This is a genomic window from Methylobacterium sp. GC_Met_2, from assembly GCF_026540795.1.
Taxonomy (GTDB): domain Bacteria; phylum Pseudomonadota; class Alphaproteobacteria; order Rhizobiales; family Beijerinckiaceae; genus Methylobacterium.
This window is the reverse complement of record NZ_JALNUM010000042.1, coordinates 1-48,395: the sequence shown is the minus strand read 5'-3', so window position 1 is coordinate 48,395 and position 48,395 is coordinate 1. Positions and strand designations below refer to the sequence as shown.

Below are 48,395 nucleotides of genomic sequence, written 5' to 3'. Positions count from 1 at the left end.
GAGGCGGCGGGGGCGGGCCGCGCTCGAAGCTCGGCTCGTCACAGACCCGCACCCGGCGCACGACCGGCGCGCCGTCCGGATCGAACCGGCGCCGGACGAATTCCCGGCATGCCTCGGGGGGCGCCGCGGTGAAGCGCGACCCGCGGAACTCCGGCTCGGGACGCGGCGGCGGCGGGGGGCGATGCTCGGGCCCGTCCTCCTGAACCGGGCCGCCCCAGCGGTGCTCCGGTGGATAGGGACCATCGAAATCGGCAGCCAACGCCGGGCCGGCGGCGAAGAGCAGGGCTAGAAAACCGGTACGGATGGGGAGACGACGGGCGGGCACGGGTGGCCTCGGCGTGATCGGGCGCGCGGGGATCGCGGCCATTCACAGGAGGTTGCGCCTAGCGGCCTGAACCGCCGCCAGAGCGCCTGTTGGCCGCCGTTCAGCCGGCTACTTCTGCATCGCGTTCACTTCGCACTGCGCGTACTCGCCGCTCGCCTTCACGTAGGCGTTGAGCTTCTGCAGGTAGGCGTCGGCGATGGGCCGGAAGGCCTGCGCCTGCAGGTTATAGGCCTTGATCGCGTCGTTGTAGCTGTAGGCCTCCCAGCCCGGGCAGCCCTCCTTGGCGTCGAGGCAGGCCGGCTTATCCGGCAGCGCGGGTTTCGCTGGGCGCGCGGAGGCGGGCGGCGGCTCGGGCGGGGTGCAGGTTGCGACCGCCGGAGCCGCAGCCGGGGGTGCGGCCTTGGCGGGCTTCGCGGCGGGGGCCGGTGGCGCCGCATTCGGGGCCGCCTGAGCGGCACCGGGTACGAGCAGGCTCGCGATAAGGAGAAGAGTGCCGCGCATGGCGTCCTGACAAGCTCCGCTGCGGCCCGGACCGTCGATGGAGGGGGCCGGTCGCGGGTTCTGCGGCATCAGGCCTGCGGCGACAAGGGTTCCGGCACCGCTTCCTTGGGGGCGGGCCGCCGCGCCGGGGAGGCCGGCCGTCCGCCTGAAGACTGCCCCACCGTCCGTGCCGTCTTGCCGCGCACGAGGGCCGTCGCCGGCAGGACCAGGCCGACCGCCAGTACCCACCAGGCGGGTCGGATCGGGCCTGAAAAATCCAGATTGGCGGCGAGCACGAGGCTGGCCGGGACGCCGCTGGCAAGCCCATACCACGCCGCCTCCAGGGCCGCGGTGGCGAGCCCGGCAACGACCGCGAGCAGCAGAAGCGACCAGGGCCGCTCCGGCCATTTGAACCGCCGCATCACCCGCCAGCCCATCAGCAGCAGGAACAGCCCGGCCGAGAAGACCGGGTCGCTGACGTCGATCTTCGATTGCAGGAAGTAGTGGACGAGCGCCAGCACCGCGATCGTGTAGACGAGCCGGTGCAGCCGGTTCCAGTTCGAGCCGAGGTTGCGGATCGCCGCATCGGTCGAGGTCAGCCCCAGGGCGATCAGGCCGATCAGCGCCACGAAGCCGATGGTCAGATAGAGCCGGAGCGCGATCTCGGAGACGATCTTGGTGAGAATCAGGTTCTGATCGACGGCGTAGAGGGTGAGGTGGGCCACCGCGTAGGCCATCACGGTGATGCCGAGCATGCGCCGGACCACCAGCACCTTCGGCCATTCGGCGATGCGGCGCAGGGGCGAGATCGCCAGGGAAAACAGCAGGAAGCGCACCGCCCATTCGCCGGTGGCGTGGATCAGAGCGGTGATCGGCTTGGCGCCGAGCGCGTCAAGCCGGTAGGCGGCGGCGAGGTACAGGGCCGGCGCGATGCAGCCCGCGAACACCGCAAGCTTCAGCCATGAGAGGCGTCCGGCCCGGTCGAGCCAGGGGAGGGGGATGCCGAGGGAGCCGGCGAGGCGGTCGGTCATGGCTGGCGAACGGGGCTTTGATCGGTGGATGGAGCGCGAACAGGCCCCCGGGAACGGCTGCCTTGGGGCGTGGGTGCCGTCACGGGTCGGTTCGCCGTGGGGCCGCTACGGTTACAGGCCGGGTTGACCTGTGTGGTTGACCTCGGCCGCGCTGCGGCGAGATAGCGGGGCGACGGACACCGGATGGATCCCATGCAGTACCGCAATCTCGGCCGCTCCGGCCTCAAGGTCTCGCCGATCTGCCTCGGCACGATGATGTTCGGCGGCCCCACCGACGAGGCCACCGCCGGCCGCATCGTCGCCAGCGCCCGGGAGGCGGGGGTCAACTTTATCGATACGGCCAACGTCTACACGGAGGGCCGTTCGGAGGAGATCACCGGACGGGCCATCGGGCCTGAGCGCAACGCCTGGATCCTGGCCACCAAGGTCGCCAATCCGACCGGGCCGGGGGTCAACGATCGCGGCCTGTCGCGCGTCCACGTGATGAAGGCCGCCGAGGACAGCCTGCGCCGGCTCGGGACCGATGTCATCGACATCTACTACCTCCACAGGGAGGACCACGACACGCCGCTGGCCGAGACCGTGCGCGCGATGGCCGACTTGGTGCGGGCCGGCAAGATCCGGCATTTCGGCGTGTCGAATCACCGGTCCTGGCGGGTCGCCGAGATCTGCCGACTCTGCGACGAACTCGGCATCGACCGGCCGGTGGTGAGCCAGCCCTACTACAACGCCTTCAACCGCATGCCCGAGACAGAGCACCTGCCGGCCTGCGCGCATTTCGGGCTCGGCGTCGTGCCGTACTCGCCGCTCGCCCGCGGCGTGCTTACCGGCAAGTACGATCCCGACGCGCCGCCGCCGGCCGAATCCCGCGCCGGCCGGCAGGACACGCGGATGATGCAGACCGAGTGGCGGCCGGAATCCCTGCGCATCGCCCGGACGCTCAAGGAGCACGCCGAGGTCCGCGGCATCACGGCCGGCCAGTTCGCCACCGCGTGGGTGCTGAACAACTGCCTCATCACCGGCGTCATCGCGGGGCCGCGGACGGAGGCACAGTGGCAGGAGTACCTCGGCGCCCTCGACTACGCCTTCACCCCCGAGGACGAGGCGCTGGTGGACGGGTTCGTGGCGGCGGGGCACCCGACGACGCCGGGCTACAACGATCCGGCCTATCCGCTCGAGGGGCGGGTGCCGCGGAGCGGCTGATCGCAATCAGCCAAGATCCTTCCGGCGTCGTCATTGTCGGCTCGGTCTGCCGTGGTACAATTCGGGCGCAGGAGGAGGCCGATGGCGTCCGCTCAAACAAAGGCCAAGACGAAGCCGGCGCCACGGACCAGAGCCGTCCGGGTGCAGGTCGATGCGCAGGTGAAGCTGGAGGCCGAGGCCGTCCTCGGCGCGGTCGGTCTCTCCCTGTCCGAGGCCTTCCGCCTGATGCTCCATCGCGTGGTAGCCGACAGGCGCCTGCCCTTCGATCCGCTCGTCCCCAATGAGGAGACGAGCGCGGCCCTGCGGGCCGATCTCGCCGGCGACGTGATCCATGTCGGCAATCCGTCGAACCTCCTCGCGGCCCTTGACGCCGACTGACGACCCGGCCGCGCCGGACTCTGCCACGCGCAGCAAACGTGATGTCGTTATCACCGGGCAGTTCAAGAAGGACATGAAGCGCGAGCAGAAGGGGCGGCATCGTGCAACGGTGCGGGCCGACTTGCTCGCAGCGGTCAATCTGCTCGCCGATGATCACCCGCTTCCACCGCACATGGTCGATCACCCGCTCGGTGGCACATGGAAGTATCACCGCGACTGCCACATCAAGCCGGATCTGGTCCTGATCTATCGAAAATCTGGTGAGCCATCGGACCCGGCGGCTGAGCGACCCAAGCTGCATCTCGTCCGTATCGGGTCGCATAGCGAACTCGGACTCTGAGCGCCCTCGTCTGAGCGTAGGCATCAGACATCAGTCCCATCGCGCTGCGAGAAGAGGGCCGGCCGGCATTCCGGCACCCTTGCGCTCCTGTCGATCCGCGGCTATCTAGCCGTCAACAGTTCTGATGGCAGTCGAGAGGCTGCGGTTCGGGAGTGGGCCCCACCGGGTCCGCTCTTTTTTTTCGCCGCACGTCTTTTTCGCCGCACAGCGCGGGCGAGCCACGCAGAACGCCGCGAAGGGTGTTCACCACCACACATGTCGTCCGAGATCGAAGCGGATCTGTCCGAGAAGCGTCTCGTCCGAGAGACGGGGGTCGCCGCGCGCGTCGCGCAGGCGATCGAGGGGCCCCTCCAGGGCCTCGGCTTCCGGCTGGTCCGGGTGAAGGTCAACAACATCAACGGCTGTACCGTACAGATCATGGCGGAGCGGCCGGATGGCAGCTTCACCATCACCGACTGCGAGGCGGTGAGCCGCACGATCTCGCCGCTCCTCGATGTCGACGATCCGGTGGGCGGCGCCTACAATCTGGAAGTGTCCTCGCCGGGGATCGACCGACCGCTGGTGCGGGTCTCGGATTTCGCCCGCTGGGTGGGGTACGAGGCCAAGGTCGAGCTGAGCCCGCCGCTCGACGGCCGCAAACGCTTTCGCGGCATCCTTTGCGCGCCGGATCCGGTGGGGCTCACCGTCCCGATCGATCTGCCCGATGTGAAGGAAGGCCTGCCGAGCCGGATCGACCTGCCGCTGAAGGACCTCGCCGAAGCCCATCTCGTCCTGACCGACGAGCTCATCCGCGAATCGCTCCGCCGCGGTGGTCCGCCCGCCGACGACGAGGCCGACGAGGCCGAGGACGGCGAGCCCGCCGAGGAAGATGCGACGCCGCCCGCGCGCGGCCCGTTCCGCCCGCAGGGGCCGAAGAAAGCCAGCCCGGCAGCCAAGCCCAAGCATCCGGTCCGGACCGGTCCGAAGAAGGCGGTCGTGACCAAGGCGTCCCGGATCAAGGATCGCGACTCGCTGCACTGAGACCTCAAGCGTCGACCGCCCCGCGGCCGGCTCGAAGATTTGACGGAAGAGAAGGACCGACACCGATGGCCGTCGTCAGCGCCAACAGGCTCGAACTCCTCCAGATCGCCGACGCGGTCGCCCGCGAGAAGGTGATCGACCGCTCCATCGTGATCGACGCGATGGAGGAAGCGATCGCCAAGGCCGCGCGCTCCCGCTACGGCGCCGAGACCGACGTTCACGCCGAGATCGACAACAAGACCGGGGCGTTGCGCCTGTCGCGCCACCTCCTGGTCGTCGACGAGGTCGAGAACGACGCCCGCGAAATCACCCTGGATCAGGCCCGCCGCTACAATCCGGGCGCGCTGGTCGGCGACGTGATCTCCGACACCCTGCCGCCCTTCGATTTCGGGCGCGTGGCCGCGCAATCGGCCAAGCAGGTCATCGTCCAGAAGGTGCGCGACGCCGAGCGCGCGCGCCAGTTCGACGAGTACAAGGACCGGATCGGCGAGATCCTCAACGGCATCGTCAAGCGCGTGGAGTACGGCAACGTGATCGTCGATCTCGGCCGCGGCGAGGGCATCGTGCGGCGGGACGAGATGATCCCGCGCGAGACCTTCCGGCCGGGCGACCGCATCCGCTCCTACCTGTTCGACGTGCGTTCGGAAGTCCGCGGCCCGCAGATCTTCCTGTCGCGCTCGCATCCTCAGTTCATGGCCAAGCTGTTCGGCCAGGAAGTGCCCGAGATCTACGACGGCATCGTGGAGGTGAAGGCGGTGGCTCGCGATCCGGGCTCCCGCGCGAAGATCGCGGTGATCTCCCGCGACGGCAGCATCGACCCGGTCGGCGCGTGCGTGGGCATGCGCGGATCGCGCGTGCAGGCGGTGGTCGGCGAGCTTCAGGGCGAGAAGATCGACATCATCCCGTGGTCGGAGGACGAGGCAACCTTCATCGTCAACGCTCTCCAGCCCGCCGAGGTGGTGAAGGTGGTGCTCGACGAGGAGGCCGACCGCATTGAGGTGGTGGTGCCGGACGACCAGCTGTCGCTGGCGATCGGCCGCCGCGGCCAGAACGTGCGTCTGGCCTCGCAGCTCACCGGCTGGGACATCGACATCCTGACCGAGGCCGAAGAATCGGAGCGCCGCCAGAAGGAGTTCGCCGAGCGGACCCAGGTGTTCATGGAGGCGCTCGACGTCGACGAGACCGTCGGCCAGCTCCTTGCCGCGGAAGGCTTCCGGAACGTCGAGGAGATCGCCTACGTCGACACCCAGGAGCTATCCGGGATCCAGGGTCTCGACGAGGAGACCGGCGCCGAGATCCAGGCCCGCGCGCAGGACCACCTCGCACGGATCGAGCAGGAGCACGATGCCCGCCGCACCGAGCTGGGCGTCGCCGACGAGTTGCGCGAGATCGAGGGCGTCACCACGCCCATGATGGTGGCGCTCGGCGAGAACGACGTGAAGTCGATCGAGGATCTGGCGGGCTGCGCCACCGACGACCTCGTCGGCTACACCGAGGGTCGCGGCCCCGAGGCCGTGCGCCACGCGGGCTATCTCGACGGATTCGACCTGTCCCGCGCCGAGGCCGAGGCCCTGATCATGGCCGCCCGTCTCAAGGCCGGCTGGATCGAGGCCCTGCCGGAGCCGGAGGCCGAGGAGGGTGCTGAAGAGGGGGCCGAAGACGGGACCGAGGGCGAGCAGACCGCCCCCGCCCAGGCCGAGGCCTGAGAGTCCCGGCGGCGGAGGCGCGGTGAGCGAGGTCGAGGTCAACCCGCCCGAGGGCGGACCGGAAGGCGAAGGGCTGGATGCCGGCCCCGGCCGCCGCGCGCCCGAGCGGACCTGCATCGTCACGCGTGCCGCTCAGGCGCCGGACGCGATGATCCGGTTCGTGCGTGGGCCGGATGGGCGGGTCGTGCCCGACCTGCGCGCCCGGCTGCCAGGCCGCGGCGCCTGGGTCAGCGCCCAGCGGGACACGGTCGCTACGGCCGTGCGGAAAAACCTGTTCGCCCGGGCCTTCAAGGGGCCGGCCCCGGCCGATCCCGATCTGCCAGACCGAATCGCAGTCGGGCTGCGCGCGGATCTGCGGCAGGCCATCGCACTCGCCAACAAGGCAGGCTGCATCGTGGCAGGCTTCTCGAAGGTCGAGGCGGCGATCGGCGGCGATCCCCGCGCAGTTGCGGTGATCCACGCCGCGGAAGCCAGTGCGGACGGTCGGCGCAAGATCGCGGCGGCCTTGTACCGGCGCCACGGTGAAGCCATCTCAAGGATACCGATCATCGATGACCTGTCCGAAGATGAATTGGACATGGCCTTAGGTCGGGATCATGTGATACACGCTGCGCTCGTCGCAGGAGCCGGAGCCGCCGGCTGCCTGTCGCGTTGGCGTCGGCTACGCTCCTTCGAGGGCGCCGCCGCGGCGACCGGGGAGCCCGATCCAGCCCGAATCGGCGGGATCGACGAAGCCTCACGTTGACGACGCAGGAATGATCTGACTGGCGCCACCGGGCGTCGGTTCACGGGACGATGGAAACCCTCAGGGTTCAGGCTGAATGAGCGATACGAATAACCCGGGCGACAAGACTCTGAATCGGACTTCCCCGAAGCCGCTGTCCCTCAAGCGGCCGATCGAGGCGGGAACCGTACGTCAGAGCTTCTCCCATGGCCGCTCCAAGCAGGTCGTGGTCGAGACGGTGAAGCGCCGCGTCATCGGCGCAGCGCCGGCCGCCCCGGCGCGTGAACCTGCCCCGGCGCTGCGTCCGGCCGCCCCCGCGCCGACGACGCCACCGCCGCGTCCGGCCCAGCGGGCAGCCTCGGGCGTCGTGCTTCGGACTTTAAGCGAGCAGGAGAGCGCTGCCCGCGCAGCCGCGCTGGCCGATGCGCAGCGCCGCGAGGCCGAGGCACGCCGCAAGGCGGAAGCCGAGGTCGAGGCGCGCCGCAAGGAGGCCGAAGAGCAGGCCCGTCGCGAGCGGGAGGCCGCCGAGGCCCGCCGCCGCGAGGAGGAAGAGCGCAAGGCCGCCGCCGCGGAAGCCGCGCGGGCCGCCGAGGAGGCAGCCAAGCAGGCCGCCGCCGAGGCTTCGAAAGCGGCAGCCGCCGCGCCTGTTTCGGAGGCCCCTGCTGCTGCAGCACCTGCCCCGGCCGCTGCAGCCAGTCCGGCGCCTGCGCCCGCGCAACCGGTGGCGACATCGGCACCCGCTCGCCCGGCTGCCGCCGCTACGCCGGCCCGCCCGGCGCCTCCGCGCCAGCCGGCTGGTGCCCGTCCGGCGGCGCCGGCCGCCACAGCCGCGCCCGCCCCGCGTCCGCCGCTGACACCGCGGCCGTCGACGGGTGAGCCGCGTAAGACCATCACGGCTGATTCGCGCAAGCCCCGCGACCTCAACTTCATGGCCCGCCCGGCCCCGGCGCCCGAGCCCGAGAAGAGCGCGACGCCGACCACGGCGGCGCGTCCCGCTGGCGCCGGCGCGGCGGCGCGCCCCGCCGGCCGCGCGACCCAGACCAACGAGGACGAGTCCGAGACCAAGCGGGTGATCCGCCGTCCCGGCATGCCGCTCAAGATCATCGCACCGCCCAAGACCCCGAAGTCGCCGGGCGGCGACCGCAACCGCGGCCGCCTGACCATCGCGACGGCCACGTCGGGTGAGGACGAGCGCACGCGCTCGGTGGCGTCGTTCCGCCGCCGCCAGCAGCGCATGAGCGGTCGCGGCCATGTCGAGCAGAAAGAGAAGCTGTCCCGCGAGGTGACGATCCCCGAGTCGATCACCATCCAGGAACTCGCCAACCGCATGTCGGAGCGGGCCGTGGACGTGATCCGGATGCTGATGAAGCAGGGCGAGATCCACAAGATCACCGACGTGATCGACTCGGACAGCGCGCAGCTCATCGCCGAGGAGCTCGGCCACACGGTCCGCCGCGTCGCCGAGTCCGACGTGGAAGAGGGTCTGTCGTCCGACGAGCCGGATCTGGAGGAGGATCTCGATCCCCGTCCGCCGGTGGTCACGATCATGGGTCACGTCGATCACGGCAAGACCTCGCTGCTCGATGCGATCCGCAAGGCGAACGTGGTCGATGGCGAGGCCGGCGGCATCACCCAGCACATCGGCGCCTATCAGGTCGCGTCGCCGTCCGGCGACATGATCACCTTCATCGACACCCCGGGCCACGCGGCGTTCACGTCGATGCGCGCCCGCGGCGCCAAGGTCACCGACATCGTGGTGATCGTGGTGGCGGCCGATGACGGCGTCATGCCCCAGACGATCGAGGCCATTCAGCACGCCAAGGCGGCCGGCGTCCCGATGATCATCGCGGTCAACAAGATCGACAAGCCGGATGCCAAGCCGGAGCGGGTCCGCACCGAGCTGCTCCAGCACGACATCCAGGTCGAGTCGATGGGCGGTGAGACCCTCGAATTCGAGGTCTCGGCCAAGACCGGCGACGGTCTGCCGGAGCTTCTGGAGGGTATCCAGATCCAGGCCGAGATCATGAACCTGCGCGCCAACGAGAAGCGCGACGGTGAGGGTACGGTCATCGAGGCACAGCTCGATCGCGGGCGTGGTCCCGTGGCGACGGTCCTGGTCCAGCGCGGAACCCTGTTCACCGGCGACATCGTCGTGGCAGGCGCCGAGTGGGGCCGCGTCCGCGCCCTGATCGACGACCTCGGCGACAACGTGCAGTACGCCGGGCCTTCGGTTCCGGTGGAGGTGCTGGGCTTCAACGGCACGCCCGATGCCGGCGACCGGGTGACGGTGGTCCCGAGCGAGGCGCGTGCCCGTGAGGTCACCGAGTACCGCGCCCGTCAGAAGCGCGAGCGTCAGAATGCGCGTACCGGCGGTGCCAACCGCTCGCTGGTCGACATGATGCGCGACCTCAAGGAAGGCGCCGGCCGCAAGGAACTCCCGGTCGTCATCAAGGGCGACATGCAGGGCTCCGTGGAGGCGATCTCGGGTGCCCTGGAGAAGCTCGGCAACGACGAGGTCGCGGCCCGAATCCTTCTGGCGGGCGTCGGCGGCATCACCGAGTCGGACATCACCTTGGCGCAGGCCTCCAAGGCGGTGATCATCGGCTTCAACGTGCGTGCCCTCAAGGAGGCCCGCGAGGCCGCCGAGCGCGCCGGCATCGAGATTCGCTACTACAACATCATCTACGACCTCGTGGACGACATCAAAGCCACGCTGTCGGGCATGCTGCCGCCGACCCTGCGGGAGGAGCGCCTCGGCGAGGCGACCATCCAGGAGGTCTTCGAGGTCTCGAAGGTGGGCAAGGTCGCGGGTTGCCGCGTTCAGGACGGCATCGTGGAGCGCGGCGCCTATGTCCGCCTGATCCGCGACAGCGTGGTGATCCACGAGGGCAAGCTGAAGACGCTCAAGCGCTTCAAGGACGACGCGAAGGAAGTCACTTCCGGCCAGGATTGCGGCATGGCCTTCGAGAACTTCGAGAACATGCGCGCGGGTGACACGATCGAGTGCTACCGGGTCGAGGAGATCCGCCGCACCCTCTAAGGCTCCGGACCCGTCCGGACAGGGCGGTCGCGGCACCTGCCGCGGCCGTCTTTTCTTTTTTCAGGACGTGAGCCGGCCACCTGCGGGGCGCCGGCCCGAGACAGAATGGCCCAGAAACCGACTACCACCGGCCCCTCGCAGCGCCAGCAGCGCGTGGCCGAACTCATCCGCCATGCGCTCGCAGAGGTGCTCCAGCGCGGCGACATCCAGGACCCTGTGCTCGGTACGCATGTCGTGACCGTGCCGGAGGTGCGGATGTCACCCGACCTGAAGCTCGCGACCGCCTACGTGATGCCGCTCGGCGGCCTCGACGAAGCGCCGGTGATCGCTGCCCTGGAACGGCACCGGAAGGTGCTGCGCCAGGAGGTGGCACGGCGGGTGAACCTGAAATTCGCGCCGGAGCTGCGTTTCCGTCGCGACGAGACCTTCGACGAGGCGGCGCGGATCGACCGGCTGCTGCGGGACGAGCGCGTGCAGCGCGACCTCGATCACGGCCAGGACGGCGACGAGCAGGACGGCGGCGAACCGGAGACCGGGCCGGGGCATTGACCCCGAAAACCGAACGAGAATGGGACGGGGCACGACCCCGGGGGACGCGAGGACATGACGGTTTCCATCGAAGATCATCCGCTGGGCGAGCGCCCGGCCGGCGGCTCGGCCGGCGAGCGCCGGCCCCCGGAGGGCCGTCGCCCGCAGCGTGGACCACGCCCCGACCGCCCCAAGCGCCAGGACGTGTCGGGCTGGGTGATCCTCGACAAGCATGTCGGCATGACCTCGACCCACGCAGTCGCGGTGGTGAAGCGTGCCTTCAACGCCAAGAAGGCCGGCCATGCCGGCACCCTCGATCCGCTGGCTTCCGGCATCCTGCCGATCGCGCTCGGCGAGGCGACCAAGACTGTTCCCTTCGTGATGGACGGCCGCAAGGCCTACCGGTTCACGGTTCAGTGGGGCGTCGAGACCGACACGGACGACGCCGAGGGCCGTCCCGTCGCGACCAGCGAAGCCCGGCCGGATCGCGCCGCGGTCGAGGCCGCGCTGCCGGCCTTCGTGGGCGCCATCGAGCAGGTGCCGCCGCGTTACTCTGCGATCAAGATCCAGGGCGAGCGCGCCTACGATCTCGCCCGGGAGGGTGAGATCGTGGAACTCGTCGCCCGTCCCGTGCAGATCGACCGACTCGCTGTGATCGAACATGACGGAGAGCGGACCGTGATCGAGGCGGAGTGCGGCAAGGGCACCTATGTCCGCGCGCTCGCCCGGGATCTCGGTCGGATGCTCGGTTGCTACGGTCACGTGGCGGCCCTGCGCCGGACCCGTGTGGGACCGTTTTCCGAAGCCGAGTCCTGCCCGGTCGCCACCCTCTCGGAGGGCACCCCCGAGGCGGCACTCGCCTATCTGCGCCCGGTGGAGACGGCGCTCGACGCGATCCCGGAGGTCGCTGTGTCCCGGGATCTCGGCCTGCGCCTGATGCGTGGCCAGCCGGTGATCCTGCGCGGCCGGGATGCCCCCGTGGAGGGCAAGGCCTTCGCCACCTGTGCCGGCATCCTGGTCGCCGTCGGCGACGTCGAGCGCGGCGAGCTGGTGCCGCATCGGGTGTTCCACCTCGGCGGAACGGCGCCCGGCCGCGGGGTGTAACGCTGCCGCCGCGCCCCCGATCGAGCGGCAGCGATTCCCCTTACCCCCGCCGGGAGGGGGGATGTCGCACCGCACATTGGTCCGGCTGCGATCCGAGCTGCCCGTAGGCACCTCAGTCTAGGTGAGGCTCGTGCGCGCAGGCGGAACGAACCTCAGCCGTAAGACTTGGGCCCCGGCAGGTGATTCGGGGGAATGATGGGCGAGCTGGTGTGCGACGTCGCGGTGATCGGCGCCGGAACAGCCGGGCTGGCCGCCTATCGCGCCGCCACCGAAGCCGGCGCCCACGCCGTCCTGATCGAGCGCGGCCCCGGCGGCACGACCTGCGCGCGGGTCGGTTGCATGCCCTCCAAACTGCTGATCGCCGCCGCGACTGCCGCCCATGCGGCGCGCAACACCGATCTGTTCGGAATTCGTGTGCGGGAGGTCGCCGTGGACGGACCCGCCGTGCTGGCGCGCCTCCGCGCCGAGCGCGACCGCTTCGTCGGCAGCGTCCTCGAGGGTCAGGACGACTTGCCGGAAGACGCGCGCATTCGCGGCAGCGCCCGCTTCGTGGACGCCCGGACGCTCGCAGTCGGAGAGGGCCTGCGGATCCGGTTCCGGGCCGCCATCATCGCCACGGGATCGAGCCCGATCGTGCCGGGGCCCCTGCGCGGCCTCGGCGATCGCCTCCTCACCACCGATACCTTGTTCGAGATGCCCGATCTGCCGGACTCGCTGGCCATCCTGGGGGCCGGCGCGGTCGGGATCGAGATCGCTCAGGCGATGGCCCGGCTCGGTGTCGCCGTCACGGTGATCGACGCGGGCGATACCATCGCGGGTCTGAGCGAGCCGCATCTCACCCGCCAAGCGGCCGGGATCTTCGGCGCCGAGATGAACTTGAATCTCGGCGCCACGCTGGTGAGCGCGGAGCCAGAGGGCGACGGGGTCCGCCTCGACTGGACCGATCGCCAGGGACACGGGCAGGTGACGCGGGCCGCGATGGTGCTGGCCGCCGCCGGCCGCGCGCCGAACCTGGACGATCTCGATCTCCCCGCGGCTGGCCTGCGCCTCGGCGCGGACGGCGTCCCGAACTTTGACCATAGCACCCAGGTTTGCACCGGAGCGCCGATCCTGATCGCAGGTGATGCCGATGCCTGGCGGCCGGTGCTCCACGAGGCGAGCCGCCAGGGCAGGATCGCCGGCACCAACGCCGCGGCCCTGGCGGCCGGGCGGCCGGTCCAGGCGGTGGCGCCCTGGACGCGCCTCGCCATGGTGTTCACCCATCCGCAGGCCGCCGCCATCGGTGCCCCCTACGATCCGGGTGCTGACAACTGCGTGATCGGCGCGATGGATTTCTCCGATCAGGGCCGCACCCGCGTTGAAGGACACAACCAGGGCGGCCTCCGGTTCTGGGCCGATCGGGACGGACGATTGCTCGGTGGCGAGATGCTTGGCCCCGCCGTGGAGCACCTCGCCCACCTTCTCACCTACGCGGTCGCGGACGGGCTCACGGCCCAGGATGTGATCGAGCGGCCGATCTACCATCCCACAGTTGAAGAAGCACTGACGACCGCTCTGACCGACATGACACGAACGAAAAACCAGTGTTGATCGTGTCGCGATCCCGAGCATTGCGCTCGACCGATCTCACCGCCATACCCGTTCGATGAGCTGATTGGGTTCCTGATGCCGCCGAGTCCGGCCGACGACAGCACGATTGACCTCGATGTGCTCGCGCCCGACGCGATCGACCGCCTGGATCAGGGGGTGATCGGTCTGGACGCCGCCGGCGCGGTTGTGGCCTTCAGCGAGGGCGCGAGTGTGCTTTCGGGCTTCGCGCGCGAGGCCGTGCTCGGACGCGACTATTTTCGCGACGTGATGCCCGGGGCCAACGTCCCGAATTTCCGGGGGCGCTTCCTCGCTGGTGCACGCCGCGGCGCCCTGGACGAGCGCTTCGACTACGTGTTCGGCCGGGTGCCGCAGCCGCTGCGGGCCCGGATCCACATGCGCCACGGGATTATGGCGGGCGGTCCGCCGGTGACATGGCTGACGATCGATCCGATCGAGAGCTTGGGGGCCGGCCAGTCCCGGGAAGCCGTCCTGGCGGCGATCGGGCGTCGGGTCCGGGCCGAGCCGGTGGATGCCAGCCTGTGCGAGCGCGAGCCGATCCATATCCCGGGCTCGATCCAGCCCAACGCCGTGATGCTGGCGGCCGATGTCAGCACGCTGATCGTGCTCGCCTACTCGGCCAACATCGATGAGATCGTCGATCCGATCGTTCCGCCCCTGGCGGGGCGCCCCCTCGGGGAGATCCTGCCCGCACCCTTCGTCGAGACCGTCCGGCGTCGGCTGGCGGACCAGACACTCGATGACGGCCGCTCGGTCCGCGCCCGGCTCCCCCTGCCGGGCCGCGACGCGACCTATTATGCGGTCGCCCACGCCCATGCCGGACGCGTGATCGTCGAGCTGGAGCTGGAGCCGGACTCGGCCGCCGATTTCGCCACCGCCAGCCAGGTCGATACGGAACTCGCCGTCGGACGCCTGCGCACGGCCGAGACCCTGACGGATGCCGCCCGGATCGCCGCCCTGGAGATCCGGGCGCTCACCGGCTTCGAGGCGGTGCTGGTCTATCGGTTCGACGTGGATTGGAACGGCGAGGCGGTGGCCGAGGACAAGACGCGCGACTGGTCGCGCAGCCTGCTCGGCCTGCGCTTCCCCGCCTCCGACATCCCCGCCCAGGCCCGCGCACTCTACACCAAGGCCAAGAGCCGCTTCGTGATCGACCGCGACAGCGTGCCGGTGGGGCTTGTCTCGGCCGCGGGCGCCGGCAATGGCCCGATCGACCTGACCTTCGCCCAGCACCGGACGCTGTCGCCGATCCACCTGGAGTATCAGCGCAACCTCGGCGTGAACGGCTCCATGTCGATCTCCATCATGGTCGACGACCGGCTCTGGGGCCTGATGATCGGGCATCATCGCCGCCCGCACTACGTCACGCCAGAGACCCGCTCGGCCGCCACCGTGCTGACCGATGCCTTTGCTATGCGGGTGCAGGAGATCGAGTCGCGCCGCCTCTGGGCCGAGCGGCAGGCGCATCTCGATGTCGAGGGCCGCCTTGTGCGCCGCTTGACCCGCTCCGACGACTTCGTGAGCGCCCTGACCGATGGTGGGACTACGCTGCTCGATCTGTTCAGCGCCACGGGCGCCGGCATCGTCTCGGGCGGGCGGGTCACGCTGATCGGCCGCACGCCCCCGGCGGATCGGGTCACGGCGATCGCGGACTGGCTGCAGACACAGGTGCCGGCGGGCGAGTTCAGCTACAGCAGCAGCAGCTTCACCGCCGACTATCCGGACGCGGCGCCGCATCGGGAGATCGCCAGCGGGCTGCTCGCGAGCTTCGTGGATCAGTCGCGCGAGAACCTGCTCTTCTGGTTCCGCCCCGAGGTGCCCAGCACGGTCACGTGGGGCGGCGATCCGCGCAAGCCGGTACTGGCCGGCAGCGGTCCGGTGGCGGTGCTGCCGCGGCGCTCGTTCGAGCGCTGGGTCGAGGAGCGGACCGGCTTCGCGGCCCCCTGGGCCGAGTGGCAGATCCAGCTCGCCGGATCCCTCGCGGAGGCGGTGGAGGGCGTGGTTCTGCGCCAGCGCCGCAAGATCGACGAGCTGACCGGCCTGCTCGCCGAGAAGGAGCGGTTACTGGAGCAGAAGGATCTGCTCACCCGGGAGATCGACCACCGGGTCAAGAACTCCCTGCAGATCGTCTCGGCCTTCCTGCAGATGCAGCGTCGCCAGATCTCCGATGGTGAGGCCCGTCAAGCCTTCGCCGACACCTCGGCCCGGGTGATGAGCGTCGCCCGGGTGCACGATAGCCTGTACCAAGCCGAGCGCGTGGACGAGGTCGATCTCGGCCAGACCCTCGAGAGCCTGTGCAACGACCTCGCGGAACTCGCGGGCGAGGGCCATGCGGTCGATCTCACCGCCGAGCCGGGCCTGATGGTGCCCTACCGCAAGGCGGTGGCGCTCTCGCTCATCGCCACGGAACTCGTGACCAATGCCTTCAAGTACGCGGCGAAGCCAGCCGGCGGCGGTCGCGTCGAGGTCAGCGTCTCGGCCTCCGGCCCCGGCGAGGTGCGGCTGCGCGTCTGCGATGATGGCGCCGGCCTGCCCGATGACTGGACCAACGCCAAGGCCCGCGGCAAGGGTTCAGGGCTCGGCATGAAGCTGATCCGGGCGATGCTCGAACAGATCAACGCCCGGCTCGACGTCGCCAACAATCCCGGCGCCTGCTTCACGATCACCGCGTGAGCCCCGCCAACCCGATCCGGCGCGACGGCCTGCACGCGCGTCTCCGTGCGGCCACCGACCCGGCCCACCGGGCGTTGGAAGCCGGCCTCGATTGGCAGGCGCGGGTCGCAACGCTTGCGGGCTATCGCGACCTGCTGGCCCGGCTTCACGGCTTCCACGCCACCTGGGAGCACGCGATCGGCGCGCAGCTCGCCGACGAGCCGTTCCTGGCGCCCCGGCGGCGCCTGGCGCTCCTGGCGGCCGATCTCAACCATCTCGGCCTCCCCCCTGCGGCGGTCGCGGCGCTGCCACGGCCGGGTTCTGTCCCGCTCCTTGGTCCCGCTGCGGCGACCGGGGCGCTCTACGTGCTGGAGGGCTCGACCTTGGGCGGCCAGCTGATCGGCCGGCACATCGCGGGCCTGCACGGCCTCAGCGAGAGGGGGCTCACTTATTACCGCGCCCACGGTCCGCGCAACGGGGCGATGTGGTCCGCTTTCCGGACGCGGCTGGACGCATTCGGCGATGATGCGGAGGCGGAGGCGACGCTGACCGGTGCAGCGGTGGCGACCTTCGCGGCGATGCGGATATGGCTCTGCGCGCCGCACGGGGTGCCGGCCGCAGGCTGACCCCGCCAGATCATCGGCCTACCAACGCGTCCCGCTCCGCCTTCAGGTGGTCGATCAGCCGCTCGGCGAGGCGGCTCGTCGGCCGACCGGCCGGGCGCAGCAGCAAAGTTTCGATCTGCAAAGCGGGCCGGAATGGCCGCAGCACGATCGGCAGGCCGCTCAGTTCCCGTGCCGGCAAAGGATCGACGATCGCGATGCCCAGTCCCTGCGCGACGAGCCCGCAACGCGCGGCGGTGTATTCGGCCATCAGGGCGAAGTGCGGCGTCACGCCCGCGGCCGCGAAAACCGCCTCCACGGCCGGCTGCACGGATCCGGATCCGCCAGCAATCAACGGCAGCCCGGCGAGATCCGTGACGGTCACGACGCGCCTGGCCGCGAGGGCGTGCCGCCGCGGCAGCGCGCAGACAGCCGCCAGGTTGAGGAACGGTTCCGCCTCCACCGCCGCGTAGCCCGATCGGGGCCGTGCGAGGCCGAGGTCGCACTGGCCCGACGCCGCCCAGGACCAGATCGTATCGGGGCTCGGCACATGAACCGAAACCCGCAGGCCCGGACTTTCCGCGTCGAGCCGCCGGAGCGCCCGGGGCAGGAGCCGTGAGGCCAGGGAAGGTTGGCAGGCGATCCGCAGCGAGCCGGTTCCGCGCTCCCGGATCCGCCGGGCGGCGTGGTCCAGGTGGTCCAGACCCGCGAAGGTCTGCACAACCTCATGGGCGAAGGCCTCGCCCTCCTGGGTCGGGATCGCGCTGCCGTGGCCGCGGACGAAGAGCGGGAAGCCGAGATCCGCTTCCAGCTGAGCGATGGCGCGGCTCACATGGGGCTGACCGATCCCCAGGGCCTGCGCGGCCCGGGTCATGCCACCGTGGCGGATAACGGCACGGAACAGGTCGAGATGGGCCGGATTGATCATGCCGATCCTGCATCGACTCGCAGCGTCCGGACATTTGACGGCATGGGCCGATGCGGCTGTCAATGGCGGCCCGATCCAACCCGTGAAGGTTCGTCGATGCTCGCCCTTGCCCTTTCCGCCCTGCTCGCCGTCCTGGCGGGCGCCGGTCTCGTCGTGCAGCAGATCCTGAACGCGAACCTGCGCACCGGGCTCGCATCGGCATCCTGGGCTGGGGTGGCCAGCTATACGGTTGGCCTCGCCTGCATGGCGCTTCTGGCCGCGGTCCTGCGCGATCCCCTGCCGGCCGCGAGCATAGCGGGCCGCATCCCCTGGTGGACCTGGAGCGGTGGGCTGTTCGGCGCGCTCTTCATCGGACTCGCCATCGTACTGGTCCCGAAGCTCGGCGCTGCGACCTTCTTCGCCCTGCTGGTAACGGGCCAGATGCTCGCCTCGGTGCTGTTCGACCAAATCGGCCTGCTCGGCCTCGCGCAGCGGCCCATCGACCTGCCGCGCCTCCTCGGGGTCGGGCTCCTGATCGGCGGCGTCGTGCTGATCCGCCGGTAGGGACCTTACGGCGTTTCGGCCAGCAGCCCGTCCACAAAGGTCGCAAGACCGGTCCGGCGGGCGCGCTTCAGCCGCTCGGCCGCCAGGATCCCCTGGAGGGCCCGGAAGGCGTTCTGCAGGTCGTCGTTGACGATGACGTAATCGTACTCGACCCAGCGCTGGATCTCGGTCCGGGCGTTGGCGAGGCGCTTCTCGATCGTCTCGGCCGAATCCTCCGCCCGGCGCTCGAGGCGCTGGCGCAGCTCCGCCAGGCTGGGCGGCAGGATAAAGACCGTCACCACGTCCTGGGCGAGCTTGGCCCGCACCTGCCGCGTGCCCTGGTAGTCGATGTCGAAGATCATGTCCCGGCCGGCGCCCAGCACCTTCTCCACCGGGCGGCGGGGCGTCCCGTAGAAATTGCCGTGGACCTCGGCCCATTCGAGCAGGTCGTCGCGGGCGCGCAGGTCTTCGAAGGCCTCGCGTTCGATGAAGTGGTAGTGCTGGCCATCGATCTCGGAGGGGCGCCGGGCCCGGGTGGTCACCGAGATCGACAGGTCGAGTGCCCAGGCGGGGTCCTGCGCCACCGCCCGCGTGAGCGTGGTCTTGCCTGCCCCGGAGGGCGAGGACAGGATCAGGATCAGCCCGCGCCGGGCGATGGTTTCGGAGACGGTTCCGGCCGGCTCGGTCATCGGCGTGGCTCTGCGGTGTTGCGCATCCGTACCCTCACGTCACTCGATGTTCTGGACCTGCTCGCGGAACTGCTCGACCACGGCCTTCAGGTCGAGCCCGATCCGCGACAGGCCGATGTCGTTGGCCTTGGCGCACAGGGTGTTGGCTTCCCGGCCGAATTCCTGCGCCAGAAAATCCAGGCGTCGGCCGACCGCGCCGCCGGTCGCCAAAAGCTCGCGGGCGCTCACGAGATGGGCCCGGAGCCGGTCGAGCTCCTCGCGCACATCCGCCTTTCCGGCGAGCAGCATCGCCTCTTGATGAAGCCGGTCCGAATCGAGGCCGGTGCCGCCGAGCGCCGCGACGGCCGCTTCCAGCCGGGCGCGCACCGCTTCGGGCTGCCGGGCGGGACTGTCCTCGGCGGCCTGGGTCAGCGCGGTGATCCGGTCGATTTGGGCGGTGACGACCTGTTGCAACTGGCGCCCTTCGGAGCCGCGCGCCGCAATAAGATCCGCCACCAGCCGGACCGCCCCTTCGGTCAGATCCCGGGTGAGGGCGTCGCTGTCGGCCGTCTCGTCCTCGACCTCGACGACGCCGCGCAGGCCGAGCAGCCCGTCCATCGTGGCGGGGGCCATGCCGTCGGGGACCGGCACCCGCGCCACCGCCTGCGCGAGGCCCGCCAGCAGCGCCTCATTGATCCGCACGCGCGCGGCCGTCTCCGGCTTGGTCAAGGTAAGGGTCAGCTGGCACTGGCCGCGGGCGAGCGCCTTCTGGAGCGCGGCGCGGGCGGCCTCGCCCGGCCCGTCCTGGCCGGCCGGTACCCGGACGCGCACCTCAAGGCTGCGCCCGTTGACGCTGCGGACTTCCCAGACCCAGTGCACCGGCCCGGTGGTGCCCGCCGCCCGGGCAAAGCCGGTCATGCTCGCGATCTGGGCCAAGGCGAACCCCGTTGCGGTGAAGATCGGCGCCTGTAGCACGGATCGTCCCACCGGGAAGAGGCGCCGGCGGGGTTCTTCCGGGGTAACCGACCCTGAAAGCAAAGGAGCGTGGTCGGATCCTGCTCAGCGCTGCGGATCGGGCCCCGGCGGGTATTCTTCGCCCCTCAGCGTCGGCCCTTGGGCGCGGGCGTCGGCGCTGCGAGCGCCGGCACGGACTTCGGCGAGCCCAGATCGTAGCTGCGGTTCTTCAGCGGATCCAGCCGCGTCCCCTCGGAGGCGTCGAAGGCCCGGCTGCCCGGCGTGCCGGTTTCGAGGAAGGCCGCGTTCGTGCTCCCCCCGTTGTCACCGGGCGCATAGGCCGAGGCCCGGCCCGGCGTCCCCGGATCGGGGCCCGGCTCGACCTTGTCGACGGCGTCCGGCGGCGCCTGCCGGCTCTTCTCGACTGCCCGCCAGCGGGCGACGTTGCGCTGATGCGCCTCCAGCGAATCGGCGAAGGCGTGGCCGCCGGTGCCGTCCGCCACGAAGAAGAGATCCTTGGTGCGGGACGGGTTGGCCACCGCCTCCAGGGCGGCTTTGCCGGGATTGGCGATCGGGCCCGGCGGCAGGCCCTCGATCACGTAGGTGTTGTAGGGGGTCGGCCGGTCGATCTCGGAGCGCATGATTCCGCGCCCGAGGGTGCCGCGCCCGCCCACGAGGCCGTAGACGATCGTCGGGTCCGATTGCAGCTTCATCCGCTTGTTCAGGCGGTTGATGAACACGCCCGCCACCCGCGGCCGCTCGTCGGCCCGGCCGGTCTCCTTCTCGACGATGGAGGCGAGGGTGACCATCTCGGCCGGTGTCCGCACCGGCACGTCGGCGCTGCGGCGCAGCCAGATCTGGTTCAGCACCTCGCGCTGCTTCGTCTTCATCAGATCGACGATCTTCTGGCGCGTCGCGCCGCGCTCGAACTTGTAGGTGTCGGGCAGGAGCGAGCCCTCCGGCGGGATCTCGTTGATCTCCCCGGTGAGCACGTCGTTCTCGTTGAGCCGCGTGACGATCTGCTCGGAGGTCAGGCCCTCCGGGAAGGTGATGGCGTGCTGGACCTGCCGGCCGGTGGCGATCGTGTCGAGCGCGTCGGCGATGCTGGCATGGGCCTTGAACATGTATTCGCCGGCCCGGAGCGCGGGGCGTCCGCCGAAGCGGGCGGCGAACTCGAACAGGCCGGTATGGTCGATCACGCCCTCGCGCTTCAAGGCGTCGGCGATCTCGCCGGTGCCGCTGGGCGGAATCACCACGACCTTGTCGCCCGCAAGCGGCCCCGCCTCGCGCACCTGCCGCTGAAACAGCGTGATGCCGATCATCGCCGCGATGGCGATGACCACCGCGAAGGTCAGCGCGCCGCTGATGACGCCGACGAAGCTGCTGCGCTCACGCTCGGGGCGCTCCGGGGGCGGCGGGGCGACGGTCGGCTTGATCGCCTCGCTGGGCGAGCGCGGCGAGAGCCGCTGCGGCAGGGCAGGCTCGTCCGTCGGATCCCGCACGATGCGTTCGGGCGCGGACGTCTTTGAGCGGCGGAAGAACATCGGGATCCTGTCTGGGTCCGCGCGACCCGTCACGCGTCGCGGGCCGGGATCGGCTGCCCGCAACCGGGTGCGCACGTCGAGGTTTGAGACCCTAGTCGGGTTTGTGGCGAAAATGCCGTTCCGCGGCATCCAAGGGCCGGATCGCCGCCATCGGACCGGGCCGTCAGCCGGGCGGTTGGCAGGTCGCGCACAGGAAGGTCGAGCGGTTGGCCTGCACGATGCGGGTGATGGCGCCGCCGCAGCCGGGCCGGGTGCAGGCGAGGCCGACCCTGTCGTAGACCCGGAAGGCATGCTGGAAGGCGCCCGAACTGCCGTCGGTGTGGGCGTAGTCGCGCAGCGTCGAGCCGCCGGCCTTCACGGCCGCCTCCAGCACCTGCACGATCGCCTTGGCCAGGGCATTGGCCTTGGGTGTCGGCCGCCCGTCGGGCCGGGCGAGGGTTCCGGCCGGAGCCTCGGGATGCAGGCGCGCCCGGTGCAGGGCCTCGCAGACGTAGATGTTGCCGAGCCCCGCGATCAGGCGCTGGTCGAGCAAGGCGGCCTTCAGCGGCGTGATCTTGTGGCGGAAGAGCCCCGCGATCACCGCGCCGGTGAGCCCGTCGAGGGGCTCGACGCCCATCCGGGCGAAGTGGCGGCAGGTTTCGAGATCGCGGCTCGGGACGATGTCCATGAACCCGAAGCGGCGCGCGTCGTTGTAGGTGACGGTGGCGCCGGTGCTCATGGCCATCACCACGTGGTCGTGCTTGGGCGTGCCCTGTGCCCCCTCCAGGTAGAAATCCCCCGGTGAGAGGTTGCTGCCATCGGGCAGGGCCACATCGAACCGGCCGCTCATGCCGAGATGCATGATCAGCGTCTCACCGGAATCGAGGCTGGCGGCGAGGTACTTCGCCCGGCGCGCGAGGCCCGTCACGGTGCGGCCCTCCAGCCGGGCGGCGAAGCGCTCGGGGAAGGGGAAGCGCAGGTTGGGCCGGCGCAGGGTGACGCGGCTGAACCGGGCCCCGACCATGGCGGGCTCCAGCCCCCGCCGCACCATCTCGACCTCGGGAAGCTCCGGCATCTCACTCGCGGCTCGCGGCGCCTCGTGCGCCAGCGTTCGGATATCGGCGGGATCGGCCCATGCCGCAACGGCTCAGGCCCGCGCGGTTTGCCGCTCCTCAGCGCCGCCGCAACCGAACGTAGAGCGCGCCGCCGCCGCCATGGTGGCGCGCAGCCTCCTCGAAGCCCAGCACGATCCCGCGCAGGTCCGGCCCCCGCAGCCAGTGCGGTACGCTGCGGCGGAGCACGCCGCGCTCGGCGAACGCCTCTCCGTAACTTGAGCCGCCCTTGCCGGTGACGACCAGCACATAGGCATGTCCGGCGGCCCGGGCCCGGAGCAGGAAGCCCGTCAGCGCGGCATGCGCCTCGGCCTGGACCATCCCGTGCAGATCGATTCGCGCGTCGATGGCGAGCCGCCCCCGGCGCAGACCGACCTTCGCGGTTCGCTCCAGCCCGGCACTCGGAACGTGGTTCTGAGGTGGCGCTTGGTAGGGCAGGGCGGTGGCCGGACGCGGTGGCTCCGGGGCCGGTTTGGGCGGCGGCTTCTGGGCGCGCGGCTTTTTTGCGATCGGTGGCGCGGTCGGCTTCAGGATCGGCGCCGTCAGCGGCGGCATCGTGGCGGTCGGAGGCACCGGAGCGGGGACCGCCTCGGGAATCGGCGTGGCCCGGCCCGGCAGCGGCGTCACCAACTTGGCGATCGCATCCCAGAGCCGGGTCTCCCCGGCGCTGAGGCGGCGCCCGCGGAGGGGCGGCCTCATCGGGGGGTCCCGCCCGGCATGGCCTTCGGCAGAAGCACCACGAAGCCGATCGCGTCGCGCAGGTTCCCGGCCGCGATGCCGGCCTGCGCGCCGGTCCCGACGAACAGATCGCCCCGGGCCGGGCCGACGATCGCCGAGCCCGTGTCGCCAGCGATCACGAGGCGCCCGGCTTCGCCCGGCCCCGCACCCGGAAGCGGCCCCGCGAGCCAGAACGGCAGCCCGTAGCGCCACAGAGACGCGTCCACCGCGAGGCTGCGGCCGGGGCTGAGCGGCACGTTCGCGGCCCCCGGCGGCCCGAGGGCCGGATCCTCGATCGGGGCGAGGCGGAAGAAGATGTAGGAGGCGTTTGCCCGGATCAGGCGCCTGGCGATGTCGGGGTGGTCGCGCAGCCAGCCGGTCCAGCGGGCCAGCGTCAGGCCTTCCAGGGGCAGGTGCCCCTCCTGCACGATCAGCTTGGCCACCGCGGTGTAGGGCCGCCCGTTGCGCCCGTCGTACAGCACCCGCACCGCGCGCCCGTCGGGAAGACGCACGCGCCCGGACCCCTGGACCTGAAGAACCAGCAGATCGACCGCGTCGCGCAGCCACAGGATCGGCCGCGTCTGCGCGCCGAGGGCTCCGTCCTCGATGGCGGCGCGGTCGGGGTAGGGGCCGAACCCGTCGGCTGTGGCGCGGGCGGCGCGCAGGGACGGATCGAGGCCGGGCCGGGTCTCGCCGGGGCCGAGGGACACCAGATCGTCGGGACGGGCGAGGACCGGCGTCGGAAAGTCCGGTCCCGGATCGCGGGAGCCCACCAGTTCGGGTTCGAAATAGCCGGTGAGGAAGCCGATCTGGCCGGCACCCGCACGGTCGATGCGGAAGGCGTCGAAGCGATCGCGGAAGAACGCGGCCGCATCCGGAACATCGCCTCTCGCCGCCGCGCAGGCTTCGGCGAATGCAACGGCGTCACCGGCGACCCCGGCGGGCTGCGGCAGAGCTGGCGCCGGGGCGGCGCAGACCCGGCGGAACGCGTCCAGGGCTGCGGCAACGCCCGGTCCGGGAAAACCCGGCAGAGCCTCCATGGAGATCGGCGTCAGGGTGGCGCCGCCGACCATGGCCGGCGCGGCGGCCGATACCCCGGTCGGAGCCATCGCCAGAAGGGCAGCCGTGACGGCTCCGGGCCAGGTCCGCGGGATCGTCACGGTGCAGCTATCGAGCGGTCAGGCGCCGGCCTCGGTGGCCACGAGCTGCCAGTTCGGATCGCGCGAGCCGAGGGTGCGCGCGAAGGTCCAGACATCGGGCACCTCGACCACGGTCTCGGCGCTGCCATCCACCACCTTGCCCTCGGCGTTGCGGGTGGCGGTGATGAGGTTCGACAGGAAGCGTACGGTGATCTGCGCGACACGGTTGCGCACCTCGACCGCCACGATCTCGGCCTTGTCGATCGATACGAACGTGGTCTCCAGGGTCTGACGGTTGCGCTCGCGCTCCGCGATCGCCCGCTCGAACGCCTCGCCGACCTCCTTGGACAGGAGCCCGCGCAGGGTCTTCCGGTCGCCCTTGGCGAAGGCGATCATGATCGCTTCGTAGGCCGACTTGGAGCCTTCCAGGAACGCGCGCGGATCGAAGCCCGGCTCGGCCTGGGCGCAGGCTTCCAGGCCTCGGGCGACCTCGGAGCCTGGCTCGGCGATCCCGCGCCAGTCGCGCGACGCCGGGGCGGTGGGCGGGGTCGGGGGCGCCCGGTCGGCGCCCGGCAGGCGCACGACGTTGTCGCCCTCGCTGCGCGCCTGCGGCTCGGTGCGGCTGCGGTCGACCGGCTTGAACGGCGAGCGTTCTGCGCCGGTCTTCTGGCCCAGCACCGAGCGCAGACGCCAGATCACGAAGACCGCAAGCGCGAGAAAGATGATCGTCGTAACGTCGAAACTGTCCTGCATCACCGATCCGATGGTGGCCGCGGCGCGACCCTGGGCCCCTTGCTCAGGTCGCGCGCACTGCGACGCCGGCAAAGCGCGCATAATCCTGGCGACTCATATCTGACCAACGCGCCGGGAGCGAGCCGGTTATACCCGCGCATCCCGAACCCGCGATCAGGTTCCGATATGGGTCACGGCGCCCGCCGCTGCCAGCGCCCCGCCAGCTCGCGCGACCAGCTCGCTTGTCCAGGCCCGGCGCCCGTGTTAGCGGCCCTGCCGTTCGGGGCAGTTCCGCGGCGCGATCCAGCGGCACCCGCTGAGACAACCCGCGCTGGCTCCGCCGGCCGATCGAGAGGGAAAATCCGCATGGCCGATTCACCGGCAGCGAACGGCAACGGCGGCGGCATGCCGCAGGGCGATATGCCGATGATCAACGCCCTGGCGCAGTACACGAAGGATCTCTCCTTCGAGAATCCGAACGCGCCGCGCTCCCTGCAGCCCAAGGAGGGCCAGGGGCCGCAGATCAACATTCAGGTCAACGTCAACGCGTCGCAGCTTTCGGAGACCGACTTCGAGGTCGAGCTCAAGCTCGACGGCGACGCCAAGATCCAGAGCGAGGTTCTGTTCGCCTTCGAGGTGACCTATGCGGGCGTGTTCCGCCTGCAGAACATCCCGGCCGACCAGATCCATCCGGCCGTGATGATCGAGTGCCCGCGCCTGCTCTTCCCCTTCGCCCGCCAGATCGTGGCCGAAGCGGTGCGCAACGGCGGCTTCCCGCCGCTCTACATCGATCCGATCGACTTCGTCGGCCTGTACCGGCAGAAGGTCATGGAGCAGCAGGGCGCGCAGGGCCCGCTCGACTCCTGAGCCTCCGACCGGTGTTGTGACCCCCGGTGGCCCTCAGCGGCCACCGGACCCGCGATAGGCCGCGGCCAACGCGCGCAGCGCGTCCGCGGCCGGCCCCCGCAAGGGACGCGCGTGCAGGATGATCCGGGTGAGCGGGCGTTCGGGCAGGCCGAGGCGGTCGCCGCATTCCACCACCCCGGCCGGCGCCGTGCTCGGCGCCAGTGCCGCCACCGCGAGTCCGGCCGCCACGGCGGCGCCGACGAACACCTCCCGCCAGGGCAAGCCGGCTGCGTCGAGGGCCGCCTCGGCCGACATCCGGACATTGCAGGGCCCCGCCAGGGTCGCGAGCGGCAACGGCCGTCCCGTCTCCTGGACGTTGGTCATGATCCCGCTGCCGTCGGAAGCGGCGCCCGGTCTCCGCTTCAACGCGCTCTCCTGGGCCGAAGCGGTCTCCACGTCGGTGGTGCGTGCGGGCCCAGGCGAAGGCCGGGGGCGACACGTCGGGTTTCGCCTTCGGGCCCCGCGATCTCGGCATCGCGCGGGACGCGGATCTGGTGGTGATCCAGATCACTGCCCGTGCGACCCGCACGATCGACCACACGCGTCCCCTCTACGCGGCCATCGCCGGCAATCCCGCGCACAACCCCGGGGTGAGCCCAGGCACGTGTTCGTCAATCTGGTCGAGGTCGCACCGGAAAACTGGTCATTCGGCGACGGACTTATGCAGTACGGGCCGCCCATGTAATGGAGGGCAGGCTTGACCGCACGGGTGCCACGGCTCAGTTCGGGCACCCCTTGCAGTTTCGCCGGTCGGAATGTCTCCCACAACGCATCTTGCCTTCATCAACGTCTTCATCGGCGACATCCAGGGCGGTCTCGGCCCGTTTCTGGGAACCTGGCTGGCCGAGGCGGCGTCATGGAGTCCGGCGCGGGTCGGTTTCGTCATCACGCTGGTCGGGTTCGGGACGCTGTTCCTGAGCGGCCCGTTCGGTGCGCTGGTGGACCGCTTTCCGAAGCCCCGCCTGTTGGTCGCGCTCGCCTGTGGCGGGATCCTGGCCGGCACGCTGCTCCTCCTGCCGGCGCGCAGCTTCGCCGCGGTGCTGTTCGCCCAACTCCTAGCCGCGGCGGGCGGCACGCTGCTGTTGCCGGCAGTCGCCGCCCTGACCCTGGGGATTGTCGGGAAGGACGGCTTTCCCAAGCAGCAGGGGCGCAATCAGGCCTTCAACCATATCGGTATATTGGTCGCGGCCGGCGGCATCAGCCTGGGGACGGGATATTTTGGCCCGGCCATCGCCTTCTGGGTGCTCGGCGCCATGGCGGTGGCGGCGATCGTCGCCAGCCTGACGACGCCAGCCAACGCCTGGAACCGGCGGCGGGCGGTGGGATGGCAGGAGGATGCGGAGGACGAGCCGCAGCGCGGCGGCATCCGGCAGGTCCTGGGCAATCGCCGGCTCCTCGTGCTGACGGTGGCGCTGACGCTGTTCAACCTCGGCAATGGCGGCATGCTCTCGCTGCTGGGCCAGAAGCTCGTGGCCACCGCGGCCGACGCGACCACCTGGACGGCCCGCTATGTGATGGTCGCGCAGCTCGTGATGGTGCCGGTGGCGCTGTTCGCCGGCTCGCTCGCGGATAAGCGCGGGCGGCGCCAGCTTCTGATTGTCGCCTTCGCGGTTCTGCCGGTCCGGGCCGTCATGTCCGGCCTGATCGACGATCCGGTCTGGCTCATCGCCGCCGAGGTTCTGGACGGCGTGGCCTCGGGGATCGTTGGGGTGGCGGTGCCGGTGGTGGTCGCCGACCTGACCTGGGGCTCCGGCCGGACCCAGACGGCTTTGGGCAGCGTCAACGCGGTACAGGGGGTCGGGGGCGCCCTGTCGGGCTGGTACGGCGGCTTGTCCTATAGCCTGTTCGGCTGGACCGGCGCGTTCCTCGCCCTTGGCGTGCCGGCGCTCTTCGCCTTGGGCCTCGTGATCTGGCTTGACGCCACGCCCGAGCCCGGCCGACGCCGCAAGCGGCGGGAGCGGCGCAGCGCGGCGATCCAGGGAGCCTGAGCCCCGGACACAAGCAAGCCCGGCCAGAAGGACCGGGCTTGCTTCAACACCTGTAAGGCCGATCAACCGATATGCGGGCTGCCGGTGGCAGCGGGGAACCGATCGGCCAGGGCGCGGCGGAGCTTTTCCAGGGCCCTGTTCTCGATCTGGCGGACCCGCTCCTTCGAGATGCCAAGGCGCTGCCCGAGGGCTTCGAGCGTCGCCTGATCCTCGGCGAGCCGACGCTCGCGCAGGATGCGCAACTCGCGCTCGGAGAGCACGGTCAGCGCCTGCTGGAGCCAGCTGAGGCGCCGCTCACCGTCGACCGTGGCGCTCACCGTTTCGTCCGGCAAAGCGGCACCATCGACAAGGAAATCCATCCGCTCCGAGGAAGCGTCGCTGTCCTCACCCACGGGGGCGTTGAGCGACATGTCCGGGCCGGACAGACGGGCATCCATCAGGGCGACGTCATCGCGCGAGACGCCGATGGCGGTGGCGATGCGCCGATGGATCTCGTCGCCGACATGCTCCTCGGTCGACTGCATCAGCCGGGCGCGCAGGCGCCGCAGGTTGAAGAACAGAGCCTTCTGAGCCGATGAGGTGCCGCCGCGCACGATCGACCAGTTGCGCAGGATGTAGTCCTGGATCGAGGCGCGGATCCACCACGTCGCGTAAGTGGAGAAGCGGACGTCCCGCTCCGGCTCGAACCGAGCGGCAGCTTCCATCAGACCGACATGGCCTTCCTGGACGAGATCGGCCATCGGCAGGCCGTAGTGACGAAAACGCCCCGCCAGGGCGATGACGAGGCGCATGTGGGCCGAGATCAGGCGGTGAAGGGCACGCTCGTCGCGATTGTCCTTCCAGCTGACGGCAAGACCGCGTTCCTCCTCGCGGGCCAGGAACGGTGCCTCCATCGCAGTCCGGATGAACTGCCTGCGTATCCCTGCGATCTCAGCCATTCCGCCTGCCTCTTGTTGTCGAGTGCTGGTGCGGCGCCGGACCTTCTGGCCGGCGCACAGGCGCAGCCGCAAAGCAACGCCTGGCCATCGACAACGGGAGGCTCAAGGAGAAAGTTCCGCGCCGCTGCCCCGGAATGCGACAGGCGGCCGGGCACGATTTCGTGTTCCGTTAGGATGACATGGGGGGCGGGGATCGCGAGTCCAGCCCCTCAGGTGCAAAAACGTCGCGCCCCGGGCGGACAGGCGATGGGCCCATGAAAAAAACCCGGCCACAAAGGCCGGGTCTGTCGGTGCTGCAGGGAGATGCTTCGCTTAAGCAGCTTCTTCCTGGATGTCGTCGCTCTCGCCCTCGGGCTCCGCCTCAGCCTCGGCCTCGCTCTTGGCCCGACGGGGAGACTTCGCGAGGCTCTGCTCGATGAGCTTCAGAGCCTCGGTCTCGGTGATGCGGTTCACAGAGGATATCTCCCGCACGATCCGGTCGAGGGCCGCTTCGTAGAGCTGACGCTCGGAGTAGGACTGCTCGGGCTGGGCCTCGGAGCGGAAGAGGTCGCGCACCACCTCGGTGACGGCCAGCAGGTCGCCCGAATTGATCTTGGCCTCGTATTCCTGCGCCCGGCGCGACCACATGGTGCGCTTGACCCGGGCGCGGCCGGTCAGCAGGTCGAGGGCCTTCTTCACCAGCTCCGGCTCGGCGAGCTTGCGCATGCCGACACTGTTGGCCTTCGCGGTCGGTACGCGCAGGACCATCTTGTCCTTCTCGAACGAGACGACGAACAGCTCAAGTTTGTAGCCCGCGATTTCCTGCTCCTCGATCGCGGTGATGCGACCGACGCCGTGGGCCGGATACACGACAGACTCGCCGGTCTTGAAACCTTGCCGGCCTGTGGTCGTCGTCTTCTTGGCTGTGGTCATGCGAGAAGGGCCTCCACTGGCGCGCAGCGTCCAGCGCCGCACGAAACCGTGTTCCTCCGGGCGGGACACCCGGTTTGCCTCGCCGCTCCCAAGCCCTTGCCACGCGCAAGGGCCGGGGAATTCCCCGGCGCAGCCACGCAAACGCCTGGACGTTCCGCCGAAACATTTTCGGCGGTCGATCGCGTACCACTCCTAAAAACCCACGAAGATCGAAGGTGTTTCAGCCGGAGGAGGCACGTCAGGCGCGAGCGACGGCAGGCAGATTGTCTACCACAATCTGGCGCGCAGAGCAAAGCATACCGAAAGACGTGCGCGGGCCCATGCACGGCATCCGTGCCCGGCGACACCGCGTTTTACACCGGCTTGGCCGGAGGGAAATGAGCCTGTCGCAGGTCTGGGCTTCGTCAGCTGCAGATCAGGCCGCGCGGGCGACGAGCACAGACGACGTAACGTTGTTCCCAGGTCCGGCCCGGCGGTGCCGGGCCGGCATCAAGGCGTGTGGATCGCCGCGCCCGCTCAGTCGCCCGAGCCGGGGTTGGCCGAGAAGTAGGCCTCAAGCTTTCCGGACTTGCCGTCCCAGTCCTTGGCGTCGGCCGGAGCCTCTTTCTTCTGCGTGATGTTCGGCCAGGTTTTGGCGTAGTCGGCGTTCAACTTCAACCACGTGTCGAGGTTCGACTCGGTGTCGGGCTTGATTGCCTCGGCGGGGCATTCCGGCTCACAGACGCCGCAATCGATGCACTCATCCGGATGGATGACGAGCATGTTCTCGCCTTCATAGAAGCAATCGACCGGACAGACCTCGACACAGTCCGTGTACTTGCACTTGATGCAATTGTCGGTGACGACATAGGTCATCGGATGTCTTCGTCCTCAAACACGACTTGGCCCGGGCGGAGCCTCGGGATGGCCCGCACGCCCGGGTGGCACTGCGAGGGAATGCCGGTGCAGCTCGGCTCTGGGCCGCGCTTCGTAGGCAACGGCCTTAGACTCTGGCTCTCGGGCTGACAAGCGCGCGGGCGCCGCATCCCGACCACGCCCGCGTGCTGTTGCCCGGCCTCATCACCCGCGGGGCTCCGGCGGAGCTGCTGCGTCAGACAGGTCGTCGTAGAGCAGACGCGCCTCCGGAGCCGGTCCTCGCCGCATGCCGAGATCGCGCACCCGCACCGCCAGCGTGGCGTGCGGAGCGGCCACGGTCACCACATCGCCGATGCCGATACCCTTGGCGGGATTCTCGGCACGCACCCCGTTCACCCGCACGAAGCCGCCGGTGGCGAGCTGCGCCGCGAGGGAGCGGGTCCGCGCGAAGCGCGCGAACCACAACCATTTGTCGAGGCGCTGCCGGTCTTCCCGCATGCGCGGGGGTCAGCGCTTCCCGCCGTCGCCGGCTTCGAGCTGCGCCTTGAGCGCCGCCAGCTTGGCGAAGGGCGAATCCGGGTCCGGCGCCCGCTCGCGCCGCGGCGGTCGCGGGTCGGGCCGCGGACCCGCGTTACGCTGCTCTGCCCCACGCTGGTCGTCCCGCCGCTCGGGACGGCTGGTCCCCTCGAAGCGGTCGCGACGGGAGCCACGCTCCCGCCCGGGGCGCGGGCCGCCCTCGCCACCCTCGGCGCGGCGCGGCTCCGACCGGCCACCCTCGGGCCGGCCGCCATCCGGACGGTTTTGGCCCTGGTGCTGGCCCGGCTGGCCGCCGTCCCGGCCTCGACCGGCCCCACGCGGGCGATTCTGCGGGCGCTGATGAGCCGGACGCTGGTGACGCTGGAGGCGCCAGACCTCGATCAGCGGCACCTCCGCGGAGGTCTCACCCTCGGCCCCGTCGGCCTGCGGCGCGGTCTCTGTCTCGGCAGCCGCCTCGACAGGCTCTGCCTCGTTGGCGGGTTCCGGTGCCGTCGCCTCGGCGGCGGCCTCCGGCTCCGCGTCGGGCTCGCCATTCGGCGCACCGTCGGTCTCGGGCTCGGCCGGGACGCCGGCCGTATCGTGTTCCTCAGCCGCGGCCGCATCGACCGCCGGGCCTTCATCGATCTCGGGACTTGCGTCCGTTGCTTCCGAGGTCGTGGAGGCTTCCGCCGGGCTCTCGGCCTCCGTGGCCGCTGCCTCGGCGGCAGGTGCCTCACCGGTGGGCTCGGCCGCCCCATCGGCCTCCGCGGCCGGAGCCTCGTCGCCGGTGATCTCGGCAGCCTCCGCCTGCGCGGTGACCGACTCGTCGGCGGCGGTTTCCGCGGCGGCCGTCGCGGCGGGCGTCGTGGCGGCGGCCGGGACCAGCGGCACGGTGATGGCCGGGCCGGGCCGCGGCTCCACGTTGTAGCCAAGCGATTTCAGGATCGAGGCGAAATCCTCGCCCGAGCAACCGACCAGCGAGGTCATACCGACGGTGGCCACGAACCCGTCGCCGTCGGCCGTGCCGTCCGGCGGGGCGCCCGGCGTGGTGCCGGGCCGGTAGGCGATCGCCGGCCGGATCAGGTCGGCGAGCCGCTCCAGGATATCGACGCGCACGGCACGCTCACCGCTCACCCGGAAGCCGGCCGCGCGGTAGAGCCCCTTGGCGATCTCGCGATCGACCTTGATCGAGGTGCGGCCGGATCCGGCGAGATGTGCGATCTCGTCGAGGCCGCGCTGGTCGAGGCCGCCGTTGCGCAGGGCCCAGAGCTGGGCCGCGAGCGTGCGCGGCGCTGGCTTCAGCAGGGCCGGCAGGAAGATGTGGTAGGCGCCGAAGCGGACGCCGTGGCGGCGCAGGGCCCCGCGACCGTCCTGATCGAGGCTGCGCATCTCGTGCGCCACCTTCGAGCGCTCCAAGACGCCGAGCGCCTCGACCACCTGATAGCCGATTCCCTTGGCGAGACCGGTGAGGTCGGCCGCGGTCTCGATCTCCATCAGCGGACCGAGCAGGCGGACGATATAGGCCTTCAGCCACGCATCGAGGCGCGCCTCGACCTTTTCGCGGTGGGCGCCGGTCAGGCTGTCGTCGGCCAGCAGACGAATCTGCGGGGCGAACAGCTTCTCGCCGGGGTTGAGCTTGGCCACCGGCGCGCCCGTCCAGCGGATCGTACCGTCGTGCGCGAGCACGAGGGTCGAATCGGCCGTTGCCGAGAACCGGTCGGCCCGGGCCTCGATCTCCCCGGCGAGCGCCTTCTCGGCGGCGCTCCTCAGAGTCTTGGCCTCGTGACCCTCCGCGGTGGCATCGGGAACGAACAGGAATCCGTGAAGGTGGCCGACATGCTGACCCTCGACGGTGACGTCACCGTCGGCGGTGATCTGGGCTTCGAGCATCGTGTTCTCTCTCAGGCGCCGCATCAGGACGCTTGTGCGCCTGTCCACGAAGCGGCTCGCGAGGCGTTCGTGCAGGGCGTCGGACAGCCTGTCCTCTACCCGACGCGTCTCGCCCTGCCAATGTTCTGGGTCGCGCAGCCAGTCGGGACGGTTTGCCACGAAGGTCCAGGTGCGTCCGTGGGCGATTCGGCGGGACAGGGTATCGATGTCGCCGTCGGTGCGGTCGATCATCGCCACCTGCTCGGCGAACCACGTATCGGGGATGCGCCCCGCCATGCCCTTCATGAGGAATCGGTAGAGCTGGGCCACGAGGTCGGCATGCACCTGCGGGTGGACCTTGCGGTAATCCGGCACGCCGCAGACGTCCCAGAGGCGGCGCACCGTGGCGGCGCTGCGCGCCATGTCGCGGACGTCGTCCTCCTTCATCAGGATTTCGAGGGCCTGCTGATCCTCGCCCATGGGCGCGCGGGTCAGGCCCGATTCGCGCGGGTGCTCGTCCAGGCTCGCCTGCAGCCCCTCCAGGCTGGAGAAGCTCAGATCCGGGTTGCGCCATTGCAGGATGCGCAAGGGGTCGAAATCGTGGGCCTCCAGCCGCTCGACCAACTCGGCCTCGAAGGGCGGGCAGCGCCCGGTGGACCCGAAGGTGCCGTCCGCGAGGTGGCGCCCTGCCCGGCCGGCGATCTGGCCCATCTCGGCGGGGGTGAGCTTGCGGAAGCGGGTGCCGTCGTATTTCCAATTGGCCGCGAACGCGACGTGATCCACGTCGAGGTTGAGGCCCATCCCCACGGCGTCTGTGGCGACGAGGTAATCCACGTCGCCCGCCTGATACATCTCGACCTGGGCGTTGCGGGTGCGCGGCGAGAGCGCGCCCAGCACCACCGCGGCGCCGCCGCGCTGGCGGCGGATCAGCTCGGCGATGGCGTAGACCTCCTCGGCCGAGAACGCGACGATCGCGGTACGCCGGGGCAGGCGCGAGAGGCGCTTCTCCCCCGCGAAGGTGAGCTGCGACAGCCGCGGCCGGGTCGTGGTCTGGACGTTGGGAATCAGGCTCTGGACCAGCGGCAGCATGGTCGAGGAGCCGATCAGCAGGGTCTCCTCCCGGCCGCGGACGTAGAGCAGGCGGTCGGTGAAGACATGGCCGCGGTCCATGTCGGCGGCGAGCTGGATCTCGTCGATGGCGACGTAGGCCACGTCGAGGTCGCGGGGCATCGCCTCGATGGTGCAGATCCAGTAGCGCGGCCGGTCCGGCTTGATCTTCTCTTCGCCGGTCACCAGCGCGACCTTGTCGGGGCCGACCTTGGCGACGACGCGCAGGTAGACCTCCCGGGCGAGCAGCCGCAGGGGCAGCCCGATCATCCCGGTCGGGTGCGCGAGCATCCGCTCGATGGCGAGATGCGTCTTGCCGGTGTTGGTGGGCCCGAGGACCGCCATGACGCCGCGGGCGCGGGCGTCGCGGGACAGCGAGCGGCTGGGCGTGGGGCGGAGCAGCGCGTCGATGGTCGGCGGTTCCTTCGGATGAAGGCCGTCGCGGCGCCGTCGCGGCGCGGGCGGGGAGGGGCTGTGGAGGCCGGTCGCGTCAGGGACGATAGGGCCGGCTTGATCTCCCCCCATATGGGATGCCACCGCCTCCAGGTCCAACAGGTTCACCCTGCGGCGTGACGAGCGGGTAGACGTCGATCTGCGTCGTCTGCGCGCCCGGCTGGGGTGCGAGGTCGGCGCAGAGCGTGTCGGGCATTGCCACGAGGGGGCCGCGGGGGTGCTGGACGATCTCGGCGGAGGAGAAGGCGTCGCCGCCGCAGCTCGACTCCGCGGTGCCGGCGGTCAGCGGCTGCCCGGCGGCCGGGCCGGCGAGAGCGGTCAGAGCGAGGGCGATTCGGAGGGTAGGCGCGCGCATCCGGCATTATCGCGGGAATCGTGAAGATTCATGCCACCGCCTGTGGCACGCCGAGATAGCCGTGCACGGCGCGCAGGACACGGCGCTCCAGATCCTCGCCGTCGCGCTCGCCGCGCTCGCCCGCGGCGTCGACCATGCCGCGCACGAGTGCGAAGAGGTCGCCCGCCGCAGTCCCGGGTTCGGCCGGCCGCGCGGCGCCGAGGCGTGCCAGCAGGGCCAGCAGCGCAGACGTCACGTCCTCGGCGACGGAGCTCAGGGTGTCGGCGAGCTGGAGCCGGCTCTCTTCCCGGTCGAGAAGCAGCGCGAGGCGAGGCCGCGCCATCTGGTGGGTCACGCAAGCCCGAACGATCAGGCGGAGCCCGTCCTCCGGCGTCGCGGCGCCCGGCGCGGCGTGCACCGCCTCAATCAGCAGGGCGGTCTCCCGGGTCACCAGGGCCGCGGTCAGGGCCTCCTTGCCGGGGAAGTACTGGTAGACCGAGCCGATCGACACGCCCGCCCGCTCGGCGACGGCGTTGGTCGTGTAGCCGTCCAGGCCGTTTTCCTCGAGAACGCGAGCCGCGCCCTCCAGGATCGTCCGCACCGTCTCGGCCGAGCGCGATTGTCCCGGACTTTTCCGGGGCTTGAGCGCCGGCCGGCTCGGCCGCGCGGCGCTCATGAACGCGAGTACGCCGCAGGCCCGGCCAGAGGCATCATCGTGGCGTTCCGACAGACTTCTGGAGCGCAGAACCCCATGTCCGACAAGACCTTCGACCCCAAGCTCACCGTCTTCATGCTGGTGAAGACCTCCCCCGAATGGCTCGCTTTGCCGATCGACGACCGCTTCGCGCGGTTGCGCGAGACCTTTGAGCCGATCCTGCGGCGGCATGCCGACACGGTGCGGCTCCGCTTCTACGACGCCGAGTTCTACACCGCCCGCCTGACCGATCTCTGGGTCTGGGATACCACCGACCATCACGCCTACGAACGCGTCGTCGAGGCCCTGCGCGAGACGGCGTTCTGGGATCGGTGGTTCGCGATCGTCGAGATCATCCCGGCGGTGGAGAACGCCTACGCGACGAATTACGGTGAGGCCCCGCTGGCGGCATGACCGGCGGACGAGGGGGCGGCTCAGTCCACCCCCTCGACCAGCACCACCTCGCCAATTCCCGCCGGCCGGCGCTTCTCGATGGCGGCCTGATATTCCGGCGAGAAATAATAGGCGCGCGCCGCCTCGTAGGATTCGAATTGCAGCACGACGTTGCGTGGCCGGGCCTCGCCCTCCAGCGCCTCGCTGCGGCCGCCGCGGACCAGCGGCGTGCAGCCGTACTTGCGCATGGCCTCGGAGGCTAGGGCGGCGTACTCCTTGTAGGCGTCCGGATCGGTGACCGTCATCCGGACGATGATGTAGCCCTTGGGCATTCGCTGGCCTCCCTGACGCGGCTGTTGCGCCAAGGGGACGTGCCGGGAAACCGGCCTTCCGTCAAAGCCCGCGCGCTACTCCCCCTGCAGGCTCGCCTGCGCGACGCTGGCGCCAGCGGCCTCTGCCGTGCCGGTGGTGCCCGCCGTGCCGCCCTGGGTCCAGCGGGTCGCCTCGATGATGTTGGTGCCGATCGTGGTGAGCACCGAGATGCGCAGCGGGATCAGCGCCCGCGTCCCCTCGACGGGGGCGAGCCAGACCGACATCTCGCGGTTCTCCTCCATGAACTTCACCCCCGGCCGGTCCGGCCGGTGGCCGGCCACCGCCTGGTAGCGGGCGGTGCACACGAGGACTTGGCCCACGTAGCCGGTTTTCTGAACCGGGCGGGTCTCGGCGTAGCTGAGCACCACGTTGAAGCGGGTGGCACCGTCGAAGACCGGCAGGGTCCGGTTGCAGTTCTCGGGGTCGAGCGGCTCGCCGCGGCCCTGGACCGGCATCAACAGGGCACTCACCGGATCGAGGATGCCGCGCGTGTGGGCCGGGGTCACCGGCACGCGGTCCTGCATGTCGATGAGTGGCGGCGTGATCTCGGCCTGCACGACGTTCCCGTGGGCCAGCGCCATGCGCACCGCGATGCCGGAACTGGCCGTGTGGGTCGCAATCGAGAAGGCGCCTGGTTGCGGCGCCGCCGCGAACGTTCCCGAGGCCCGGGCCGAACCCTTGCCGCCGGTGATCGCGCCGACGAGGCCGGTGAGCACCGCCGACACGTCCATGACGTAGCGATCACGCTCGAAGGTGCCGGCGAGACGCGCGGTGCCGATCGGCAGGCCGGCGAGGTTGATGCTGTAATCGACCGCCAGAGTGGCGGCCGGCGCCGCCGCCCGCTTCGACCGGCCGGCGCGTGCGGAGACGTCAGCGGGCGCGATGAGCGCCGCGACCGCGAGGGCGCCGACGACCAGCCGTCCCGCGGCGTGCTTCGTCGGCGACTTGATCGTCCGATGGTCAGGCGTGGCGCTCATGATCCGGATCGCATCCCAGGACGGGCGGCCGAGGACTTGGGATCCCGCGTCTGCCCTCTCGAACACACCCGCCCGGCGGCATCCTCGCGACGCCCGAAGCCGGGTGAGGCGCCTTCCTGCGGGTGGAAGAAGGCTATATCCCAGCATCGTGGTTAACAGACCGTTGGACCGCGCGGGCCGCCGGCCGCCTGACCGGACCTTGACGCGACGCCCCTGCGTCGCCTATAGGCTCGCGCCTTCAACAGGACTCCGCCGGACCTGGAAATCGCAACGGGCACCGCCCGCTGCGGCAAAGATCGCGCTGGCCGTGATCGGGTCTTTCGAGCGGAACGAGACGGGATCGTTATTTATCATGGCGCGCCGCTGCGAACTCACCGGCAAGGCCGTTCAGGTCGGCCACCTCGTGAGCCACTCGAACCACAAGACCAAGTGCCGGTTCCTGCCGAACCTGTGCAACGTCACCCTCCAGTCCGACGCGCTCGGCAAGCGGGTGCGCCTGCGCGTCACCGCGCACGCCCTGCGCTCGGTGGAGCATCGCGGCGGGCTCGACGCCTTCCTGATCAAGGCCGGCGAGGGCGACCTGTCGCAGACCGCCCGCCTCCTGAAGCGCGAGATCCACAAGAAGCTCGCCGAGACCCCGGCCGTCGCGGCCTGACGTCCCGGGCGCCACGCCTTTCGCTATCGGATGATGAACCAACCACCGCCGCGGCCCGCGAGGCCGTGGCGGTGTTCGCTTGCGCGTTTGACCAGATGGGTCGCCGCTATGCGGGGGCGGCCTGCGCGATGCGCACAAGCCATTGCTGGATGATGGCCTGCTCGGCCGATCCGAGTTCGCGCAGCATGTCCGCCTCTAGCGCGTAGACGCGCCCCTTGGCGGCTTCGAGGAGCGATTGCCCCGCCCTCCGAGAGCGCGTTCGTCTGGATGCGGCCGTGGACCTGGTGCGGTTGCCGCGCGATCAGATCGGCCTTCAGCAGATTCGCCACGATTGCGCTCATCGTCTGCGGCGTCAGCAGCGCGAGGCGGGCCAGATCGGCGTTGCTGTGTCCAGGATCGGCCGCGAGCATGGTAAGCACGGAGAATTGCGGGAGCGTCAGGCCGAGATCGGCCAGCGCGCGCTCGACGCGGTTGCGGTGGGCCTGCGCGGCCCACCCAAATCAGCTCCAGGTCCGCAGCAGGATCTCAGCGCCGGCCGCCGGCCGCCCGCAGCATCCGGCTCGTTGGCACCGACTCGCCGTTCTCCTCGAACAGCTCGGCGAGTTTTTCCGTCATCGCACCGCCCAGCTCCTCGGCGTCGATGATCGTCACGGCGCGGCGGTAATAGCGCGTCACGTCGTGGCCGATGCCGATGGCCAGCAGCTCAACCGGCGAGCGCGTCTCGATCTCTTCGATCATCCAGCGCAGGTGCCGCTCCAGATAATTGCCGGCGTTGACCGACAGGGTCGAATCGTCCACCGGCGCACCGTCGGAGATCACCATCAGGATCTTGCGCTGCTCCGGCCGGCCGAGCAGGCGCTTGTGCGCCCAGTCGAGCGCCTCGCCGTCGATATTCTCCTTGAGCAGCCCCTCGCGCATCATCAGGCCGAGGTTTTTTCGCGCGCGCCGCCAGGGTGCGTCGGCCGACTTGTAGACGATGTGGCGCAGGTCGTTCAGCCGGCCGGGATTCGGCGGCTTGCCGGCGGCGAGCCACGCCTCGCGGGTCTGACCGCCCTTCCAGGCCCGGGTGGTGAAGCCCAGGATCTCCACCTTCACGCCGCAGCGCTCCAGCGTCCGCGCCAGGATGTCGGCGCAGGTCGCCGCCACGGTGATCGGCCGGCCGCGCATCGAGCCGGAATTGTCCAAGAGCAGCGTGACGACCGTATCGCGGAAGTTGGTGTCCTTCTCCTGCTTGAAGGAGAGCGGCTGGTAGGGGTCGATGACCACGCGCACCAGCCGCGCCGGATCGAGCTGACCCTCCTCCAGATCGAAGTCCCAGGCGCGGTTCTGCTGGGCGAGCAGCCGCCGCTGCAGCCGGTTGGCGAGGCGCCCGACCACGCCCTGGAGGTGCGAGAGCTGCTTGTCGAGGTAGGAGCGCAGGCGCGACAGCTCGTCCGCGTCGCACAATTCCTCGGCGTGGATGACCTCGTCGAACCGGGCGTTGAACACCCGGTATTCCGGCCCGCGCGCCTCGTTGCTCGGCCGCTGCGGCGGGCGCGAGGCTTCGGACGCCTCCTCGGCCTCCGCGTCCTCGGCCTCGTCCGGCAATTCGCCCGAGGGCGCGTCCTCGGATTCCTGGGCGCCGTCCTCGATCTCGTCGGAGGCCTCCTCGGAGGTCTCGATCTCGGCGCGCTCGCCTTGGCTCTTCTCCTCCGAATCGCCCTCGCTCGGGTTCTGCTCGTCGTCCTGGCTGTCGTTCTCGTCGTCGTTCTCGTCGTCCTCGGCGTCGAACGGCGTCTCGTCCGACATGTCGAGCGAACTCAGGAGCTCGCGCACCGAGCGCGCGAACTTGCGCTGGTCCTCGATCGAGCCGAGCAATCCGTCGAGGTTGGGGCCGGCCTTGGCCTCGATATGTCCGCGCCACAGCGCGACGATCTTGGCCGCGGCCTCGGGCGGCTGCTGGCCGGTGAGGCGCTCGCGCACCATCAGGGCGACGGCATCCTCCATCGGGGCGTCGGCCCGGTCGGTGATGTTTTCGTACTTGCCACCGCGGTGGTAGCGATCCTCCAGCATCGCCGTGATGTTGCTGGCGACTCCCACCATCCGCCGCGCGCCGATCGCCTCGACCCGGGCCTGCTCGACCGCATCGTAGACCGCCCGCGCGGCCGCGTTCTCCGGGGCGAACCGGCGGTGCAGGGTGATGTCGTGGCAGCCGAGCCGCAGCGCCATGGCGTCGGCATTGCCGCGCAGCACCGCGACATCCTGCGCCGAGAGTTTTCGCGGGGGCTCGGGCAGGCGCGCCTTGTCGCCGGTGAGTGCCGGCCGGTCGGTCGCGTAGGTGACCTCGACCTCGGAGCGCCGGGCGATGGCGCGCAGGCACCCCGCCACCGAGCGCTTCAAGGGCTCCGCCACGGGTTCGCGGCGCTCGCCGGGCTTGCGGTTGGAGATGGACATGCGGGGCTACGTCTTCACCGAATCGAAGTCGAAGGGGCGCTCAAGCAGATCGTCCCAGGTATAGGGACATTCCGGTGGAAACTCGCTCGGCAGGAGGTGACACTCGTCCGCCGCCCAGTTGCGGGAGATCGGATAGATCTCGTCCCGCATCGCATCGCGATGCGATTTCAGGCCCGGATTCTTCCGGAGAATCTTCGCGTATCGCAGGCGTTGCTCGCGGATCGAGTAGATCCAGCTCGGCGTACGCTTCTCGGGCTGCTGATCCCACTTGAGCATGTGAATAATGAGAACGCGAAGCGCGCTTTCCAGCTGACTGTATTGCGCGCTGCCCACGTCGCTCAGCTCCTCGGCGATATTGTCGAGGTCGAGCGCGTCCACCCGGCCGGCGCGGAGCAGCGCCACCTGCTCCTGCACCCAGGTATAAAGGTCGTCCCCGTAGCGCGTGCGAGCGGACGAGGACGCAGTTGGCACGTCCATCACATCGATCTCGGCCGGGCGCGCCACGGGCTCCTCCATGCGGTCAGCTCAGTGCGACGTTCACCGCGCTCTCGGGCAACTCCTTGCCGAAGGCGCGCTGGTAGAACTCGGCCACCAGCGTTCGCTCCAGCTCGTCGCACTTGTTCAGGAACGTCACCCGGAAGGCGAAGCCGATATCCTGGAAGATGTCGGCGTTCTCGGCCCAGGTGATGACCGTGCGTGGGCTCATGACGGTGGAGAGATCGCCGTTCATGAAGGCGTTGCGGGTGAGATCGGCCACCCGCACCATCCGGTTGACGATGTCGCGGCCCTGGTCGCCCCGGTAATGGACCGCCTTCGACAGCACGATGTCGACCTCGCGGTCGTGCGGCAGGTAGTTCAGCGTGGTGACGATCGACCAGCGGTCCATCTGGCCCTGGTTGATCTGCTGGGTGCCGTGGTAGAGGCCCGACGTGTCGCCCAGGCCCACCGTGTTCGCCGTAGCGAACAGCCGGAAGGCCGGGTGCGGGCGGATCACGCGCTTCTGGTCGAGCAGCGTCAGCCGGCCCGAGAGTTCCAGCACGCGCTGGATCACGAACATCACGTCCGGTCGGCCGGCATCGTATTCGTCGAACACGAGCGCGACGTTGTTCTGCAGCGCCCAGGGCAGGATGCCGTCCTGGAAGGCGGTGACCTGCTTGCCGTCCTGAAGCACGATCGCGTCCTTGCCGACCAGATCGATGCGCGAGACGTGGCTGTCCAGATTGATGCGGATGCACGGCCAGTTCAGCCGGGCCGCCACCTGCTCGATATGGGTCGACTTGCCGGTGCCGTGATAACCGGTGACCATCACGCGGCGGTTGCGCGCGAAGCCGGCCAGGATCGCCAGCGTCGTTTCCCGGTCGAAGATGTAATCGGGATCGAGATCGGGCACGTGCTCCTCGGACTCGGCATAGGCCGGGACCTTCAGGTCGAGGTCGATGCCGAAGACCTCGCGGACGGAGACGGTGCGGTCGGGGAGCCGGGCGGGCGTATCGTCAGAGCGCATTCGGAACCTCGTGAGGCGCGGGCGCTCCACTCCCAACAGTGAAGCATCCGCGCGGAAGAACGTCGAGCCGGGCCTCCGCGGCGGGGCGGAGCCATCCTTAGACGGCGGCGCGTTCAGGCGCCACCGACCGGCATGGATCCCATATAGGGCCGCGTCGCGCGGTTTGCCCTATCCGAGATGCGAACCGGCCTGCATCGTTCGTGCCGGTCAGCAGAGCCCAGCCGCGCGCAGCACGTCGTGAGCTCGGATGATGTCGCGCAGCCGGTCTTCGAACGAGCGGTCGCCGCCGTTGGCGTCGGGGTGGAACTGCTTCACCAGCACCTTGTACTGCGCCTTGATGGCGGGCGTGTCGGCGGTCTCGTCGAGCCCCATCACGTCGAGGGCGCGGCGCACGGTGGCGGAGTGGCGCGGCTTCTGCGGCTCCTCGGGCTGGCGGGCACGGCGACGCGCGTCGCCTACGCCCTCGCCGCGCAGGATGCCGAGCGGATCGACATAGGCCCAGTCCCGGACCGGCTCGTCGGCCGGCTTGGCCTCGCCGGTCCGGTTCACGCCCATGGCCCAAGTGGGGCGATGGCCGATGATCGCGTCCTTCTGGTAGGCCTGCACGGCAGCGTCGTTCATGCCGTCGAAATAGTTGTAGCTCGCGTTGTAGGCGCGGACATGGTCCATGCAAAAGCGCCAGTACTGGCCCTCAGCCTTCCGGCCCTTGGGCGCCCGGTACAGGCCCGGCCGCGTGCAGCCCGGACTCTCGCAGAGGCCATCGGTCGCGGCCTTCGGCTCGTCGCAGGACGGCTTGATCCGGATGCTGTCGAACAGGCGCGAGTTGAGATCCATGACGGGCCGATTATGAGGGGGCAGACTGAAGACACAAGGGCACTGGGCCTGATGACGCATGCGCGGGATCGGGCTTGACGGGGTCCCACGAACACGACGCGAGGACAGGATGGCGGACGGCACGGGCGCGGGTGGCACCCTGCGGGACTGGATGGAGGCGCGGCTGCGGGAGCAACTCGCGCCCGAGCGTCTCGACGTAATCGATGAATCGCACATGCATGCGGGCCATGCCGGGGCACGGCCGGGGGGCGAGACGCACTATCGGCTCGACATCGTCGCCTCCGCGTTCGCGGGCAAGAGCCGCGTCGAGCGGCACCGGGTGGTGAACGCGCTGATGGAGGAGGCGTTCACGCGTGGCCTCCACGCCCTCGCCCTGCGGGCGCGTACGCCCGAAGAGGCGGCCTGAACCCGGGGGCGCCGACACCGTTGTGGATGGCCATCCGGGGCTCACGAAAGACGATATGGCGATCCTGGGCCTCGTTCGCAGCCCCGCGCGCAGCCCCGCATGCACCGGCGCGCGCGCCGATCTCGCGCCGCGCCGCGCAGGGGACGATCATGTCTGGAGGTCGCCATGTCCCTGCAGGTGACCCCGCGCATCGCCATCGCGGACGATGAGATCGAGATGTCGTTCCTGCGCGCCTCGGGGGCGGGCGGCCAGAACGTCAACAAGGTCGAGACGGCCGTGCAACTCCGCTGGCCGGTCCTCGCCTCGCCCTCCATCGACGACCGCGTGAAGGCGAACCTCGTGCGGCTCTCCGGGCGGCGGATGACCAAGGACGGCGTCCTCGTGCTCACCGGGCAGCGGCACCGGACGCAGGAGCGCAACCGGGCGGAGATCCTGCAGCGCCTCGTCGACCTCGTGGCGGAGGCCGCCAAGCCGCCGCCGCCGATCCGCCGCCCGACGAAGCCCACAAAGGGCTCCAAGGAGCGGCGCATCGGGGCGAAGAAGAACCGCGCCACGATCAAGCAGGGGCGGGGCAACGTCCGGGATTCCGAGGGCTAACGAAGCCTTCGGGCGTTGTCACGGCCCTGCTCAGCCCCTGCGGATGGCGCTATTGACCTGGAGTGCGCTCCAGGACGTACACCGCCTCGGCGCAGCGATTCTTGCCCGATGAAGATCAGCGACTTTTCCATCCGCAGCGGCCTCAGCATCGATACCCTCCGCTATTACGAGCGGATCGGATTGCTGCCGCGCACCGCCCGCGACGGCGGCGGACGGCGCAGCTACGGGGCGGATGACCTCGCCTGGGCGCGCTTCCTGGGCAAGCTCCAGGCCATGGACATGCCGATTCGCGAGCGGCTCGCCTACAGCCGCCTGCGATCGGAGGGGGACGCCACCCTCGGTGCGCGGCGCGCCATGCTGGAGGCGCACCGGGCGGCGCTCGTCGCCCGCCAGGACGAGCTTCACGGGCTGATCGCGGCGCTCGACGGGAAGATTACGCACTACCGCGACCGCGCAACCCAGAGTGGAGACAGCCAATGACGCTCGATCGACGCACCGTGATGGCCGGCGCGGCGGCGCTTCCGCTGGCCGAGGGATCGGGACCTCCTGACGGATCGGAAGCCCAGGATCGCTACCGGCGCGGTCTGGACCAGCTCACGGCCATCAGCGGGCCGCAGGGCGCCGCGGTGATCGAGAGCCTCAACGACATCGCGCCCGATCTCGGCCGCTACATCGTCGAGTTCGCCTACGGCGACGTGTTCGCGCGTCCGGGCCTGGACCTGAAGACGCGGGAACTCGCTACGGTCGCGGCCCTGACCGCCATGGGCAATGCCGCGCCGCAGCTGAAGGTCCATATGCGGGCGGCGCTGCGGGTCGGGGCCTCGCGCCAGGAGATCGTCGAGACGGTGATGCAGATGATCCCCTATGCCGGCTTCCCGGCCGCGCTCAATGCAATCGGCATCGCGCGGGATGCCTTCGCCACCGAATGAGCGATGGCGGTACCGGTCGAAGGGCGCTGACCCAACCCTTTTGAAGTGGTTGGGCGGGATGCAAGGAACACGATCCGTGGCTCTAACGTGTTGAAAAAGCATCGCGTTTCCCCTCCCCCTTGCGGGGCGGGGTCAGGGGTGGGGGTGGTTCAGGATCGAGCGCGACGGTGCCTTCTGGACCACCCCCACCTCCAACTCCTCCCCGCAAGGGCGACGGGCTACACCGGTTTGAGGCATGCGGCTCATGACGGAGCGCGACCGGCCCCCTCTCCCGCACGGGAGAGGGGACCCCTGCCTCAACCTGTCGATGAACGCGCCCGGCGAGACCGCAAACTTGTGTAGCCCGTCGCCGCAAGGGGGAGGAGAGCGCGCTTGGCGGTATCCCAATCCCTCCACAAACACCTTGAAGGGCTTGGCGCTGACCCTCGGCGTTCCACGCCCTTCGATCTCATGCCTCAGTGGATCGCGTCGATCACCTCGGCCTTCGGGCTCGCGTCGGGCGCCGGGGATGAGCCCGCCACCAGGGTGCTGCCCGGCTTGGCGATCGTCAGCACGATCGCGATCAGCGCCAGCACGGCCGCCAGGGCCGCCGGGAACAGGAAGGCCGACTCGCCGTAGCGGATGTCGAGCAACCCGCCGATCACCGCGCCGGTGCTGAGACCGGCCCAGAGCGGCGCCTGGATCCAGAACGAGGGCGCCACCGTCCCGAGCAGCAGGTTGGCGCAGCCGGTGCCGAAGCGCACCACCGCGCCGGTGACGTAGGTCAGCGCGATGGAGCGGCCGCCTTCGTCCTGGAGCGTCGCGTTCTGGAGCCCCAGGGCCAGCACGATCGGGTAGGCGTGCAGCGGATACGCGAAGGTGCCCCAGGGCATCAGCAATCCGCCGGCCAGCAGCAGCGCCTGGATGGTCAGCAGCACGGCCAAGCGCCAGCGTCCGACCCAGGCGGCGATCAGCGTCCCCAGGAAGGCGCCGAAGCAGAAGATGCAGATCGTGCTGGCGACCCGGGTGACGTTCTCCCAGTCGGCATTGGCCACCGCCACGCCGAAGCGCGTGGTGTTGCCCGACATGAACGACATGAAGAGCTGTGAGAATTCCAGGAAGCCGATCGAATCGGCGCAGCCCGCCAGCATCGCCAGCGCGATGGCGAAGGGGATGCGGGTCCGCGGATCGGCCGGGAAGGACTTATCAGCCGGCGGCTCGGGCTTTTGCTCCGGCACGCCGATACCCGTCCGATGCCCGTAATCCGCCATGCTGATCCCCCGATGCAGCGGCCGCACCTATCGCGACCGACTGACAATGGACGAACAGCGGAGCGGTTTCATGCCGCGGTGCGGCGTAACACAACGACGCGGCCCGGCACCGGCAGTCCGGCCTCCCGCCGGACATCGGCCGAACGCTGCGTGAGGACTTCGAGGCCGGTCGTGGCAGCGGCCTCGGCGATATGGCCATCGGCATGGGCGTAGCGCCCATCGGCGCCCAGGACGGCACCGGACCCGTCATGGGACTGCACCGTGAAGGCGGCCAACCCGCCCGGACGCAGCACGTGGCCGATCCCCGCCAGAACGGATCCGAGATCGGCCACGTAGATCAGCACGTCGGCGGCGAGGCAGAGGTCGGCGGAGGCGTGCGGCTCTTCCGCCAGGAACGCACCAAGCTCGCCCTCGGCAAGGCGGTCGTAGAGCGGCCGGCCCTGCCATGTCTTGGCCCGCGCCAGGGCCAGCATGCCCGGGGAGAGATCGACGCCCGCGAGGTGCCCGACCCGGTCGCGGATCGCCGCGCCCATCAGGCCGGTGCCGCAGCCCAGATCGAGGGCAGCCGCGAAACGCTCGGGCACGCGGGGAAGGGCGTCGTTGACCAGCCCCGGGCCGATATAGGCGAGACCCTCGACCAGATGCCGCTCGAAGCGCGGCGCGTAGCCGTCGAACAGGGCGCGCACATAGGCGGGCGAGAGCGCCGGCAGGCCGTCCCCGACGCCCAGGCGGCTGAGCTGCGCCCGCACGCCGAGCGTGTCGTCCGGGTCGATATCGAGGGCGCAGGCATAGGCCCGGACCGCCGCGTCCTGCAGCGCCGGATCGCCCCGCGTCACTGCCAGCCCCTCCCGCGCGCGGCCGAGCAGCAGCCAGGCCGGGGCGTAGCGCGGCGCGATCTCCAGAACCTGCTCGGCGAGATCCGCGGCGGCTTCATGGTCTCCCTCTTCCAGGCAGGCCTCCGCGTAGCGATAGCGGCGGTCGGCGAGGAGATCGCCGGAACTGTGCTGCGTGGCCATGCGTCTGCCGGTTCGGGGGCGCCACTATACCGGGGCCACCGGCGAACTCCACCGGCGACACGGATCCGATGCCGATACGCGCCAGCGATCTCCTCACCCTGACCCGCGAGGGCCTCTACTGCCCGCTCGGCGGTTTCCACGTCGATCCGACCTGGCCGGTGGAGCGCGCGCTGATCACGCACGGCCATGCCGACCACGCCCGCTCCGGCCACCGCCACGTCCTGGCGACGCCCGAGACCCTACGGATCATGGCGGTGCGTTACGGCGCGGATTTTTGCGAACATCGGCAGGAGGCGCCCCTCGGTGAGCCGATCCGCATCGGCGAGGTCACGGTGCGCTTCGCCCCCGCGGGCCACGTCCTCGGATCGGCGCAGATCGCGATCGAGCGGGAGGGCGCGCGGGTGGTGGTCTCCGGCGACTACAAGCGGGCGCCGGACCCGACCTGCCTGCCCTTCGAGGTGGTGCCCTGCGACGTGTTCATCACCGAGGCGACCTTCGGCCTGCCGGTCTTCACCCATCCCGATACGCGCGGCGAGGTCCGCAAGCTGCTGGACTCGGTGCGGTTGTTCCCGGAGCGAGCCCACATCGTCGGTGCCTACGCGCTGGGCAAGGCGCAGCGGGTGATGGCGCTGCTGCGCGAGGAGGGCTGGGACCGGCCGATCCACCTGCATGGCGCGATGGAGAAGCTGACCGCCCTCTACAAGGAGGAAGGCGTGCCGCTCGGCGAGACGCCGAAGGTGGTGGCCGCCGAGCGCAAGGACCTCCACGGGGCGATCGTGATCTGCCCGCCCTCGTCGATCCAGGATCTCTGGTCGCGCAAGTTCCCCGACCCGGTGACCTGCTTCGCCTCGGGCTGGATGCGGGTGCGCGCCCGCGCCCGCCAAAAGGGCGTGGAACTGCCGATGGTGATCTCCGACCATTCCGACTGGCCGGACCTGTGCCGCACCATCCGCGACACCGGTGCCGAGGAGGTCTGGGTGACGCACGGTCAGGAGGATGCACTGGTTCACTGGTGCGGGACGCAAGGCATCCGGGCGAAGCCTCTGCATCTGCTGGGCTATGGCGATGACGGCGAGGCCGAGCCAGCGTCCACCGAGCCTGGCCCCGAGACGGAGGCGCTCGCATGAACGAGTTCGCCCATCTCCTCGACCGCCTCGCCTACGAGCCCCGCCGCAACGCCAAGCTGCGGATGCTCCAGGACTATTTCGCCCGCACGCCCGACCCGGAACGTGGCTACGCCCTCGGCGCCATGACCGGCACGCTGAGCTTTCGCGAGGCCAAGCCGGCGCTGATCCGGGGACTGGTGGAGGAGCGCATCGACCCGGTGCTGTTCCGGCTCTCGCACAATTACGTGGGCGATCTCGCGGAGACGACGGCGCTGATCTGGCCCACCACGCCCCTCCCTCCCCCCTCTGCGGGCT

The 48,395-nt window shown here is 70.2% G+C and carries 50 protein-coding genes and 2 pseudogenes; 24 read left to right on the top strand and 28 right to left on the bottom strand.

Annotation, left to right across the window (positions count from 1 at the left end; translation table 11 throughout):
* The 3 genes and pseudogenes from OXS49_RS15885 to OXS49_RS15875 all read right to left on the bottom strand — a co-directional run.
* Positions 1 to 325, bottom strand: a pseudogene (locus tag OXS49_RS15885) (hypothetical protein); the annotation flags it as partial.
* Positions 326 to 433: 108 nt separating this feature from the next.
* Positions 434 to 826 (bottom strand): hypothetical protein, encoded by a 393-nt coding sequence (locus OXS49_RS15880; RefSeq protein WP_244004487.1) that lies wholly within the window; start codon positions 824 to 826, stop codon positions 434 to 436.
* Positions 827 to 894: 68 nt separating this feature from the next.
* Complete coding sequence (locus tag OXS49_RS15875) at positions 895 to 1,836, bottom strand: protein-methionine-sulfoxide reductase heme-binding subunit MsrQ (protein WP_267425532.1); 942 nt, start codon at positions 1,834 to 1,836, stop codon at positions 895 to 897.
* A gap of 192 nt (positions 1,837 to 2,028) precedes the next feature.
* Between OXS49_RS15875 and OXS49_RS15870 the strand changes: the two genes are divergently transcribed.
* From OXS49_RS15870 to OXS49_RS15815, 12 genes are all read left to right on the top strand, one after another.
* Positions 2,029 to 3,039, top strand: coding sequence for an aldo/keto reductase (locus OXS49_RS15870; protein ID WP_244004491.1), 1,011 nt, complete (start codon positions 2,029 to 2,031; stop codon positions 3,037 to 3,039).
* 81 nt (positions 3,040 to 3,120) lie between these two features.
* Positions 3,121 to 3,417, top strand: a complete 297-nt coding sequence (locus OXS49_RS15865) for a type II toxin-antitoxin system RelB/DinJ family antitoxin (RefSeq protein ID WP_244004493.1) — start codon at positions 3,121 to 3,123, stop codon at positions 3,415 to 3,417.
* A 49-nt stretch (positions 3,418 to 3,466) separates the two neighbouring features.
* Positions 3,467 to 3,757, top strand: a complete 291-nt coding sequence (locus OXS49_RS15860; protein ID WP_267425546.1) for a type II toxin-antitoxin system YafQ family toxin — start codon at positions 3,467 to 3,469, stop codon at positions 3,755 to 3,757.
* Between the two features lie 255 nt (positions 3,758 to 4,012).
* On the top strand, positions 4,013 to 4,777 hold the full coding sequence (gene rimP / locus OXS49_RS15855; RefSeq protein ID WP_244004495.1) for a ribosome maturation factor RimP: 765 nt from the start codon (positions 4,013 to 4,015) through the stop codon (positions 4,775 to 4,777).
* A gap of 65 nt (positions 4,778 to 4,842) precedes the next feature.
* Entirely contained in the window at positions 4,843 to 6,483 is a 1,641-nt protein-coding gene (gene nusA, locus OXS49_RS15850; RefSeq protein WP_267425525.1) for a transcription termination factor NusA, read from the top strand.
* 22 nt (positions 6,484 to 6,505) lie between these two features.
* On the top strand, positions 6,506 to 7,228 hold the full coding sequence (locus OXS49_RS15845) for an RNA-binding protein (protein WP_267425523.1): 723 nt from the start codon (positions 6,506 to 6,508) through the stop codon (positions 7,226 to 7,228).
* Between the two features lie 76 nt (positions 7,229 to 7,304).
* A complete protein-coding gene (infB, locus tag OXS49_RS15840) occupies positions 7,305 to 10,247 on the top strand; it encodes a translation initiation factor IF-2 (RefSeq protein ID WP_267425522.1) in 2,943 nt (980 codons plus the stop codon).
* 105 nt (positions 10,248 to 10,352) lie between these two features.
* Complete coding sequence (gene rbfA, locus OXS49_RS15835) at positions 10,353 to 10,796, top strand: 30S ribosome-binding factor RbfA (protein ID WP_244004504.1); 444 nt, start codon at positions 10,353 to 10,355, stop codon at positions 10,794 to 10,796.
* A gap of 54 nt (positions 10,797 to 10,850) precedes the next feature.
* Positions 10,851 to 11,879: a tRNA pseudouridine(55) synthase TruB gene (truB, locus tag OXS49_RS15830; protein WP_267425518.1), complete on the top strand. Its 1,029-nt coding sequence runs from the start codon at positions 10,851 to 10,853 to the stop codon at positions 11,877 to 11,879.
* 195 nt (positions 11,880 to 12,074) lie between these two features.
* The gene (locus OXS49_RS15825) at positions 12,075 to 13,469 is read left to right on the top strand and encodes a dihydrolipoyl dehydrogenase (protein WP_267425544.1); all 1,395 of its coding nucleotides are present in this window, start codon (positions 12,075 to 12,077) and stop codon (positions 13,467 to 13,469) included.
* A gap of 75 nt (positions 13,470 to 13,544) precedes the next feature.
* Positions 13,545 to 16,160 (top strand): histidine kinase dimerization/phosphoacceptor domain -containing protein, encoded by a 2,616-nt coding sequence (locus OXS49_RS15820; protein WP_267425515.1) that lies wholly within the window; start codon positions 13,545 to 13,547, stop codon positions 16,158 to 16,160.
* Between the two features lie 14 nt (positions 16,161 to 16,174).
* Positions 16,175 to 16,765, top strand: coding sequence for a biliverdin-producing heme oxygenase (locus tag OXS49_RS15815; RefSeq protein WP_267425542.1), 591 nt, complete (start codon positions 16,175 to 16,177; stop codon positions 16,763 to 16,765).
* A gap of 10 nt (positions 16,766 to 16,775) precedes the next feature.
* Here the strand turns inward: OXS49_RS15815 and OXS49_RS15810 are convergent, their stop codons facing one another.
* Positions 16,776 to 17,669, bottom strand: coding sequence for a LysR family transcriptional regulator (locus OXS49_RS15810; RefSeq protein ID WP_267425513.1), 894 nt, complete (start codon positions 17,667 to 17,669; stop codon positions 16,776 to 16,778).
* A gap of 96 nt (positions 17,670 to 17,765) precedes the next feature.
* Between OXS49_RS15810 and OXS49_RS15805 the strand changes: the two genes are divergently transcribed.
* A complete protein-coding gene (locus tag OXS49_RS15805; RefSeq protein ID WP_267425511.1) occupies positions 17,766 to 18,212 on the top strand; it encodes a DMT family transporter in 447 nt (148 codons plus the stop codon).
* Between the two features lie 5 nt (positions 18,213 to 18,217).
* Here the strand turns inward: OXS49_RS15805 and gmk are convergent, their stop codons facing one another.
* The 7 genes from gmk to OXS49_RS15770 form a co-directional block, all read right to left on the bottom strand.
* Positions 18,218 to 18,880 (bottom strand): guanylate kinase, encoded by a 663-nt coding sequence (gene gmk / locus OXS49_RS15800; protein ID WP_267425509.1) that lies wholly within the window; start codon positions 18,878 to 18,880, stop codon positions 18,218 to 18,220.
* 39 nt (positions 18,881 to 18,919) lie between these two features.
* A complete protein-coding gene (locus tag OXS49_RS15795) occupies positions 18,920 to 19,777 on the bottom strand; it encodes a YicC/YloC family endoribonuclease (RefSeq protein ID WP_267425540.1) in 858 nt (285 codons plus the stop codon).
* Positions 19,778 to 19,959: 182 nt separating this feature from the next.
* Positions 19,960 to 21,357, bottom strand: coding sequence for an endolytic transglycosylase MltG (gene mltG, locus OXS49_RS15790; RefSeq protein ID WP_267425507.1), 1,398 nt, complete (start codon positions 21,355 to 21,357; stop codon positions 19,960 to 19,962).
* Between the two features lie 163 nt (positions 21,358 to 21,520).
* Positions 21,521 to 22,411, bottom strand: coding sequence for a bifunctional DNA-formamidopyrimidine glycosylase/DNA-(apurinic or apyrimidinic site) lyase (mutM, locus tag OXS49_RS15785; protein WP_267425505.1), 891 nt, complete (start codon positions 22,409 to 22,411; stop codon positions 21,521 to 21,523).
* Positions 22,412 to 22,508: 97 nt separating this feature from the next.
* Entirely contained in the window at positions 22,509 to 23,147 is a 639-nt protein-coding gene (locus OXS49_RS15780; protein ID WP_267425503.1) for a Smr/MutS family protein, read from the bottom strand.
* Complete coding sequence (locus OXS49_RS15775; RefSeq protein ID WP_267425537.1) at positions 23,144 to 24,274, bottom strand: MltA domain-containing protein; 1,131 nt, start codon at positions 24,272 to 24,274, stop codon at positions 23,144 to 23,146. The genes OXS49_RS15780 and OXS49_RS15775 overlap by 4 nt, the downstream gene beginning before the upstream one ends.
* Positions 24,275 to 24,343: 69 nt before the next feature.
* Positions 24,344 to 25,057 carry a Tim44/TimA family putative adaptor protein gene (locus tag OXS49_RS15770; protein ID WP_244004521.1) on the bottom strand — a complete coding sequence of 238 codons (714 nt, stop codon included), beginning with the start codon at positions 25,055 to 25,057 and terminating at the stop codon, positions 24,344 to 24,346.
* Between the two features lie 345 nt (positions 25,058 to 25,402).
* Here OXS49_RS15770 and secB point away from each other — a divergent pair, with 345 nt between their 5' ends.
* The gene (gene secB, locus OXS49_RS15765) at positions 25,403 to 25,903 is read left to right on the top strand and encodes a protein-export chaperone SecB (protein WP_243921620.1); all 501 of its coding nucleotides are present in this window, start codon (positions 25,403 to 25,405) and stop codon (positions 25,901 to 25,903) included.
* Positions 25,904 to 25,936: 33 nt separating this feature from the next.
* Here the strand turns inward: secB and OXS49_RS15760 are convergent, their stop codons facing one another.
* Positions 25,937 to 26,308: a hypothetical protein gene (locus OXS49_RS15760; protein ID WP_267425499.1), complete on the bottom strand. Its 372-nt coding sequence runs from the start codon at positions 26,306 to 26,308 to the stop codon at positions 25,937 to 25,939.
* Between the two features lie 41 nt (positions 26,309 to 26,349).
* Between OXS49_RS15760 and OXS49_RS15755 the strand changes: the two genes are divergently transcribed.
* A complete protein-coding gene (locus OXS49_RS15755) occupies positions 26,350 to 26,643 on the top strand; it encodes a tautomerase family protein (RefSeq protein WP_346016951.1) in 294 nt (97 codons plus the stop codon).
* A 54-nt stretch (positions 26,644 to 26,697) separates the two neighbouring features.
* Complete coding sequence (locus OXS49_RS15750; RefSeq protein ID WP_267425496.1) at positions 26,698 to 27,930, top strand: MFS transporter; 1,233 nt, start codon at positions 26,698 to 26,700, stop codon at positions 27,928 to 27,930.
* Between the two features lie 62 nt (positions 27,931 to 27,992).
* On the opposite strand, the gene OXS49_RS15745 is transcribed toward OXS49_RS15750, so the two are convergent.
* From OXS49_RS15745 to OXS49_RS15715, 7 genes are all read right to left on the bottom strand, one after another.
* A complete protein-coding gene (locus OXS49_RS15745; protein WP_243921626.1) occupies positions 27,993 to 28,868 on the bottom strand; it encodes an RNA polymerase factor sigma-32 in 876 nt (291 codons plus the stop codon).
* A gap of 312 nt (positions 28,869 to 29,180) precedes the next feature.
* Complete coding sequence (locus tag OXS49_RS15740; protein ID WP_244004530.1) at positions 29,181 to 29,780, bottom strand: CarD family transcriptional regulator; 600 nt, start codon at positions 29,778 to 29,780, stop codon at positions 29,181 to 29,183.
* 516 nt (positions 29,781 to 30,296) lie between these two features.
* Positions 30,297 to 30,635, bottom strand: coding sequence for a ferredoxin FdxA (gene fdxA, locus OXS49_RS15735; protein ID WP_244004532.1), 339 nt, complete (start codon positions 30,633 to 30,635; stop codon positions 30,297 to 30,299).
* 204 nt (positions 30,636 to 30,839) lie between these two features.
* Entirely contained in the window at positions 30,840 to 31,133 is a 294-nt protein-coding gene (locus OXS49_RS15730) for an RNA-binding S4 domain-containing protein (protein WP_267425494.1), read from the bottom strand.
* Positions 31,134 to 31,142: 9 nt separating this feature from the next.
* On the bottom strand, positions 31,143 to 34,472 hold the full coding sequence (locus OXS49_RS15725) for a helicase-related protein (RefSeq protein WP_267425492.1): 3,330 nt from the start codon (positions 34,470 to 34,472) through the stop codon (positions 31,143 to 31,145).
* Between the two features lie 145 nt (positions 34,473 to 34,617).
* Entirely contained in the window at positions 34,618 to 34,935 is a 318-nt protein-coding gene (locus OXS49_RS15720; RefSeq protein WP_244004538.1) for a hypothetical protein, read from the bottom strand.
* 28 nt (positions 34,936 to 34,963) lie between these two features.
* A complete protein-coding gene (locus OXS49_RS15715) occupies positions 34,964 to 35,590 on the bottom strand; it encodes a TetR/AcrR family transcriptional regulator (protein WP_267425488.1) in 627 nt (208 codons plus the stop codon).
* Between the two features lie 75 nt (positions 35,591 to 35,665).
* Between OXS49_RS15715 and OXS49_RS15710 the strand changes: the two genes are divergently transcribed.
* On the top strand, positions 35,666 to 36,022 hold the full coding sequence (locus tag OXS49_RS15710) for a darcynin family protein (RefSeq protein WP_267425486.1): 357 nt from the start codon (positions 35,666 to 35,668) through the stop codon (positions 36,020 to 36,022).
* 20 nt (positions 36,023 to 36,042) lie between these two features.
* Here OXS49_RS15710 and OXS49_RS15705 read toward each other — a convergent pair whose 3' ends face one another.
* Together OXS49_RS15705 and OXS49_RS15700 are read right to left on the bottom strand one after the other, a co-directional pair.
* Positions 36,043 to 36,333, bottom strand: coding sequence for a DUF1330 domain-containing protein (locus OXS49_RS15705; protein WP_244004544.1), 291 nt, complete (start codon positions 36,331 to 36,333; stop codon positions 36,043 to 36,045).
* 75 nt (positions 36,334 to 36,408) lie between these two features.
* Positions 36,409 to 37,350, bottom strand: coding sequence for a DUF3108 domain-containing protein (locus tag OXS49_RS15700; protein WP_244004546.1), 942 nt, complete (start codon positions 37,348 to 37,350; stop codon positions 36,409 to 36,411).
* Between the two features lie 352 nt (positions 37,351 to 37,702).
* On the opposite strand from OXS49_RS15700, the gene rpmB reads away from it, so the two are divergent.
* Positions 37,703 to 38,005 (top strand): 50S ribosomal protein L28, encoded by a 303-nt coding sequence (gene rpmB / locus OXS49_RS15695; RefSeq protein WP_058190906.1) that lies wholly within the window; start codon positions 37,703 to 37,705, stop codon positions 38,003 to 38,005.
* A gap of 23 nt (positions 38,006 to 38,028) precedes the next feature.
* Here the strand turns inward: rpmB and OXS49_RS15690 are convergent, their stop codons facing one another.
* The 5 genes from OXS49_RS15690 to OXS49_RS15670 all read right to left on the bottom strand — a co-directional run bounded on the left by OXS49_RS15690 (position 38,029) and on the right by OXS49_RS15670 (position 42,776).
* Positions 38,029 to 38,415, bottom strand: a complete 387-nt coding sequence (locus OXS49_RS15690) for a helix-turn-helix domain-containing protein (protein WP_267425483.1) — start codon at positions 38,413 to 38,415, stop codon at positions 38,029 to 38,031.
* Positions 38,416 to 38,530: 115 nt separating this feature from the next.
* A complete protein-coding gene (gene cobT, locus OXS49_RS15685; protein ID WP_267425482.1) occupies positions 38,531 to 40,438 on the bottom strand; it encodes a cobaltochelatase subunit CobT in 1,908 nt (635 codons plus the stop codon).
* Between the two features lie 6 nt (positions 40,439 to 40,444).
* Positions 40,445 to 40,954, bottom strand: a complete 510-nt coding sequence (locus OXS49_RS15680; RefSeq protein ID WP_313901779.1) for a DUF29 domain-containing protein — start codon at positions 40,952 to 40,954, stop codon at positions 40,445 to 40,447.
* A gap of 4 nt (positions 40,955 to 40,958) precedes the next feature.
* Entirely contained in the window at positions 40,959 to 41,942 is a 984-nt protein-coding gene (cobS, locus tag OXS49_RS15675; protein ID WP_267425481.1) for a cobaltochelatase subunit CobS, read from the bottom strand.
* A gap of 207 nt (positions 41,943 to 42,149) precedes the next feature.
* The gene (locus OXS49_RS15670) at positions 42,150 to 42,776 is read right to left on the bottom strand and encodes a DnaJ domain-containing protein (RefSeq protein ID WP_244004550.1); all 627 of its coding nucleotides are present in this window, start codon (positions 42,774 to 42,776) and stop codon (positions 42,150 to 42,152) included.
* A 109-nt stretch (positions 42,777 to 42,885) separates the two neighbouring features.
* Here OXS49_RS15670 and OXS49_RS15665 point away from each other — a divergent pair, with 109 nt between their 5' ends.
* The 4 genes from OXS49_RS15665 (at position 42,886) to OXS49_RS15650 (ending at position 44,708) form a co-directional block, all read left to right on the top strand.
* Positions 42,886 to 43,182 carry a BolA family protein gene (locus tag OXS49_RS15665; RefSeq protein WP_244004552.1) on the top strand — a complete coding sequence of 99 codons (297 nt, stop codon included), beginning with the start codon at positions 42,886 to 42,888 and terminating at the stop codon, positions 43,180 to 43,182.
* Positions 43,183 to 43,347: 165 nt separating this feature from the next.
* Positions 43,348 to 43,779: an alternative ribosome rescue aminoacyl-tRNA hydrolase ArfB gene (arfB, locus tag OXS49_RS15660; RefSeq protein ID WP_244004554.1), complete on the top strand. Its 432-nt coding sequence runs from the start codon at positions 43,348 to 43,350 to the stop codon at positions 43,777 to 43,779.
* A gap of 108 nt (positions 43,780 to 43,887) precedes the next feature.
* The gene (locus tag OXS49_RS15655; RefSeq protein WP_244004556.1) at positions 43,888 to 44,259 is read left to right on the top strand and encodes a MerR family transcriptional regulator; all 372 of its coding nucleotides are present in this window, start codon (positions 43,888 to 43,890) and stop codon (positions 44,257 to 44,259) included.
* A complete protein-coding gene (locus OXS49_RS15650; protein ID WP_267425468.1) occupies positions 44,256 to 44,708 on the top strand; it encodes a carboxymuconolactone decarboxylase family protein in 453 nt (150 codons plus the stop codon). The genes OXS49_RS15655 and OXS49_RS15650 overlap by 4 nt, the downstream gene beginning before the upstream one ends.
* 455 nt (positions 44,709 to 45,163) lie before the next feature.
* On the opposite strand, the gene OXS49_RS15645 is transcribed toward OXS49_RS15650, so the two are convergent.
* Positions 45,164 to 45,958, bottom strand: coding sequence for a YoaK family protein (locus OXS49_RS15645; protein WP_267425466.1), 795 nt, complete (start codon positions 45,956 to 45,958; stop codon positions 45,164 to 45,166).
* 68 nt (positions 45,959 to 46,026) lie between these two features.
* A complete protein-coding gene (locus OXS49_RS15640; protein WP_267425464.1) occupies positions 46,027 to 46,974 on the bottom strand; it encodes a methyltransferase domain-containing protein in 948 nt (315 codons plus the stop codon).
* Between the two features lie 68 nt (positions 46,975 to 47,042).
* Between OXS49_RS15640 and OXS49_RS15635 the strand changes: the two genes are divergently transcribed.
* Positions 47,043 to 48,101 (top strand): ligase-associated DNA damage response exonuclease, encoded by a 1,059-nt coding sequence (locus OXS49_RS15635; protein WP_267425462.1) that lies wholly within the window; start codon positions 47,043 to 47,045, stop codon positions 48,099 to 48,101.
* Positions 48,098 to 48,395, top strand: a pseudogene (locus OXS49_RS15630) (ATP-dependent DNA ligase); the annotation flags it as partial. The gene OXS49_RS15635 and the pseudogene OXS49_RS15630, both read left to right, overlap by 4 nt.

Coding starts and splice junctions, on each gene's coding strand:
- OXS49_RS15880 (WP_244004487.1), bottom strand. CDS start 826: ATGCGCGGCACTCTTCTCCTTATCGCGAGCCTGCTCGTACCCGGTGCC.
- OXS49_RS15875 (WP_267425532.1), bottom strand. CDS start 1,836: ATGACCGACCGCCTCGCCGGCTCCCTCGGCATCCCCCTCCCCTGGCTC.
- OXS49_RS15870 (WP_244004491.1), top strand. CDS start 2,029: ATGCAGTACCGCAATCTCGGCCGCTCCGGCCTCAAGGTCTCGCCGATC.
- OXS49_RS15865 (WP_244004493.1), top strand. CDS start 3,121: ATGGCGTCCGCTCAAACAAAGGCCAAGACGAAGCCGGCGCCACGGACC.
- rimP (WP_244004495.1), top strand. CDS start 4,013: ATGTCGTCCGAGATCGAAGCGGATCTGTCCGAGAAGCGTCTCGTCCGA.
- nusA (WP_267425525.1), top strand. CDS start 4,843: ATGGCCGTCGTCAGCGCCAACAGGCTCGAACTCCTCCAGATCGCCGAC.
- infB (WP_267425522.1), top strand. CDS start 7,305: ATGAGCGATACGAATAACCCGGGCGACAAGACTCTGAATCGGACTTCC.
- rbfA (WP_244004504.1), top strand. CDS start 10,353: ATGGCCCAGAAACCGACTACCACCGGCCCCTCGCAGCGCCAGCAGCGC.
- truB (WP_267425518.1), top strand. CDS start 10,851: ATGACGGTTTCCATCGAAGATCATCCGCTGGGCGAGCGCCCGGCCGGC.
- OXS49_RS15825 (WP_267425544.1), top strand. CDS start 12,075: ATGGGCGAGCTGGTGTGCGACGTCGCGGTGATCGGCGCCGGAACAGCC.
- OXS49_RS15820 (WP_267425515.1), top strand. CDS start 13,545: ATGCCGCCGAGTCCGGCCGACGACAGCACGATTGACCTCGATGTGCTC.
- OXS49_RS15810 (WP_267425513.1), bottom strand. CDS start 17,669: ATGATCAATCCGGCCCATCTCGACCTGTTCCGTGCCGTTATCCGCCAC.
- OXS49_RS15805 (WP_267425511.1), top strand. CDS start 17,766: ATGCTCGCCCTTGCCCTTTCCGCCCTGCTCGCCGTCCTGGCGGGCGCC.
- gmk (WP_267425509.1), bottom strand. CDS start 18,880: ATGACCGAGCCGGCCGGAACCGTCTCCGAAACCATCGCCCGGCGCGGG.
- OXS49_RS15795 (WP_267425540.1), bottom strand. CDS start 19,777: ATGACCGGCTTTGCCCGGGCGGCGGGCACCACCGGGCCGGTGCACTGG.
- mltG (WP_267425507.1), bottom strand. CDS start 21,357: ATGTTCTTCCGCCGCTCAAAGACGTCCGCGCCCGAACGCATCGTGCGG.
- mutM (WP_267425505.1), bottom strand. CDS start 22,411: ATGCCGGAGCTTCCCGAGGTCGAGATGGTGCGGCGGGGGCTGGAGCCC.
- OXS49_RS15780 (WP_267425503.1), bottom strand. CDS start 23,147: ATGAGGCCGCCCCTCCGCGGGCGCCGCCTCAGCGCCGGGGAGACCCGG.
- OXS49_RS15775 (WP_267425537.1), bottom strand. CDS start 24,274: ATGGCTCCGACCGGGGTATCGGCCGCCGCGCCGGCCATGGTCGGCGGC.
- OXS49_RS15770 (WP_244004521.1), bottom strand. CDS start 25,057: ATGCAGGACAGTTTCGACGTTACGACGATCATCTTTCTCGCGCTTGCG.
- secB (WP_243921620.1), top strand. CDS start 25,403: ATGGCCGATTCACCGGCAGCGAACGGCAACGGCGGCGGCATGCCGCAG.
- OXS49_RS15750 (WP_267425496.1), top strand. CDS start 26,698: ATGTCTCCCACAACGCATCTTGCCTTCATCAACGTCTTCATCGGCGAC.
- OXS49_RS15745 (WP_243921626.1), bottom strand. CDS start 28,868: ATGGCTGAGATCGCAGGGATACGCAGGCAGTTCATCCGGACTGCGATG.
- OXS49_RS15740 (WP_244004530.1), bottom strand. CDS start 29,780: ATGACCACAGCCAAGAAGACGACGACCACAGGCCGGCAAGGTTTCAAG.
- fdxA (WP_244004532.1), bottom strand. CDS start 30,635: ATGACCTATGTCGTCACCGACAATTGCATCAAGTGCAAGTACACGGAC.
- OXS49_RS15730 (WP_267425494.1), bottom strand. CDS start 31,133: ATGCGGGAAGACCGGCAGCGCCTCGACAAATGGTTGTGGTTCGCGCGC.
- OXS49_RS15725 (WP_267425492.1), bottom strand. CDS start 34,472: ATGGCGGTCCTCGGGCCCACCAACACCGGCAAGACGCATCTCGCCATC.
- OXS49_RS15720 (WP_244004538.1), bottom strand. CDS start 34,935: ATGCGCGCGCCTACCCTCCGAATCGCCCTCGCTCTGACCGCTCTCGCC.
- OXS49_RS15715 (WP_267425488.1), bottom strand. CDS start 35,590: ATGAGCGCCGCGCGGCCGAGCCGGCCGGCGCTCAAGCCCCGGAAAAGT.
- OXS49_RS15710 (WP_267425486.1), top strand. CDS start 35,666: ATGTCCGACAAGACCTTCGACCCCAAGCTCACCGTCTTCATGCTGGTG.
- OXS49_RS15705 (WP_244004544.1), bottom strand. CDS start 36,333: ATGCCCAAGGGCTACATCATCGTCCGGATGACGGTCACCGATCCGGAC.
- OXS49_RS15700 (WP_244004546.1), bottom strand. CDS start 37,350: ATGAGCGCCACGCCTGACCATCGGACGATCAAGTCGCCGACGAAGCAC.
- rpmB (WP_058190906.1), top strand. CDS start 37,703: ATGGCGCGCCGCTGCGAACTCACCGGCAAGGCCGTTCAGGTCGGCCAC.
- OXS49_RS15690 (WP_267425483.1), bottom strand. CDS start 38,415: ATGCTCGCGGCCGATCCTGGACACAGCAACGCCGATCTGGCCCGCCTC.
- cobT (WP_267425482.1), bottom strand. CDS start 40,438: ATGTCCATCTCCAACCGCAAGCCCGGCGAGCGCCGCGAACCCGTGGCG.
- OXS49_RS15680 (WP_313901779.1), bottom strand. CDS start 40,954: ATGGAGGAGCCCGTGGCGCGCCCGGCCGAGATCGATGTGATGGACGTG.
- cobS (WP_267425481.1), bottom strand. CDS start 41,942: ATGCGCTCTGACGATACGCCCGCCCGGCTCCCCGACCGCACCGTCTCC.
- OXS49_RS15670 (WP_244004550.1), bottom strand. CDS start 42,776: ATGGATCTCAACTCGCGCCTGTTCGACAGCATCCGGATCAAGCCGTCC.
- OXS49_RS15665 (WP_244004552.1), top strand. CDS start 42,886: ATGGCGGACGGCACGGGCGCGGGTGGCACCCTGCGGGACTGGATGGAG.
- arfB (WP_244004554.1), top strand. CDS start 43,348: ATGTCCCTGCAGGTGACCCCGCGCATCGCCATCGCGGACGATGAGATC.
- OXS49_RS15655 (WP_244004556.1), top strand. CDS start 43,888: ATGAAGATCAGCGACTTTTCCATCCGCAGCGGCCTCAGCATCGATACC.
- OXS49_RS15650 (WP_267425468.1), top strand. CDS start 44,256: ATGACGCTCGATCGACGCACCGTGATGGCCGGCGCGGCGGCGCTTCCG.
- OXS49_RS15645 (WP_267425466.1), bottom strand. CDS start 45,958: ATGGCGGATTACGGGCATCGGACGGGTATCGGCGTGCCGGAGCAAAAG.
- OXS49_RS15640 (WP_267425464.1), bottom strand. CDS start 46,974: ATGGCCACGCAGCACAGTTCCGGCGATCTCCTCGCCGACCGCCGCTAT.
- OXS49_RS15635 (WP_267425462.1), top strand. CDS start 47,043: ATGCCGATACGCGCCAGCGATCTCCTCACCCTGACCCGCGAGGGCCTC.